At 70.6% G+C, this 56799-nt stretch carries 51 protein-coding genes (1 of these 51 only partly in view); 32 read left to right on the top strand and 19 right to left on the bottom strand.

The features are described from left to right. Window positions 1-244: RHS repeat domain-containing protein (locus IE294_RS21600; protein ID WP_229917277.1), on the top strand; the 244-nt coding region annotated here is incomplete at its 5' end. 2 nt (window positions 245-246) lie between these two features. Here IE294_RS21600 and IE294_RS21605 read toward each other — a convergent pair. Next, window positions 247-657 carry an ATP-binding protein gene (locus IE294_RS21605; RefSeq protein ID WP_189888595.1) on the bottom strand — a complete coding sequence of 137 codons (411 nt, stop codon included), beginning with the start codon at window positions 655-657 and terminating at the stop codon, window positions 247-249. Between the two features lie 205 nt (window positions 658-862). Here IE294_RS21605 and IE294_RS21610 point away from each other — a divergent pair, with 205 nt between their 5' ends. The 3 genes from IE294_RS21610 to IE294_RS21620 all read left to right on the top strand — a co-directional run bounded on the left by IE294_RS21610 (window position 863) and on the right by IE294_RS21620 (window position 3457). Continuing rightward, complete coding sequence (locus IE294_RS21610) at window positions 863-1714, top strand: helix-turn-helix domain-containing protein (RefSeq protein WP_189888597.1); 852 nt, start codon at window positions 863-865, stop codon at window positions 1712-1714. A gap of 6 nt (window positions 1715-1720) precedes the next feature. Then, window positions 1721-1918 carry a DUF397 domain-containing protein gene (locus IE294_RS21615; protein WP_189888598.1) on the top strand — a complete coding sequence of 66 codons (198 nt, stop codon included), beginning with the start codon at window positions 1721-1723 and terminating at the stop codon, window positions 1916-1918. 195 nt (window positions 1919-2113) lie between these two features. Then, the gene (locus IE294_RS21620; RefSeq protein ID WP_189888600.1) at window positions 2114-3457 is read left to right on the top strand and encodes a M14 family metallopeptidase; all 1344 of its coding nucleotides are present in this window, start codon (window positions 2114-2116) and stop codon (window positions 3455-3457) included. A gap of 1 nt (window position 3458) precedes the next feature. Here the strand turns inward: IE294_RS21620 and IE294_RS21625 are convergent, their stop codons facing one another. From IE294_RS21625 to IE294_RS21645, 5 genes are all read right to left on the bottom strand, one after another. Next, window positions 3459-4094: a hypothetical protein gene (locus IE294_RS21625; RefSeq protein WP_373315841.1), complete on the bottom strand. Its 636-nt coding sequence runs from the start codon at window positions 4092-4094 to the stop codon at window positions 3459-3461. Between the two features lie 37 nt (window positions 4095-4131). Further along, complete coding sequence (locus tag IE294_RS21630) at window positions 4132-5610, bottom strand: GntP family permease (RefSeq protein WP_189888602.1); 1479 nt, start codon at window positions 5608-5610, stop codon at window positions 4132-4134. A gap of 124 nt (window positions 5611-5734) precedes the next feature. After that, window positions 5735-6145: a RidA family protein gene (locus tag IE294_RS21635; RefSeq protein ID WP_189888604.1), complete on the bottom strand. Its 411-nt coding sequence runs from the start codon at window positions 6143-6145 to the stop codon at window positions 5735-5737. Then, window positions 6142-6906 carry an IclR family transcriptional regulator gene (locus IE294_RS21640; RefSeq protein ID WP_058081714.1) on the bottom strand — a complete coding sequence of 255 codons (765 nt, stop codon included), beginning with the start codon at window positions 6904-6906 and terminating at the stop codon, window positions 6142-6144. The genes IE294_RS21635 and IE294_RS21640 overlap by 4 nt, the downstream gene beginning before the upstream one ends. Then, entirely contained in the window at window positions 6903-8054 is a 1152-nt protein-coding gene (locus tag IE294_RS21645; protein ID WP_189888606.1) for a sugar kinase, read from the bottom strand. The genes IE294_RS21640 and IE294_RS21645 overlap by 4 nt, the downstream gene beginning before the upstream one ends. A 171-nt stretch (window positions 8055-8225) precedes the next feature. On the opposite strand from IE294_RS21645, the gene IE294_RS21650 reads away from it, so the two are divergent. Together IE294_RS21650 and IE294_RS21655 are read left to right on the top strand one after the other, a co-directional pair. Further along, window positions 8226-9497, top strand: coding sequence for an amino acid deaminase (locus IE294_RS21650; protein WP_189888608.1), 1272 nt, complete (start codon window positions 8226-8228; stop codon window positions 9495-9497). Window positions 9498-9506: 9 nt separating this feature from the next. Next, window positions 9507-11117, top strand: coding sequence for an N-acyl-D-amino-acid deacylase family protein (locus IE294_RS21655; RefSeq protein ID WP_189888610.1), 1611 nt, complete (start codon window positions 9507-9509; stop codon window positions 11115-11117). A 7-nt stretch (window positions 11118-11124) separates the two neighbouring features. Here IE294_RS21655 and IE294_RS21660 read toward each other — a convergent pair whose 3' ends face one another. Next, window positions 11125-11958 (bottom strand): S1 family peptidase, encoded by an 834-nt coding sequence (locus IE294_RS21660; protein ID WP_189888611.1) that lies wholly within the window; start codon window positions 11956-11958, stop codon window positions 11125-11127. A gap of 1175 nt (window positions 11959-13133) precedes the next feature. Then, entirely contained in the window at window positions 13134-13934 is an 801-nt protein-coding gene (locus tag IE294_RS21665; RefSeq protein ID WP_229917278.1) for a hypothetical protein, read from the bottom strand. A 126-nt stretch (window positions 13935-14060) separates the two neighbouring features. On the opposite strand from IE294_RS21665, the gene IE294_RS21670 reads away from it, so the two are divergent. From IE294_RS21670 to IE294_RS21695, 6 genes are all read left to right on the top strand, one after another. Further along, entirely contained in the window at window positions 14061-15272 is a 1212-nt protein-coding gene (locus tag IE294_RS21670; protein ID WP_189888613.1) for a pyridoxal phosphate-dependent aminotransferase, read from the top strand. An 88-nt stretch (window positions 15273-15360) separates the two neighbouring features. Next, window positions 15361-15780 carry an SCO4983 family protein gene (locus IE294_RS21675; RefSeq protein ID WP_189888615.1) on the top strand — a complete coding sequence of 140 codons (420 nt, stop codon included), beginning with the start codon at window positions 15361-15363 and terminating at the stop codon, window positions 15778-15780. A 345-nt stretch (window positions 15781-16125) separates the two neighbouring features. Continuing rightward, entirely contained in the window at window positions 16126-17202 is a 1077-nt protein-coding gene (locus IE294_RS21680; protein WP_189888617.1) for a substrate-binding domain-containing protein, read from the top strand. 17 nt (window positions 17203-17219) lie between these two features. After that, the gene (locus IE294_RS21685; RefSeq protein WP_189888619.1) at window positions 17220-18383 is read left to right on the top strand and encodes a toxic anion resistance protein; all 1164 of its coding nucleotides are present in this window, start codon (window positions 17220-17222) and stop codon (window positions 18381-18383) included. After that, window positions 18380-19918 (top strand): VWA domain-containing protein, encoded by a 1539-nt coding sequence (locus IE294_RS21690; protein ID WP_189888621.1) that lies wholly within the window; start codon window positions 18380-18382, stop codon window positions 19916-19918. The genes IE294_RS21685 and IE294_RS21690 overlap by 4 nt, the downstream gene beginning before the upstream one ends. Next, window positions 19905-20546, top strand: a complete 642-nt coding sequence (locus IE294_RS21695) for a hypothetical protein (RefSeq protein ID WP_229917279.1) — start codon at window positions 19905-19907, stop codon at window positions 20544-20546. The genes IE294_RS21690 and IE294_RS21695 overlap by 14 nt, the downstream gene beginning before the upstream one ends. Here the strand turns inward: IE294_RS21695 and IE294_RS21700 are convergent. After that, a complete protein-coding gene (locus IE294_RS21700; RefSeq protein WP_189888869.1) occupies window positions 20536-22215 on the bottom strand; it encodes an NHL repeat-containing protein in 1680 nt (559 codons plus the stop codon). The genes IE294_RS21695 and IE294_RS21700 overlap by 11 nt on opposite strands. A gap of 267 nt (window positions 22216-22482) precedes the next feature. Then, window positions 22483-24306 (bottom strand): phosphoenolpyruvate carboxykinase (GTP), encoded by a 1824-nt coding sequence (locus IE294_RS21705; RefSeq protein WP_189888623.1) that lies wholly within the window; start codon window positions 24304-24306, stop codon window positions 22483-22485. A 280-nt stretch (window positions 24307-24586) separates the two neighbouring features. Between IE294_RS21705 and trhA the strand changes: the two genes are divergently transcribed. The 3 genes from trhA (at window position 24587) to IE294_RS21720 (ending at window position 27048) form a co-directional block, all read left to right on the top strand. Beyond that, the gene (trhA, locus tag IE294_RS21710; RefSeq protein ID WP_189888625.1) at window positions 24587-25300 is read left to right on the top strand and encodes a PAQR family membrane homeostasis protein TrhA; all 714 of its coding nucleotides are present in this window, start codon (window positions 24587-24589) and stop codon (window positions 25298-25300) included. Window positions 25301-25671: 371 nt separating this feature from the next. Then, entirely contained in the window at window positions 25672-26304 is a 633-nt protein-coding gene (locus IE294_RS21715; RefSeq protein WP_189888627.1) for a TetR/AcrR family transcriptional regulator, read from the top strand. A 33-nt stretch (window positions 26305-26337) separates the two neighbouring features. Further along, the gene (locus tag IE294_RS21720) at window positions 26338-27048 is read left to right on the top strand and encodes a Mut7-C RNAse domain-containing protein (protein ID WP_189888629.1); all 711 of its coding nucleotides are present in this window, start codon (window positions 26338-26340) and stop codon (window positions 27046-27048) included. Between the two features lie 58 nt (window positions 27049-27106). On the opposite strand, the gene IE294_RS21725 is transcribed toward IE294_RS21720, so the two are convergent. Beyond that, on the bottom strand, window positions 27107-29140 hold the full coding sequence (locus IE294_RS21725) for a thioredoxin domain-containing protein (protein ID WP_189888631.1): 2034 nt from the start codon (window positions 29138-29140) through the stop codon (window positions 27107-27109). Window positions 29141-29378: 238 nt separating this feature from the next. Between IE294_RS21725 and IE294_RS21730 the strand changes: the two genes are divergently transcribed. Beyond that, window positions 29379-32585 (top strand): tetratricopeptide repeat protein, encoded by a 3207-nt coding sequence (locus tag IE294_RS21730; RefSeq protein WP_189888633.1) that lies wholly within the window; start codon window positions 29379-29381, stop codon window positions 32583-32585. Window positions 32586-32595: 10 nt separating this feature from the next. Here the strand turns inward: IE294_RS21730 and IE294_RS21735 are convergent, their stop codons facing one another. After that, window positions 32596-32844 carry a hypothetical protein gene (locus IE294_RS21735; RefSeq protein WP_189888635.1) on the bottom strand — a complete coding sequence of 83 codons (249 nt, stop codon included), beginning with the start codon at window positions 32842-32844 and terminating at the stop codon, window positions 32596-32598. Then, on the bottom strand, window positions 32837-33718 hold the full coding sequence (gene mca / locus IE294_RS21740; RefSeq protein WP_078611806.1) for a mycothiol conjugate amidase Mca: 882 nt from the start codon (window positions 33716-33718) through the stop codon (window positions 32837-32839). The genes IE294_RS21735 and mca overlap by 8 nt, the downstream gene beginning before the upstream one ends. Window positions 33719-33876: 158 nt before the next feature. On the opposite strand from mca, the gene IE294_RS21745 reads away from it, so the two are divergent. Together IE294_RS21745 and greA are read left to right on the top strand one after the other, a co-directional pair. Continuing rightward, on the top strand, window positions 33877-34275 hold the full coding sequence (locus tag IE294_RS21745) for a DUF4307 domain-containing protein (RefSeq protein WP_189888637.1): 399 nt from the start codon (window positions 33877-33879) through the stop codon (window positions 34273-34275). 200 nt (window positions 34276-34475) lie between these two features. Then, window positions 34476-34973 carry a transcription elongation factor GreA gene (gene greA / locus IE294_RS21750; protein WP_189888639.1) on the top strand — a complete coding sequence of 166 codons (498 nt, stop codon included), beginning with the start codon at window positions 34476-34478 and terminating at the stop codon, window positions 34971-34973. Window positions 34974-35084: 111 nt separating this feature from the next. Here greA and IE294_RS21755 read toward each other — a convergent pair whose 3' ends face one another. The 3 genes from IE294_RS21755 to ilvA all read right to left on the bottom strand — a co-directional run bounded on the left by IE294_RS21755 (window position 35085) and on the right by ilvA (window position 38374). Then, window positions 35085-35936, bottom strand: a complete 852-nt coding sequence (locus IE294_RS21755) for an ABC transporter permease (protein WP_189888641.1) — start codon at window positions 35934-35936, stop codon at window positions 35085-35087. Continuing rightward, on the bottom strand, window positions 35933-36916 hold the full coding sequence (locus IE294_RS21760) for an ATP-binding cassette domain-containing protein (protein WP_189888643.1): 984 nt from the start codon (window positions 36914-36916) through the stop codon (window positions 35933-35935). Before IE294_RS21760 ends, IE294_RS21755 begins: the two co-directional genes overlap by 4 nt. A gap of 228 nt (window positions 36917-37144) precedes the next feature. Beyond that, window positions 37145-38374 carry a threonine ammonia-lyase gene (ilvA, locus tag IE294_RS21765; RefSeq protein ID WP_189888645.1) on the bottom strand — a complete coding sequence of 410 codons (1230 nt, stop codon included), beginning with the start codon at window positions 38372-38374 and terminating at the stop codon, window positions 37145-37147. Between the two features lie 162 nt (window positions 38375-38536). On the opposite strand from ilvA, the gene IE294_RS21770 reads away from it, so the two are divergent. From IE294_RS21770 to IE294_RS21780, 3 genes are all read left to right on the top strand, one after another. Further along, complete coding sequence (locus tag IE294_RS21770; protein WP_171159750.1) at window positions 38537-39043, top strand: MarR family winged helix-turn-helix transcriptional regulator; 507 nt, start codon at window positions 38537-38539, stop codon at window positions 39041-39043. A 147-nt stretch (window positions 39044-39190) separates the two neighbouring features. Further along, window positions 39191-39694 carry a sigma factor-like helix-turn-helix DNA-binding protein gene (locus tag IE294_RS21775; RefSeq protein WP_189888647.1) on the top strand — a complete coding sequence of 168 codons (504 nt, stop codon included), beginning with the start codon at window positions 39191-39193 and terminating at the stop codon, window positions 39692-39694. A 97-nt stretch (window positions 39695-39791) separates the two neighbouring features. After that, window positions 39792-40040, top strand: coding sequence for a hypothetical protein (locus IE294_RS21780; protein ID WP_189888649.1), 249 nt, complete (start codon window positions 39792-39794; stop codon window positions 40038-40040). Between the two features lie 6 nt (window positions 40041-40046). On the opposite strand, the gene IE294_RS21785 is transcribed toward IE294_RS21780, so the two are convergent. Continuing rightward, window positions 40047-41204 (bottom strand): cystathionine gamma-synthase, encoded by a 1158-nt coding sequence (locus tag IE294_RS21785; RefSeq protein ID WP_014674624.1) that lies wholly within the window; start codon window positions 41202-41204, stop codon window positions 40047-40049. A 291-nt stretch (window positions 41205-41495) separates the two neighbouring features. Here IE294_RS21785 and IE294_RS21790 point away from each other — a divergent pair, with 291 nt between their 5' ends. From IE294_RS21790 to IE294_RS21820, 7 genes are all read left to right on the top strand, one after another. Then, window positions 41496-42614 carry a hypothetical protein gene (locus IE294_RS21790; RefSeq protein WP_189888650.1) on the top strand — a complete coding sequence of 373 codons (1119 nt, stop codon included), beginning with the start codon at window positions 41496-41498 and terminating at the stop codon, window positions 42612-42614. A gap of 208 nt (window positions 42615-42822) precedes the next feature. Further along, window positions 42823-44454: a M48 family metalloprotease gene (locus tag IE294_RS21795; protein ID WP_189888651.1), complete on the top strand. Its 1632-nt coding sequence runs from the start codon at window positions 42823-42825 to the stop codon at window positions 44452-44454. Window positions 44455-44538: 84 nt separating this feature from the next. After that, window positions 44539-45657, top strand: a complete 1119-nt coding sequence (locus tag IE294_RS21800; protein ID WP_189888654.1) for a hypothetical protein — start codon at window positions 44539-44541, stop codon at window positions 45655-45657. A gap of 88 nt (window positions 45658-45745) precedes the next feature. Further along, window positions 45746-46417, top strand: coding sequence for a peptide-methionine (S)-S-oxide reductase MsrA (msrA, locus tag IE294_RS21805; RefSeq protein WP_189888656.1), 672 nt, complete (start codon window positions 45746-45748; stop codon window positions 46415-46417). A 549-nt stretch (window positions 46418-46966) separates the two neighbouring features. Then, a complete protein-coding gene (locus IE294_RS21810; protein WP_189888658.1) occupies window positions 46967-47314 on the top strand; it encodes a trypco2 family protein in 348 nt (115 codons plus the stop codon). Between the two features lie 27 nt (window positions 47315-47341). Beyond that, window positions 47342-50638, top strand: coding sequence for an NACHT domain-containing protein (locus tag IE294_RS21815; RefSeq protein ID WP_189888660.1), 3297 nt, complete (start codon window positions 47342-47344; stop codon window positions 50636-50638). Window positions 50639-50770: 132 nt separating this feature from the next. Next, window positions 50771-51685: a phosphotransferase enzyme family protein gene (locus IE294_RS21820; protein WP_189888662.1), complete on the top strand. Its 915-nt coding sequence runs from the start codon at window positions 50771-50773 to the stop codon at window positions 51683-51685. Window positions 51686-51688: 3 nt separating this feature from the next. Here IE294_RS21820 and IE294_RS21825 read toward each other — a convergent pair whose 3' ends face one another. Further along, on the bottom strand, window positions 51689-53065 hold the full coding sequence (locus IE294_RS21825; protein WP_189888664.1) for an NsdA family TPR-like regulatory protein: 1377 nt from the start codon (window positions 53063-53065) through the stop codon (window positions 51689-51691). A gap of 200 nt (window positions 53066-53265) precedes the next feature. On the opposite strand from IE294_RS21825, the gene IE294_RS21830 reads away from it, so the two are divergent. Then, window positions 53266-53823, top strand: a complete 558-nt coding sequence (locus tag IE294_RS21830; protein ID WP_030992795.1) for an ATP-binding protein — start codon at window positions 53266-53268, stop codon at window positions 53821-53823. A 324-nt stretch (window positions 53824-54147) separates the two neighbouring features. Beyond that, the gene (locus IE294_RS21835) at window positions 54148-54444 is read left to right on the top strand and encodes a hypothetical protein (RefSeq protein WP_189888871.1); all 297 of its coding nucleotides are present in this window, start codon (window positions 54148-54150) and stop codon (window positions 54442-54444) included. 410 nt (window positions 54445-54854) lie between these two features. Here the strand turns inward: IE294_RS21835 and IE294_RS21840 are convergent, their stop codons facing one another. Continuing rightward, the gene (locus tag IE294_RS21840; protein ID WP_030992799.1) at window positions 54855-55634 is read right to left on the bottom strand and encodes a GntR family transcriptional regulator; all 780 of its coding nucleotides are present in this window, start codon (window positions 55632-55634) and stop codon (window positions 54855-54857) included. A gap of 163 nt (window positions 55635-55797) precedes the next feature. Here IE294_RS21840 and IE294_RS21845 point away from each other — a divergent pair, with 163 nt between their 5' ends. After that, window positions 55798-56142 (top strand): SCO3933 family regulatory protein, encoded by a 345-nt coding sequence (locus IE294_RS21845; RefSeq protein ID WP_030992802.1) that lies wholly within the window; start codon window positions 55798-55800, stop codon window positions 56140-56142. Beyond that, window positions 56142-56799 carry the 5' portion of an FtsK/SpoIIIE domain-containing protein gene (locus tag IE294_RS21850; RefSeq protein WP_189888666.1) on the top strand. The gene runs 644 nt beyond the window's last position, so only the first 658 of its 1302 coding nucleotides appear in the window; the start codon lies at window positions 56142-56144; its stop codon lies off the right edge, out of view. Before IE294_RS21845 ends, IE294_RS21850 begins: the two co-directional genes overlap by 1 nt.

Below are 56799 nucleotides of genomic sequence, written 5' to 3' on the forward strand. Positions count from 1 at the left end.
CCGCATCACCCGGGCAGGCAACGTCCGCTACGAACACGACGCACTCGGCCGCATCACCCTCCGGCAGAAGACCCGCCTGTCCCGCAAGCCGGACACCTGGCGCTACGAATGGGACGCCGAGGACCGCCTGACGTCCGTGGTCACCCCGGACGGGACCCGCTGGCGCTACACCTACGACCCCCTGGGCCGCCGCACCGCGAAACTCCGTCTCGCCGAGGACGGCGAAACGGCCGTGGAGCTATAGAATCACGCCACCCCCAGCTCACACCACACGTACTTCCCCCGGTCCCCGAACCGCGCCGACGGCTGCCAACCCCAGTCCTGGGCGCAGGCCGTCACCAGCCCCAGCCCCCTTCCCTCCTCCGACTCCAGTACCTGCCCCAATGGCACCGGCGGCTCCGGTGGTGCGGGGTCCGTGTCCCACGCCCCGATCCACACCAGGCCCTGCGGGGAGCGCCGTACCCGCAGCGCGGCCGGGCCCTTGGTGTGCCGCACCGCGTTCGACACCAGCTCGGTCGCGAGGAGTTCCGCCGTCTCCACCAACCCCGCCAGCCCGTGCAGGGTCAGGATCGCGCGCAGGGTGCGGCGGCAGACGGTGACGGCTCTGGGGTCGTTGGGGATGTAGAGGGTGTAGTCCCAGGGTTCGTTTTCGGGCATGGCTCAGCAACTCCAGTCGGTGAGTGGGGTTTGCGCGCGCGGTGGCATTGCCGCAGCCGTCATGGCAGGACGACGTGGTGCACTTCCGCTGTGTGTGCGGTACGTCACCGACGGTAGGGCATAAATTTCATTCGCAGCAAGCCGGTCGCGTAACCTTGCCCTCGAACGAGTCGCCTCGCCGAAGCCGTTGAGGAGAGAGGTCGCCGTGCCGGCACGACGGAACCCGACAGCACGCCAAGTTCGACTGGGCGCCGAACTGCGAAGACTTCGCGAAGCCGCGGGGCTGAAGGCGACGGAGGCAGCGGCCCGGCTCGGAACGAACTCCGTTCAGATGAGTCAGATCGAGTCCGGCATCGCAGGGGTGAGCGAGGAGCGTGTACGCCGACTCGCCGCCAACTACGCCTGCACCGACGGCGCTTTGATCGACGCGCTGGTGGCCATGACGACGGATCGGACCCGCGGCTGGTGGGAGGAGTACCGGGGCACCCTCCCCGCCGCCTACCAGGACCTGGCCGAGCTGGACCATCACGCACGGTTCCGCAAGGACGTGGCGGTCATCCACGTGCCGGGGCTCCTCCAGACGGAGGACTACGCCCGGGCCCTCTTCGCCTACATGAACCCGGAGTTCCCCGAGAGCGAGGTGGCCCTTCGGGTGGAGCACCGGATGAAGCGGAGGGTCGTCATCGAGGGGTCCGACCCCATCCCGTACGAGACGGTGATCCATGAGGCGGCGCTCCGCATCCGGGTGGCCGGGCGCGCCGCTTCCCGGGCACAGCTCAACCGCGTCCTTGAGGTTTCCGAAGCCGGGCACGTCACGGTTCAGGTCGTCCCGTTCGCCCTGGACGACTTCGCCGGAGCCGGAAGCGCCATGGCGCACCTGGGTGGAGCGGTGCCGCGGCTGGACACCGTCGTGCGCGACGCCCCGCACGGCACCGCGTTCATCGACTCGGAAGCACAGCTGGAGCACTTCCGCAGGCTGTTCCGTAGGGTGAGGGGGCAGGCGCTGTCCCCTGAGCGGTCGCGCGACCTCATCCACCAGTTGGCGAAGGAGCTGTGAGGAACGGTGACCACCCCCACCTCGTGGAAGAAGTCGTCCTTCTCAGGTGGAGGTGAGGGCAACGACTGCGTCGAAGTCGCCGACATGGACACCCACATATCCATCCGCGACTCCAAATCCCCCACCCGAGCCACCCTCACCTTCCCGGCCCGCGCCTTCACCCCCTTCATCGAAGCCCTGAAGGCGCGGCACCCCGCCGGCTGAGGGATCCGTCGGCCCGTTGCGCCGTTTCCGGTCGTTCCCTCCACTCATGCTTGACCTGATCATGCCAACCCCGCACCATGAGCGCCAACCCGCACAGCGAGTCCACAGGGAATCCGGCCGAAGGCCCCCGCCGGCTCGCATCCGTACGTCGCACGGGAACACCCCACCTCCCCTCCACCCCCACAAGGAGAGTTCATGCGACTTCGCATCCGCGGCTCCGGCGCGCGTGGCGGCAGACGTACCGCCGTTCTCGGTGCGCTGCTGGCCCTCGCGCTCGCCGCACCGGTCTCGGCCGGCGTCGAGCATGCCACCGCCGACAGCGTGCGCAGGGTCGGACCGGCCGACGACGGCGTCCGGCAGTACGAGATCCACCAGAGCACGACACCGGTGACCCGTACGGCCATCCAGGCGACCGGTGTCACCGTCGACGAGGCCGACGAGGAGACCGTCGTCGTGTCCGGGCGGGCCGAGCAGATCCGGCGGCTTCGGCGACTCGGTTACGACGTACAGCCGTTGGGGAACGTGCCGCAGCGGTCCGGAGCGCGGCTCTACGACTTCCCCAGCGCCGACGCGAAGTACCACAACTACGCCGAGACGAACGCCGAGATCGACCAGCGGCTCGCCGCCTACCCGGGCATCATGAGCAAGCGGGTGATCGGGAAGTCGTACCAGGGGCGGGACATCGTCGCCATCAAAGTCAGCGACAACGTCGGCACCGACGAGGACGAACCGGAAGTGCTGTTCACCGCTCATCAGCACGCACGGGAGCACCTGACCGTGGAGATGGCGCTGTACCTGCTGCGCGAACTCGGCGCGGGGTACGGGTCCGACTCCCGGATCACGAACATCGTCAACAGCCGGGAGATCTGGATCATCCCCGACCTGAACCCGGACGGGGGCGAGTACGACATCGCCAGCGGGTCGTACCGGTCGTGGCGGAAGAACCGGCAGCCCAACTCCGGTTCCTCGTACGTCGGTACGGACCTCAACCGGAACTGGAACTACAAGTGGGGCTGCTGCGGCGGGTCGTCGGGGTCGACGTCCTCCGAGACCTACCGCGGGTCCGCCGCCGAGTCCGCGCCCGAGGTGAAGGTCGTCTCCGACTTCGTGCGCGGCCGGGTCGTCGGCGGCAAGCAGCAGATCAAGGCCGGCATCGACTTCCACACCTACAGCGAGCTGGTGCTGTGGCCGTTCGGGTGGACGTACAACGACACCGCCACCGGGATGACCGCGGACGACGCCGCCGCGTTCAAGGCCGTGGGCCAGAAGATGGCCGCCAGCAACGGGTACACGGCGGAGCAGTCCAGCGACCTGTACATCACCGACGGGTCCATCGACGACTACCTCTGGGGCGTGCACAAGATCTTCGACTACACCTTCGAGATGTATCCGACGTCCGGTTCCGCGGGCGGGTTCTACCCGCCCGACGAAGTCATCGAGCGGGAGACCTCCCGGAACAAGGACGCTGTGTTGCAGCTGCTGGAGAACGCCGACTGCATGTACCGGTCGATCGGCAAGGCCGCCCAGTACTGCGGTTAGGTCACGCCTCCTCGAAGTAGGCGTCGAGCACCGCGTCGAGCTGCTCGTCCCACTCCTTGAAGCGCGCCCTGGCCGCCGCCTCGATCTCGATCGGGTACCAGCGGCGGTCAGGGGTGTGCACGGTGATCGTGTAACGCTTGCCGAAGCGGGGCGACTCCGTCTCCACCGCCGCGATCTCGTCCCAGCGGAACTCGCAGGCCTCCTCGTCCAGGCTGAGGCGGACGCCCTTGCGGTCGGCCACGATCCGCGCCCGGCGGTCGGAGGCCTCGAAGACCGGGCCGTCGGCCTTGTCCTCGGCGTCCGCGTCGGTGACGTCCCCTCCGTCCGCGTCGGCGACGTCCTCGGCGTCCGCGTCGACGACGGTTTCCGCGCCCGCCTCATCGGCGTCCACCCGTTCAGGGGACACCGGTTCGGAGGACGGCGGCTCCTGCGCCCCCTTCGGCTCCGGTGACTTCGCTACCCCGTCCGTCGGCGTCGGACCCGTGATCCCCGGGACGAAGGCCGGGTCGAAACCGGCGCCCATCACAGGCTCGGCCTTCACGGGTTCGGCCTTCGACGGCCCGGCCTGCGAAGGCTCCGCCTTCAACGGCTCCGCGGTCTCGGTCGGCTCGCTGCTCGATCCTATGCGCTGCTCCACGGCGGCAGTATGGACGACTTCCCTGTGCCGGAACCAGTCAGCTCACGAACACGCTGACCACCGCCGCCACCACGAACCCCGCCAGTGACAGCACCGACTCCAGGACCGTCCAGGTCCGCAGCGTGTCCCGTTCGCTGATGCCGAAGTACTTGGCCACCATCCAGAATCCGCCGTCGTTGACGTGCGAGGCGAAGATGGAGCCCGCCGAGATGGCCATGATGACGAGGGCGACGAAGGCCTGCGAGTGGTGGCCCTCGGAGAGCAGGGGCGCCACGATGCCCGCCGTCGTGACGATCGCGACCGTCGCCGAGCCCTGGGCGACCCGCAGGACCACCGAGATCAGGTAGGACAGGACGATCACGGGCAGGCCCACGTCGTGGAACGTGTCCGACAGCGCCTGCGCCACCCCGCTCGCCTTCAGTACGGCGCCGAAGACGCCGCCCGCGCCGACGACCAGCAGGATGTTGCCGATCGGCTTCAGGGACGCCGTCGACACCGTCTCCAGGGACTTGCGGGACCAGCCGCGGCGGATGCCGAGCAGGTAGTAGGCGAGGAACAGGGCGATCGTCAGGGCGACGAAGGGATGGCCGAAGAACTCCACGACCGAGCGGCCCGTGGAGGGGTCGAAGGCGATCGAGGAGAAGGTGGCGGCGAGGATCAGGATCAGCGGCGTACCGATGATGGCGAGGACCGTGCCCAGCGGCACCGGCTCCTCGCGCGGCTCGACACCCGAGGCGCGCTGCTCCTGGAGGACGGCCTGCTTCGCCTCCGCTGCCGCCTCCACCATGTCCTGCGGTACGGCGACGAAGAGGCGGCGGCCGATCCACGCGGAGTACGCCCAGGCGGCCAGCACGGCGGGGATGCCGCAGACGACGCCCATGAGGATGACCCAGCCGAGGTCGACGTGGAGCAGTCCGGCGGCGGCCACCGGGCCCGGGTGCGGGGGCAGGAAGGCGTGGGTCATCGACAGGCCGGCCAGCAGGGGCAGGCAGTACAGCAGGATCGAGCGGCCGCTGCGCTTGGCGGCGGCGTAGACGATCGGCGCCAGGACGAAGATGCCGACGTCGAAGAAGACCGGGATGCCGAAGATCAGGCCGGTCAGGCCCATCGCGAGGGGGGCCCGGCGCTCGCCGAACAGGGCGAGCAGGCGCGAGGCCAGCACCTCCGCGCCGCCGCTGACCTCCAGGACGGCGCCGAGCATGGTGCCGAGGCCGATGATGACCGCGACGTGGCCGAGGATGCCGCCCATGCCGGACTCGATGGTGGACACCGCGTCGGAGCGCTGGACCGTGCCGAAGAGTTCGGTGACCGACAGGCCGGCCAGCAGGCCGACGGCTATGGAGACGGCGAGCAGGGCGACGAACGGCTGGAGCCTGACCTTGATGATCAGGAAGAGGAGCAGGGCGATGCCCACGGCGGCGACCGTGAGCAGTCCGGCCGTGCCGTCGACGAGGAGGAGCAGTCCTCCGGTATGGGGTGGTGCGGCGGGGGCGGGGGCGGCGAGCGGGTAGGACATACGGGGGTCCTCTACGTAAATGCATACTGCTTTCGGGCAGGGGGGAGCGCGGCACGGCGCCCCGTGGGGTGCCGTGCCGTACAGGACGTGCGGGAGGTGCGGGAGGTACGAGGGTGAGGGGACGTCAGCCGAGGACGGCGAGCGCGTCGATCTCGATGAGGAGGCCGGCCGGCAGACCGACGTAGACCGTCGTGCGGGCGGCGGGCGGCTGGGTGAGGCCCTGCTCCTCGAAGTAGGCGTTGTAGATCTCGTTCATCTCGGCGAAGTGGTCGACGTCGGTGAGGTAGACGCGGATCATCATCACGTCGTCCCAGCCGGCGCCGCCCTCCTCCAGGATCGCCTTGACGTTGGCGAGGGTCTGGAGGGTCTGCTCGCGCAGGGAGGGGCCGGCGGGCGTGGGGGGCCTGCCCTCCTCGGCGGGCAGGAAGCCGACCTGGCCGGCGACCTGGAGGATGTTGCCCTTGCGCACGCCGTGCGAGAACTTCGCGGGCGGGGTGGTGTGGGTCTTCGGGGTGAGGGCGATCTTGTCGGTCATGCGGTGCGGTCCTTCACTGGGGTGCGTCCGGAGTACTCGCCGCTGATCGCGTCCGCCGTACGGCGCACCAGCGGGAGCAGGGTGAGGAGTTCCTCGGCGGTGACGACCACGTTCGGCGCGGACACCGACATGGCGGCGACCACCCGGCCGTCGGCGCCGCGGATGGGGGCGGCGACGCAGTTGATGGACTCCTCGTGGCCACCGAGGTCGGTGGCCCAGCCCTGTTCGCGCACGGTGGCCAGCTCCTTCAGGAAGGCCTCGGCGTGGGGGGTCGAACGGGCCGTGTACAGGGGGTAGTCGAGCTGCTGGGCGAGGGCGCGGCGCTCGGGTTCGGGCAGGTCGGCGAGGAGCAGCTTGGCCACGGCGGCGACGGTGATGGCGACGGGCTTGCCGATCCGCGAGTACATGCGCACCGGGTAGCGGCTCTCGACCTTGTCGATGTACAGCACCTCGTTCTCCTCGTAGACGGCGAGGTGGACGGTGTGACCGCACTGTTCGTTCAGCCGTACGAGGTGGGGGTGGGCGATCTCGCGGATGTCGAGGTTCTCCATCGCCTCCTGCGCGAGGGCGAAGAGGCGGGCGCCGAGGCGGTAGCGCTGGTCGGACTGGCGGTAGACCAGGCCGTGTTCGTGCAGGGTGCGCAGGAGGCGGAGGGCCGTGGACTTGTGCACGCCGAGGCGGTCGGCGACCTGGCCGAGGTCCGCTGGGCCCTCGGCGAGCAGCGGCAGGATGCTCAACGCGCGGTCGACGGTCTGACTCATGGGATGTTCGCCTCCTCCTCGGCCTGCTCGGCTTGCGTCCAGCCGGGGCCGAGTCGAAGTCTCCCCCATGCGTCGTCGTCCAGGGCGGCGAGGCGGTCGGCGTGGCCGCGGGCGGGGGGTACGGCCAGGTCGCCCGGGGTGGTGAGGGCGGCGGCGGCGAAGAGGTGGCCGTACCGGAGCCGGTCCCTGACGGTCAGCCCCCGCAGGGTCGCCGAGAGGAAACCTGCGGCGAAGGCGTCTCCCGCGCCGGTGGTCGCCACGACGGCTGTGCTCAGGGCGGGTACGAAGGCGGGCGGGGTGGCACCGGGCCGGGGGTCGGCCGCGCGGCCCGCCACTGACGGGGTGCCGTCCTCCTCCGGGACGGGCGCCGCCCCGGCGGCACGACCGCCCGCGGGGAGCCGGCGCGCGAGAGCCGTCGCTTCCTTCGCCCCCTGCGGACGCGCGAAGGCCGTCGCTCCCTCCGCCCCCTGCTTCACCACCAGCGCCGCCGGCTCCGGCAGCAGCCTGCGGATCGCCTCGGGGCCGCCCGTGACGTCCCACGCCTGCTCCGCCTCGTCCGCGCCGACGAACACGATGTCCGCGCGCCGCGCCAGGTCCAGCAGGAGAGGGGCGCCCTCGCCGTCGCCCCACAGTCCCGGGCGGTAGTTCACGTCGAAGGAGATCAGTGGGCGCCCCGGGGCGGGAGCCGTCAGCTCGTGCAACAGCTCCCGGCACTCGTCCGACAGCGCGGCCGTGATGCCGGTCAGGTGCAGGACGCGGGCCGACCGGGCCGCCGTCAGGTCGACGTTCCCCGGCGACATCGCCGACGCCGCCGAGCCCGCCCGGTAGTACGCCACCTCGTGCGCGCCCGTTCCCCGGTCCCCGGCGGTGCGGAAGTAGACGCCCGTGGGCCGGCCGGGGTCCCGGTGTACGGCGGTGACGTCGACGCCGTAGCCGGCGATCCGCTCCAGCAGGTGGTCGCCGAAGCCGTCCGCGCCGACGCGGCTGACCCAGCGGGCGGTGTGCCCGAACGCGGCCAGGGCGCACGCGACGTTGGACTCGGCGCCGCCGATGGCCCGGTCGAAGGAGGGGACGTCGGCGAGGCGGCCGGGGCGGCTGGGCAGGAAGGTGACCATGGACTCACCGAGCGCCGCCACGTCCACGTCCATGACATTCCGCGGGTGCGCAACGGCCGAGGCGTAAGCAGCGTCGTTGATGATGACTCCTGTCGATCGCCAGGCCGGCGGATCCGTTGACCCGGTGTTCGGCGAGATGCTAGACACCTGTAAGCACTACACGCAATGGCTGTTGCACGACTTGCAACGCCCGAGAGGGGCTCCATGGGCACCGAAGCGCTCACCCGCCTTGCCGAGGAACGTGTCGACCACCGCTTCAAGGGCCTGCCCCCGGACGCCGACGGCCTGACCGTCGCCGAGCTGGCCGCCCAGCGCCGCAACCTCTTCCGGGACGGCGACGGCTTCACCACCCCCGTCCTCGCGCTGTCCGCCGAGCGCCTGGAGCACAACCTCGCGCTGATGGAGACGTACACCGCCCGGCACGGTCTCGCCTTCGCCCCGCACGGCAAGACCTCCATGGCCCCGCAGCTCTTCCACCGCCAGATCGAGCACGGCGCCTGGGGCATCACGCTCGCCGTGCCGCACCAGGTGCGGGTGGCCCGCGCGTTCGGTGTCCAGCGGGTCTTCCTCGCCAACGAGCTGGTGGACGCGCCCGCCCTGCGCTGGATCGCCGGCGAGCTGGCCGCCGACCCGGAGTTCCGGTTCGTCTGTTACGTCGACTCCGTGCACGGGGTGGAGCTGATGGACGCGGCCCTCGCCGGCACGGCCCGGCCGGTGGACGTCGTGATCGAGCTGGGCGCGGGCGAGGGGGCCCGGACGGGCGTGCGCACGGAGACGGAGTGCGCGGCCGTCGCCGCGGCCGTGGCCGCCGTACCGACCCTGCGCCTGGTCGGCGTGGCGGGGTACGAGGGCGAGGTGCCCCGGGCCGATCCGGAGCGCGTGCGGGCGTATCTGCTGCGGCTGGTGGCGCTGGCCGCCGACCTCGACAAGGGCGGGCGGTTCGGCGAGGCCGAGGAGATCGTGGTGAGCGCGGGCGGCAGCGCCTGGTTCGACGCCGTCGCCGACGTCTTCGCCGGGATTCCCGAACTGTCCAGGCCCGTACTGAAGTTGCTGCGCTCGGGCGCGTACGTCTCGCACGACGACGGGCACTACCGCAGGCTCACCCCGTTCGGCCGGGTGCCCGAGGAGGGCGCCCTGGAGCCCGCCTTCCGGCTGTGGGCGCAGGTCGTCTCCCGGCCGACCCCCGAGCAGGCCTTCGCCAACGCGGGCAAGCGCGACGCGGCCTACGACCTGGACCTGCCCACCGCCCAGGTGGTACGCCGGAACGGCGAGGAGCGCCCGGCCACCGGCATCACCGTGACCGGGCTCTCCGACCAGCACGCCTGGCTGCGCACGGAGGCGGAGGCGGACCTGGCGGTCGGTGACTGGATCGGCCTCGGTCTGTCCCACCCGTGCACGTCCTTCGACAAGTGGCAGCTCATCCCGGTGGCCGAGGCGGACGGCACGGTCGTCGACTACATCCGTACGTTCTTCTAGGAGGCCCGCGTGGAGGACCTGGTCATCCGGGACGCCGACGTCGTCGACGGCAGCGGGGCGGACGCGTACCGCGCCGACGTCGTGATCGACGCCGGCCGGATCGTCTCGATCGTCAGGGAGGCCGCCGCGGCGGGCTGCCAGCGCCCGCGCGCCGTGCGGGAGATCGACGCGGAGGGCCTGGTCCTCTCCCCCGGCTTCATCGACATGCACGCCCACTCCGACCTGGCCCTGCTGCGCGACCCCGACCACAGCGCGAAGGCCGCGCAGGGGGTCACGCTGGAGGTCCTCGGCCAGGACGGGCTGTCGTACGCCCCGGTGGACGACCGCACGCTGGAGGGGGTGCGCCGGGCGATCACCGGCTGGAACGGGTACGGCGAGGACATCGACTTCGACTGGCGGAGCGTCGGCGAGTACCTGGACCGGCTCGACCGGGGCATCGCCGTGAACGCGGCCTACCTGATCCCGCAGGGCACGGTCCGGGCGCTCGTCGTCGGCTGGGAGGACCGCGGGGCGACCGCCGAGGAGCTGGACCGGATGCGGCGACTGGTGGCCGAGGGGCTGGAACAGGGCGCGGTCGGGCTGTCCTCGGGGCTGACGTACACGCCCGGGATGTACGCCGAGGACGCCGAACTCACCGAGCTGTGCCGCGTGGTGGCGTCCTACGGCGGCTACTACTGCCCGCACCACCGCTCCTACGGCGCCGGCGCCCTGGAGGCGTACGCCGAGATGGTCGACCTGACCCGGGAGGCGGGCTGTCCGCTGCACCTCGCGCACGCGACGATGAACTTCGGCGTCAACGAGGGCCGGGCACCGGAACTGCTCGCCCTGCTCGACCGGGCCCTGGACGCGGGCGCGGACATCACCCTGGACACCTATCCCTACACCCCCGGCTGCACCACGCTGGCCGCGCTGCTGCCGAGCTGGGCGAGCGAGGGCGGCCCGCAGGAGATCCTGGCCCGGCTCACCGACCCGGCGACGGCCGAGCGGATCCGGTACGACCTGGAGGTCACCGGCTCGGACGGCTGCCACGGCGTGCCGGTGGAGTGGGAGACGGTCGAGATCTCCGGGGTGACCGATCCGGGCCTGGCCGACGTCGTGGGCCGTACGGTCCGTCAGGCGGCGGAGCTGCGCGGCGAGACCCCCTGGGCCACGGCGCACCGGCTGCTGGTCGGGGACCGGCTCGGGACGACCATCCTCCAGCACGTCGGCCACGAGGGGAACGTCCGCGCGATCATGCGGCACCGCGCGCACACCGGCGGCTCCGACGGCATCCTGCGGGGCAGCAAGCCGCACCCGCGCGCGTACGGCACCTTCTCGCGGTACCTCGGCCACTACGTGCGGGAGTTGGGGGTGCTCACGCTGGAGGAGTGCGTCGCCCATCTCACCTCCCGGCCCGCGGCGCGGCTGCGGCTGCCGGACCGCGGGCTGGTGCGCGAGGGCTACCGGGCCGACCTGGTCCTGTTCGACCCGCAGACGGTCGCGCCCGGCGCCACCTTCGCCGAGCCCCGCAGACTGCCGGCCGGCATCCCGTACGTGCTGGTCGACGGCCGGTTCGTCATCGAGGACGGCAGGCGGACGGACGTCCTTGCGGGACGGTCCGTCCGCCGTACGCCGCGGTGAACCGTGCCTACGGCTTGGGCAGGGTGCAGCCGGCCGCGCTCAGGTTGAGCTTGTTGCCGGTGGTGAAGCAGGCCGGGATGTTGTACGTCTCCTCGGCGTAGTTGATGCCCTGGCGGACGGTGACGGTGCCGTTCGCGTCGACCTCGCACGGGTTGTTCACCGTGCACTGCTGGCCGTCCTCGTTGCCGGTGTTGTTGACGGCGACGACCTTGCCGGTGGCGGTGTCGATGACCGGGGAGCCGGAGGTGCCGCCGATGGTGTCGCAGGCGGAGGTGTAGCGGACCGAGTCCTTCCAGGTCCAGTCGCCCTCCTTCAGCCGGTACACGAACCCGTCGATGTTGCAGCTGTAGGTGCGCTTCCAGTAGCCGGAGACCACCTTGATGGCGGTGCCGGCGACCGGGTGCGTGTCCTGCACGGTGAGCGGGCTGATGCCGTACGAGCTCTTGATCGCCGCGTAGGTGGTGGTGGTGCGGTAGATCGTGACGTCCGTGTCCGTCATGGTCGAGTAGACGACCTGGTTGGCGCGCAGGGTGGCGACCTTGGTGCCGGCGGAGTTCAGCAGGCCGAAGGTGCGGCTGGAGGACTGGCCGGTGATGACCTCGCCGGGGTCCGGGAAGCCGGTCTCCAGGCAGTGACCGTTCGTCAGCACGAGGGCCGGGTCGGTGTCGGCCGAGCCCGGGAAGCGGATGACGGAACCGGAGCAGTTGCTGAGCGAGACGGTGCCGGCGAAGTCGACCGTGACCGCGGCGGCCTTGGCGGAGTGCGGTGCGGCTACCGCCGGGGTCGCGCCCAGCCCGGCGATGGCCAGGGACGAGAGCGCGGCAAGGAGAGGCTTGTTCACGTGGGGGTCCCCTCTGACGACTTGGGCGACCGGAGTCCTCCGGCCGCCCAGTGGATTGTCATGCGCATTCTCAACGCCGGGGAGGGACGGGGACAAGACGCCGTGACAGGTCATAGGGGTTTCCCTGTACGGACGGACGGGGGCCGCCGTGGCGACTCGGCGCTCAGCGCGGGTGGTCGGCGATGCCGGGGCCCCTGCCGGGGACGTGGGAGGACGACACGGCCGGCGCCGAGGACGTGGCGGTGACCGCCACGGACGGGCGGCAGCGGGAACGCCGTGGCGCAGCGCGCGGCGACTCGGCGCTCAGCGCGGGTGGTCGGCGATGCCGGGGCCCCTGCCGGGGGCGTAGGAGGACGACACGGCCGGCGCCGAGGACGTGGCGGTGACCGCCACGGACGGGCGGCAGCGGGAACGCCGTGGCGCAGCATGCGGCGACTCGGCGCTCAACGCGGGTGGTTGGCGGGGTCGGGGCCTCTGCCGGGGGCGCCGGACGGCGACACTGCCGGCGCGTGGCGCAGCACACGGCGACGGGGCGCTCAGCGCGGGTGGTTGGCGGTGCCCCGGCCCCTGCCGGGGGCATGGGAGGACGACACGGCCGGCACCGAAGGCGCGGTGGCGACCGCCACGGACATGCGGCAGCGGGAACGCCGTGACGCAGCGCGCGTCGGCTCGGCGCTCAGCGCGGGTGCTTCGGACGGGCGGCGGAGCCGTCGTGGCGCAGTATGCGGCGAACCGGCGCTCAGCGCGGGTGCTTCGTGGTGCCGTGGCCGTGGCCGTTGGCCCTGCCGGGGGTGCCGGACGGGGACACCGTCGACGGACCGGCCGTCGGCGTCCCCGGCGGGGCCGGTGCCGGTGCCGACGCGCCGGACGACGACACGGCCGGCACCGAAGGCGCGGTGGCGACCGCCACGGACAGGCGGCGGCGAGAACGCCGTGGCGCAGCGCACGGCGACTCGGCGCTCAGCGCAAGTGCTTCGTGGTGCCATGGCCGTTGGCCCTGCCAGGGGTGCCGGACGGGGACACCGTCGACGGACCGGCCGTCGGCGTCCCCGGCGGGTTCGATGCCGGTGCCGACGCGCCGGACGACGACACGGCCGGCACCGAAGGCGCGGTGGCGACCGCCACGGACAGGCGGCAGCGGGAACGCCGTGGCGCAGCGCACGGCGACTCGGCGCTCAGCGCGGGTGCTTCGTGGTGCCGTGGCCGTGGCCGTTGGCCCTGCCGGGGGTGCCGGACGGGGACACCGTCGACGGACCGGCCGTCGGCGTCCCCGGCGGGGCCGGTGCCGGTGCCGACGCGCCGGACGGCGACACGGCCGGTGCCGAGGGCGCGGTGGTGGCCGCCGGACCGTCGGCCGTCCCGCTGTTCGCCCCTCCCCCGGCGCCGGTGTCCGAGGAAGCTGCCGAGCGCGACGGCACGGCGTCGCCGGCCTCCGGCGCGCTCGCGCTCGGCGAGCCGGCGCCCCCGCGCGGGCTCGCGGGAACGGGGTCGACGCTCGCGCTCCCGCCCTTCTCGGGACGCGCGCCGGCCGGGGAGCCCGAGCCGCCCAGCGCGGCGAACGCGGCCACGGCGCCGGCCACGCCGAGGACCCCGGCGACGACCGCCACCCGGCGTCGGCCGCCCGCGCGGCGCGCGGCCCTTCGCCGCCCGGCCCGGCCCTCGCCGGGCCCGTCCGGAAGCGTCGTCTCCGGGCGCTCCGCGGCTTCGGCCGCCGTCAGGGTCTCCGGGGCCTCGTGAGCCCCGTATGCCCCATCGGCCTCATCGCCCCCGTCGACCTCGCCCTCATACAGGCCGGGCAGTTCGCGGGTCGCGTCGTAGGCGTCCTGCCAGCCGTGGGCGGCGGCGGGGTCGGCGTACTGCTCGTACGCGGGGGCCGGAGCCGGCTGCGGGTGGTACACGTTCGGCCGGGCCTCGGGCGCGCCGCCCGCTCCGTTCATGCCGTCCGCCCCCGCCTCGTACTCCCGTTCCGTGGACATGCCAGCGAATTGTAGGGACGCAAGCGACTCCTGAGACAGCCGGCGGTGATATCCGGGCAAATCTCCGTGTCTCACGTGGCGGAAAACACGAGCCATGAGGCGTTACCGCGCCGTAAGCTCACGCACATGCAGGTGATCCAGTCGACCAAGCTCGCCAACGTCTGTTACGAGATCCGGGGCCCGGTTCTCGAAGAGGCCATGCGGCTTGAGGCGGCGGGCCACCGCATCCTCAAGCTCAACACCGGGAACCCGGCCGCCTTCGGCTTCGACTGCCCCCCGGAGATCCTGGAGGACATCCTCCGCAACGTCTCCACCGCGCACGGCTACGGCGACGCCAAGGGCCTGCTCGCCGCCCGCCGCGCGGTCGTGATGCACAACCAGACCCTCGGCATCGAGACCGACGTCGAGCACGTCTTCATCGGCAACGGCGTCTCCGAGCTGATCGTGATGGCGATGCAGGGCCTGCTGGACGACGGCGACGAGGTGCTCGTACCGGCCCCGGACTATCCGCTGTGGACGGCGGCCGTGTCCCTCTCGGGCGGCACGGCGGTGCACTACCGCTGCGACGAGCAGTCCGACTGGATGCCGGACCTCGCCGACATCGAGCGCAAGGTCACCGACCGCACCAAGGCGATCGTCATCATCAACCCGAACAACCCCACGGGCGCGGTCTACGACGAGACGGTGCTCCGGGGCCTGACGGACATCGCCCGCCGGCACAACCTGCTCGTCTGCTCCGACGAGATCTACGACAAGATCCTCTACGACGGCGCCACGCACACCCCGACCGCGAAGGTCGCCCCGGATCTGCTCACCCTCACCTTCAACGGCATGTCGAAGGCGTACCGGGTGGCCGGCTACCGCGTCGGCTGGATGTCGATCTCCGGCCCGCGCGCCCACGCCGACTCCTACATCGAGGGCCTGACGATCCTGGCGAACATGCGGCTGTGCGCCAACATGCCGGGGCAGCACGGGGTGGTCGCCGCGCTCAGCGGACGCCAGACGATCAACGACCTGGTGCTGCCGGGCGGCCGGCTGAAGGAGCAGATGGACACCGCGTACGACCTGCTGACGCGGATTCCGGGGGTGAGCTGCGTACGGCCGAAGGGCGCGCTGTACCTGTTCCCGCGGCTGGACCCCGACGTCTTCAAGATCAAGGACGACCGGCGGATGGTCCTGGACCTGCTCCGCAAGGAGAAGATCATGGTCGTCCAGGGCACGGGCTTCAACTGGCCCGAGCCGGATCACTTCCGGGTGGTGACGCTGCCGACGGTGGGGGACCTGCGGGACGCGGTGACCCGCATCGGGCACTTCCTGGACGGATACAGCCAGCCGTAGTCGACGGGCTCCGTTCCGTGACCCGACTCAACTTTAGACGAAATCCAAGCTAAGATGGCTTCCTGTCAGAGCACAGGAGGCCATCCCCATGTACGAGCCGATCCGCACCAAGTCGGTCCACAGCACGATGGCCGGCACCACCTCGGACTTCCCCCACCGGTCGCGCGAGGAGGAACTGGACATCCAGCTCGCCGGCCACCTCGCCGCGCTGCTCGCGGTCACCGACGAGTTGCGCGCACTGGGCCCGTCCGCCGACCTGGACACGGCCGCGGAGCGCCTCGCGGCGCAGGTGGCCCGGCTGCGGGGAGGACGTACGCCGCTGCGGGCGGCACCGGCCGCGGCCGGTGACCCCGTCGCCCTGCACCGGCGCGCGCACGCCCTCGCCGGGCGCGCGCTCGTGGTCGCCGCGTCCCGCGCCGACACGGCGGTGGCGATCCTCTCGGCCGAGCGGATGGACGCGCACGCCGCCGCGCTCTCCGCCGACCCGAAGGAACTCAGCACCGCCTGACCCCCGCGGGGGTCTCCCGAGCGGCCCCGGTCCGCGCGCACCCGCAGCGACGCGCGGACCGGGTGCCACACACTGCGCCCGGCTTCGGCCGGGTCGGGAGTGCCGTGTGTTTCCTTCCGCGGGGCGCCGATCCCTCGCGGCCGAGCGCTTCGCAGACCGCCGACCAGGTGGGTGCGGGGTGAGCGCCGTCGCGGCGGAAAAGGGGTGACCGGCACTCTCCGCCGACCCGACGTCGCCGCCCCATTCCGGAGGGGTGACCTCCGGTTGCATACCGGGAACGGGACGTCACCCGTCGTTCATCTCGATGCGTGGGGAACGTGGGGTTCCGGGAGCACGCTCCCCGGCGTGAGACGTATCGCGGGAATCGTCCTCGCGGTTCTGCTGATCGGTGGCGTGGTGGCCGCCGTCGTAGCGGGCCGGCAAGGAGAGGACAAGGGCACGGCAACGAAGACCGTGCGTGGCGTGATCGGATCGGAGAAGGCCGACTTCTTCGCCGATCCCGACGTGGTGAAGGCCCTCGCCGCCAAGGGCTACACCGTCAAGGCCGAGGCCTCCGGGTCCTGGGCCATGGAGGGGCTGGACCTCAAGGGGTACGACTTCGCCTTCCCGTCCAGCCAGGCACCCGCCGACCAGCTGGCGCGCAAGTACCACGTCCAGGAGCCGCTGCCCCGGCCCTTCTACTCGCCGCTCGTGGTCGTGGCACACCGCGCCGCGGCCGACGTGCTCGCCGCGAACGGGCTGGCGGTGCTCGACGGGAAGAACCGCGGCACGCTGAGGACGGGCGCCTACCTGGACGCCGCCCGGCACGACCGGACCTGGCAGCAGCTCAAGGGCGCCAAGGCCCACGGGGAGCTGACGGGCACCCTGTACATCTCCAGTACCGACCCCGAGTCCTCCAACTCCGGCGCCCTCTACCTCGCCGCGGCCTCCTACGTGGCCAACGGCGGCAAGGTGGTCGCCGGCAAGGCGGACCTCGACCGCACCGCCCCCCTGCTGCACAAGCTGGTCAGCGTCCAGGGCGCCCAGCAGTCCAGCACGGACGCGGTGTTCCGGGACTTCGTCAGCGGCGCGGGCAACCCGCTGGTGCTGGTGTACGAGTCACAGGTCGCGGCGCTCCTCGCGGAACGGCACGACGTGGACGACCTGGTGGTGCTGTACCCGGACACCACCGTCAACAGCGACCACACCGTCGTACCGCTGAACGCGGACGGCCGGGCGCTCGGGGAGCTGCTCAGCACCGACCCGGCCCTGCGCAGGCTCGCCGTCCGGCACGGATTCCGGCCGCAGGGCGACGCCGCCGAGTTCGTCGCGGCCACCGCCGGCCGCGCCGCCTACCTCAACCAGAAGCTCACCGGTGTCCGGCAGGCGCCCGTGCCCACCTCCGCGGTGCTGCACGAGATGGCCCGCCGGGCCCGCGGATGACACGGGGGACCCACCGCATGACCGACAGCGACTTCCAGCTCACCCCGCCCGATCCCGTGCCGGCCGTGCCCAAGGAGAAGGCCGGCGGACTGGTGCCCGTCGAGGACGCGGTGCGCACCGACATGGCCCGCAAGGCCACCGCCTTCGTCGAGCAGCTCGCCGCGCTCGACGCCCGCTCGCCGGAGTTCGCCGGCAAGGTCGGCGAGATCACCGCGCTCGGCGCCGGCGAGATGCGCACCGCCGCCGTCCAGTCCAACCGCATGCTGGAGCGGGCCGTGCGCAGCCTGCCCGACAAGGGCGGGGACACCCAGGGCAAGGTCGCCGGCTCGCTCGTGGAACTCCGCCGGGCGGTGGAGGACCTGGACCCGCGGGACCTGCCCGCGAACAGGGGCCGCAGGTTCCTGTCCCGGCTGCCCGGCGGCAACAAGCTGCGCGACCACCTCGCCAAGTACGCCTCCGCGCAGGGCAACCTGAACCGGATCGTGGGCGCGCTGCGCGGCGGCCAGGACGAACTGCGCCGGGACAACGCCGCGTTGCAGACCGAGCGGGTCCGGCTGTGGGAGACGATGGGCAAGCTCCAGGAGTACGTCGTCCTCACCCAGGCCCTGGACACCGCCGTCGAGGAGCACATCGCCGGGGTCGGCGACCCGCAGGAGGCCGACGCCCTCCGCGCCGACGTGCTCTTCCCGGTCCGGCAGAAGCACCAGGACCTGCTCACCCAGCTGGCGGTGTGCGCGCAGGGCTACCTCGCCATGGACGTCGTACGCCGCAACAACGACGAGCTGATCAAGGGCGTCGACCGGGCCGCCACGACCACCGTCTCGGCGCTGCGCATCTCCGTGATGCTGGCCTCCGCCCTGGACAGCCAGAAGAAGGTCGTCGAGCAGGTCAACGCGTTGCGCGGGACCACCGAGGACCTCATCCGGGGCAACGCCGAGATGCTCGCCACGCAGAGCGGCGAGATCCAGCGCATCGCCGCCGACCCGGCGGTCGGCGCGGAGACCCTGCGCGCCGCGTTCCAGCAGATCTACCGCACCCTCGACGCCATCGACGGCTACAAGGTCCAGGCGACCGAGGTCATGGCGAGCACCGTGCGGTCCCTCACTGACGAACTGCGGGGAGCCTCCGCCCACCTGGAGCGCAGCCGCGCCCAGGGCGCGCTGGAGGGGGGCCTCGGATGAGACGACGATCCCTGCTCGCCGTGCTCGCCGTCGCCGCCGGCCTGCTGAGCGCGTGCACCTCCGAGGACCCGAAGGACGACTCGCACGCGCCTAAGCCCGGCACCCTCCGGGTCCTCGCCTCCAGCGAACTCAGCGACATGACCGCCGTCTTCGACCGCGTCCGCGAGGACACCGGCATCACCGTCCGGCCCACCTACATGGGCACCCTGGACGCCGTCGACCTGCTGGCCCGGGGGAAGGCGGACGGGGCGTACGACGCGCTGTGGCTGTCGTCGGACGACTACCTGCGGCTGCGGCCCGAGGCGGCGAGGAAGGTGGTGTCCGAGACGCCGGTCATGTCCAGCCCGGTCGCCGTCGGCGTCCGTCCGGCGACCGTGCGGGAGCTCGGCTGGAAGCCGGAGGACGTCACCTGGTCCCAGGTGGACAGGGCCGTCCAGGACGGGAAGCTGACCTACGGCATGACCGACCCGGCCCGCTCCAACTCCGGCTTCGCCACGCTGGTCTCGGTCGCCTCCGGCCTCTCCGGCGCCCAGTCCGCGCTGACCGACGCCGACGTGGCGAAGGCGACGCCCCGGCTGAAGGAGTTCTTCCAGGGGCAGAAGCTGACCTCGGGCTCCTCGGGCTGGCTCGCCACCGCCTATCGGCGGCGGGGCACCGTGGACGCCCTGCTCAACTACGAGTCCGTCCTCAAGGGCATCCCGGGCCTCACCGTGATCCGCCCCCGCGACGGCGTCGTCACCGCCGACTACCCGTTCTCCTCGCTCGCGTCCACCGACGCCCGCACCCGCGAGGACGTCCGCAAGGTGACCGCAGACCTGCGCACCGACGCCGTGCAGAAGCTGATCACCGACACCACCCACCGCCGCCCGGTCGTGCCCTCGGTGCGGCCCGCCGCCGGCCTCGACACCGGCCGGCGCCGTGAACTGCCCTTCCCCGGCAGCCGTTCGGTGGCCGACGGGCTGCTGGACGCGTACGAGAACGAACTGCGCCGCCCCTCCCGCACGGTGTACGTCCTGGACACCTCCGGCTCCATGGAGGGCGGCCGGCTCGCGGCGCTGAAGAAGGCGCTGACCGGGCTCACCGGCGACTTCCGGGACCGGGAGGAGGTGACGCTGATGCCGTTCGGCTCGCACGTGAAGAGCGTGCGCACCCACGTCGTCGACCCGAAGGACCCGAGGGCGGGCCTCGCCGCGATCCGCCGGGACACCGACGCGCTCAGCGCCGACGGCGGCACCGCCGTCTACACCTCGCTGGAGCAGGCGTACGACCATCTCGGCACCGGCCGGGACACGTTCACCTCGATCGTGCTGATGACCGACGGCGAGAACACCGCGGGCGCCGAGGCGGGCGACTTCGACGGCTTCTACCGCGCCCTCGGCCGCGACCGGCGGGACATCCCCGTCTTCCCGGTCCTGTTCGGCGACTCCTCCCGCTCCGAACTCCAGCACATCGCCGACCTGACCGGCGGCCGGCTCTTCGACGCCCGGCAGGGCTCGCTGGACGGCGCCTTCGAGGAGATCCGTGGCTACCAGTAAGGTCCCCGGCAACAAGGTCCTCGGCTACCTGGAGTCCCGCAAGAACCTCACCGGCGGCGCCTGCGGGCTGCTCGGCCTGGTGCTGACCTTCGCCGGGGTCGCGGGACCGTACTGGCCGGTCGTGGTGGCCGGACTGTACGGCGCGGGCGCGCTCATCGCCCCGCCGGAGCGGCCCGCCCTGCCGGACTTCCCGAGCCCGTCGGCCCAACTGGAGGAGGTCCGCGCCGACTTCGGCCGGCTCGGCGGCTACCTCGCGGACGTCGACCTGCCGCCCGAGGCCGCCGCCCGGCTCGGCGGACTGACCGGGCTGCTGGGCGCGCTGCTGGAACCGGGCTGGGTCGCCGAGGCGCTGGCCCGGGACCCGGAGGGCGTGCACACCGTCTCCCGGGCGGTGCGGCAGGACATCCCGGAGGCCGTGGACGCCTTCGTCCGCACCCGCTGGTGGACGCGTCTGACGCCGGGCACCGAGCCGCCCGAACGCCATCTGGAGCGGCAGCTCGATCTGCTGCGGCAGGAGGCCGAGCGGCTAGCGGCGGAGCTCGGCGAGGCCGAGGCCCGCCGCCAGGAGTCCCACACCCGCTACCTTCAGGACCGGGGCGGGACGGGGGACGGCGAACTCAGCGCCTGACGTACACCGTGACCGATGCCGTGGCACCGGTGTGCAGGTCGTCGCCCGGCCAGCCGACGGTGTAGGTCACCTCGCGCCGGGTGCGCGGCAGGTCGTCGACGGTGAAGGTGCCGTCGGCGGCGACGGTCACCGACGACAGGGAGCCGGTGCCGAGCCGGTCCGTGCGCCGCACGGTGAGCGTGGCCCGCTCGGGCAGGGCCTTGCCCTGTGCGGTGAACGTGCCGGTGAGGTGGACGCCCTCGCTCATCGTGGCCTCGTCAGGCCCGGTCAGCGTGAGCGAGCCGGGCGCCTTGCCGACCGTCACCGTGCGGGTGATGTCGGTGGCGGGGCGGTGGGTGAGGTCGCCGAGGAAGGACACGGTGTAGGTGGCGTCGCCGACGAGGTCGGGCTCGTCCAGGACGGTGAAGGTGCCGTCGTCCCGGACGGTGGCGGTGCCCAGTTGGTGCGTGCCGTTCGCGTCCTCGCGCACGGCGGTCACCTTCAGCGGCTCGGCGGGCGCGGGCCCGTCCCACTCCAGCCCGCCGCGCACCGACAACGGCTCACCCGCGACGGCACCGGAGGGGCTGTGGGTGAGGTCGCCGGTGAAGCGGGTGTCGTACTGGACGGCCGGGGGCTGGATGACGTGCAGCCAGTACTCCTGGCCGGTGCCGCCCCGGGTGACCGCGAAGAGCCGGGAGCCGTCCTCGGACCAGGCGAGGCCCCGCGGGGTGACGCCGTTGCCGTCGAGGCTGCCCTCGAAGGCGAACTCCAGCGGCGGGGTGCCGTCGGCCGGGTCGGCGCTCTGCACCAGCAGATCGGGCGTGCTGCCGGCGGCCTGGGCGCCCCGGGCGATGTACTTCCCGTCACCGCTGAAGGCGACGGCGGTGGAGGTCGCGCCGGCGGGCAGCGCCTGGTACTGGCCGGGCGCGTCCGACAGGTCGCCGGCGTTCAGCAACCGGGTGCCGGCGGTGGCGTCGGCCACGGCGACCTCGGTGCCGTCCGGGCTCGCCGCCATGTCCTTCAGGTCGAGGGCGCCCTTGCCGTCGCCGTCCGCGAACCGGCGGGCGGCCTCCCGCACCGGGGCGGCGCCGCTGACGTCGAACGAGGCGAGGAAGGGGTTCGCGGCGCCGCTCTCCTCGGGCTGGCCCATGAGGAGACGGTTCCGCGCGCGGGCACCCGGGGCCAGCTGGAGCCGGCCGACGTCGTTCCAGCCGGTCCGGGAGACCGTGCCGTTCGTGAGCGTGTCCAGGGACGTCGTCGCCGTGGCGCACTGGTAGCTCTGGAAGACGTAGGCGTCGGTACTCCACACCGTGCCGCCCGCGTAGGCGAGCTGACGCCCGCAGGTGTCGTAGGCGGCGCTGTGCGCGCCCGTCTGCTGGAGCGTGCCGGTGTCGTAGGTGACGACGCGTCCGCTCTCGCCCACGTACAGCGTCGCGGAGTCCTCGCCGAGCGCCACGCCGGAGACCGGGCCCGGGTGCGGGAGCGCCGCGACCTTCTGGCCCTGGAAGTCGTAGACCAGCACCGTGCCGGCGGCCTGGCCGTCGCGCTGGTCGGCGATGTAGACGCGCTGGTGCACGGAGTCGACGGCCAGGCCCGAGTACGACGAGATCGGCAGCTTGGCGACGGCGTCGGAGGCCGCCGCCTGGGCCGCGGGCGCGGCGGCGACGGTCAGTCCGGTCCCGGCGAGCACCGCGGTGAGCAGTGTGGCCGCGAGACGTCTGGAACGGTGTGCTGTATTCAACTGTGCCCCCCACAGGCTGAATCGAGCACCTCACCGGTGTCGGTGAGACGCCTGTAGGGGCCATGAAACAGCCGTGAAGATCTCGTGGGCAAGGGAGCGCGCACGACCGGGCCCCGCACGCCGCCCGGCGGGGCCCGGTGGGCTGTTCACCGCGGCCGGTCGTGACGATCGCTGGTCAGGGCACGGCGACCGGCCGCGGGGTCATCGGTGGGCGGCTCAGCCCAGGCGCTCCACCAGCGCCCGGCACTGGTCCCACAGCTCCTTCGGGGTGTGGTCGCCGAAGGTGTCCAGGTGCCCGGGGATCAGCGCGGCCTCCTCGCGCCAGACCTCCTTGTCGACCGTGAGCAGGAACTCCAGGTCGGACTCGGACAGTTCGAGGCCGTCGGTGTCCAGGGCGTCCTTCGCCGGCAGGATGCCGATCGGCGTCTCGACGCCCTCGGCCCTGCCCTCCAGCCGCTCCACGATCCACTTCAGGACCCGGGAGTTCTCGCCGAAGCCCGGCCAGACGAACCGGCCCTCGTCGTTCTTCCGGAACCAGTTGACGTAGTAGATCTTCGGCAGCTTGGACTGGTCCTTGTCCTTGGCGACGTCGACCCAGTGGGCCATGTAGTCGCCCATGTTGTAGCCGCAGAACGGCAGCATCGCGAACGGGTCGCGGCGCAGCTCGCCGACCTTGCCCTCCGCCGCGGCGGTCTTCTCGGAGGCCACGTTGGCGCCGAGGAAGACGCCGTGGTTCCAGTCGAAGGACTCCGTCACCAGCGGCACCGCCGTCGCGCGGCGCCCGCCGAAGAGGATCGCCGAGATCGGCACGCCCTTCGGGTCCTCCCACTCGGGCGCGATGATCGGGCACTGCGAGGCCGGCACGGTGAAGCGGGCGTTGGGGTGGGCGGCCGGGGTCGCGGACTGCGGCGTCCAGTCGTTGCCCTTCCAGTCGGTCAGGTGGGCCGGGGACTCCTCGGTCATGCCCTCCCACCACACGTCGCCGTCGTCGGTGAGCGCGACGTTGGTGAAGACCGCGTTGCCCCACAGGGTCTTCATCGCGTTGGCGTTGGTGTGCTCGCCGGTGCCGGGCGCGACGCCGAAGAAGCCGGCCTCGGGGTTGATCGCATACAGCCGGCCGTCCTCGCCGAACCGCATCCAGGCGATGTCGTCGCCGATGGTCTCCACCGTCCAGCCGGAGACGGTGGGCTCCAGCATGGCGAGGTTGGTCTTGCCGCAGGCGGAGGGGAAGGCGGCGGCGACGTACTTGGACTCGCCCTGCGGCGGAGTGAGCTTGAGGATCAGCATGTGCTCGGCCAGCCAGCCCTCGTCGCGGGCCATGACGGAGGCGATGCGCAGGGCGTAGCACTTCTTGCCGAGCAGGGCGTTGCCGCCGTAGCCGGAGCCGTAGGACCAGATCTCCCGCGACTCGGGGAAGTGCGAGATGTACTTGGTCTGGTTGCAGGGCCAGGGGACGTCCTGCTGGCCGGGCTCCAGCGGGGCGCCGAGCGTGTGGACGGCCTTGACGAAGAAGCCCTGGTCGCCGAGCTCGTCCAGGACAGCCTGGCCCATGCGCGTCATCGTGCGCATCGAGACGGCGACGTACGCGGAGTCGGTGATCTCCACGCCCAGCGCGGACAGCGGGGAGCCGAGCGGGCCCATGCAGAAGGGCACGACGTACATGGTCCGGCCCCGCATGGAGCCGCGGAACAGGCCCTGGTCGCCGGTGAAGATCTCCCGCATCTCGGCGGGGGCCTTCCAGTGGTTGGTCGGGCCCGCGTCCTCCTCCTTCTCCGAGCAGATGAAGGTCCGGTCCTCGACGCGCGCGACGTCGGACGGGTCGGAGGCGGCGTAGTAGGAGTGGGGGCGCTTGACCGGGTCGAGTTTCTTGAACGTTCCCTTGGCGACCAGTTCCTCGCACAGCCGCTCGTACTCGGCCTCGGAGCCGTCACACCAGACCACGCTGTCCGGCTGCGTCAGTTCAGCGATCTCGTTGACCCACGAGATCAGTTCCTGGTGGTGGGTGGGGACGACGGTGGGAGCCGCGATGTCGCGCGCCACGATTGCTCCTAAGTGAGGGATTTTTTGTGTTCTCGCCCCGTGGGGGCCGCGACCCGGATGCTTCGTAGCCTGCTCATCCGGTGCCGACCGCACTCATTTGATCATCCGAGTCTAGTGCCCATCTGTCCAGAGGGCATCACAAGTGAGCGGCGTGAGGAATGCCACGGTCACCACGACTCTTTGCGTCCACGTTGGGTTCAGCTGAAGGACTTTTTGCCGGATGACCTGATTGAACGTGCATTGATGAGCGACTTACGGCAGCGTCGGTACCATGCGGACCATGACTGCGTCCGCCTCCGACGCGCCCACGGACACGCCGGCCGCCGGCCGTGGTCCCGTGGCGCTCTCCCTGCCGCATCCGGTCAAGCCCAGGCTCCGCGGCTGGCTGCACCTCGGCATGTTTCCGGCCGTACTCATCGCGGGCCTCGTGCTCACCGCCCTCGCCGACTCGACCAGAGGCCGCGTCGCCTGCGGCATCTACGCCCTGACGGCCTGCCTCCTCTTCGGCGTCAGCGCGCTCTACCACCGGGGCAACTGGAGCCCCCGCATGGACGGCGTGCTGCGCCGCCTCGATCACGCCAACATCTTCCTGATCATCGCGGGTACCTACACCCCGCTGACCCTGCTGCTCCTGCCCGGCGCCAAGGGCCAGTGGCTGCTGTGGGGCATCTGGGCCGCCGCGGCGGCCGGCATCGTCTTCCGCGTCTTCTGGGTCGGCGCCCCGCGCTGGCTGTACACGCCCTGCTACATCGCGATGGGCTGGGCTGCCGTCTTCTTCCTGCCCGACTTCCTGCGCACGGGCGGCATCGCCGTCCTGGTCCTGGTGGTCGTCGGCGGCCTGCTCTACAGCGCCGGCGGCGTGATCTACGGCATCAAGCGCCCGAACCCGTCACCGCGCTGGTTCGGCTTCCACGAGGTCTTCCACTCCTTCACCCTCGCCGCGTTCGCCGTCCACTACGTCGGGATCTCGCTGGTGGCGTACCAGCACGCGTAACCCTCCCCGCTCGCCTTCCCCGGCCACGGCTCACCCGAGCCGTGGCCGTTCTCATGTCCCTGCCGACCACGGCGGAGCGGCCCGGGGCCGCCACGGGCCGGCGCACTGTCCGGTGGTGCCCGCCTCCGCCGCGCTGCCCGGCAGCCTCCTCGCAGGCGTGTTCCGGGACCGGCTCGGCGTGGCCGGGCCGCCCTCCGGTGCCGCGCACACCGCCGGGGTGTCCTTGGTGGCCGCCCACCTGGTCGCCGCCAGGACCGGCTCGGCCCGTCTCGCGGCCACGGCGGACGCACCGGCCGCCCGGCGCCCGGCCCGGCCCGGGAGGATTCCCCGGCCGTGGCCCCCACCACGGCCGATGCCGGACAATGACCGGCATGACGCCCGCACGTTCCCCGCTCTCCCCCGCCGACCGCCCCCAGCTGGGCCTGCGTGAACGCAAGAAGATCAAGACGCGCGAGGCGATCCGCGCCGCGACCTACGCGCTGATCGAGGAGCAGGGTTACGACGCCACGACGATCGACCAGATCGCCGACCGGGCCGAGGTGTCACCGTCGACCGTCTTCCGGTACTTCCCGACCAAGGAGGACATCGTCCTCACGGGCGAGTACGACCCGCTGATGCCGGAGGAGGTGCGCGCCCGGCCCGCGGGAGAGCCGTGGACGGACTCGGTACGGCACGTGGTGCACCTGGCCGTCGACACGATGATGGCGGAGGACCCCGACGCGGTGCGGGTGCGGGCGCACCTCGCGGTCCAGATCCCCGCCGTCCGGTCCCGGATGGTCGAGAGCATGTCGGAGAGCGGGCGCCTGCTGCGCGCGGCCCTCGCCGAACGCTCCGGGCTGGCCGCGGACAGCCTCGAAGTGCGCGTCTACGCGACGGCCCTGGTCGGCGGTCTGATGGAAGTCAGCATGTCCTGGGCGGAGAACGGCTTCCAGGACGACCTGCGCGACCTGCTGGACCGGGCCCTGGACGTCCTGGAGCACGGCCTCCCCGCCGGAAATCCCTGAGGCCACGGACCGCTCCCGTGACATCCTGACCGGGTGAACGGTCCCGAGATCCACGTCGAGTTCGCCCCCGAGCTGGCCCTGTTCGTCCAGCGGAAACCGCACCGGACGCTCGTCACCGACGGAGTCTCGTCCCTCGGCCATGTCGTCGAGTCCCTCGGGGTACCGCTCACCGAGGTCGGCGCGCTGGTCGTGGACGGCCGCGAGGTACCGCCCTCGCACATCCCGAAGCCGGCCGAGCGGCTGGTCGTCCGGCCGGTGGAACGCCCCCAGCGGGTGCCCGGCGCACCCCTCCGCTTCCTCCTCGACGTCCACCTCGGCACGCTGGCCCGCCGGCTGCGGCTGCTCGGCGTGGACACGGCGTACGAGTCGACGGACATCGGCGACCCGGCGCTCGCCGCCCGCTCGGCGGCCGAGAAGCGGGTCATGCTCAGCCGTGACCGGGGCCTGCTGCGCCGCCGGGAACTGTGGGCCGGCGCGTTCGTCTACAGCACCCGCCCCGACGACCAGCTCCACGACGTCCTCGACCGCTTCGCCCCCGACCTGAGCCCCTGGACCCGCTGCACCGCCTGCAACGGCCTGCTGAGACAGGCCACCAAGGACGAGGTCGCCGCCCAGCTCAAGCACGGCACCCAACGCTCCTACGACGTCTTCGCCCAGTGCACGGCCTGCGGCCGGGCGTACTGGAAGGGCGCGCACCACGACCAGCTGGAAGCCATCGTGGCGCGTGCCCTGGAGAAGCGCTGACGCTTCCTCATGGCCCGGCGGTCCACGGCCGGGTCCGCCGGGCCGGCGGCCGGGGCTCTCAGGGCGCGGTCAGCTTCGTGCGCAAGGCGTCCGGGTCCGTCACCGGCAGGTCACAGACGAAGCCGCGGCAGACGTACGCGGTCGGCGCGCCGTCGATGAGGGTGCGGTCGGCGAGCAGCGGGAACTCCTCGCTGCCCGGGGTGCCGCAGGCGACGACGGCCCCCGGGGCGGTGCTCAGCAGCGCCGTCCGGTGCAGGGCCGCCGTCCGCTCGTCGTCCGGGGCCGGTCCGACGACCGCCACCTCGCGCGGCCCGTCGAGCAGCGCCTCGGCGACGGCCAGCCCCCATCCGATGAACCGGGGCACGCGCGGCCCGAGCGTCTTCACGACCCCCAGCGCCCGCTCGGCGGCGGCCCGGTGCGGCTCGGAGCCGGTGTGGGCGGCGTAGCTCAGCAGCGCGCCGGCCGCGGCGGTCCAGCCGGAGGGGGCGGCGTTGTCGGTGGGGTCCTGGGGCCGGCGGATGAGCTGCTCGGCGTCGGACGCGGTGTCGTACAGGGCACCGGTCCCGGTGTCGGTGAAGCGGGCCAGGACGTGGTCGAGCAGCAGTCCGGCGAAGTCGAGCCAGACGCCCTCGCCGGTCACGGAGGCGAGCGCGAGGAAGCCCTCGGCGACGTCGGCGTAGTCCTCCAGCACCCCCGCGTTCGGGCCGACCCGGCCGTCCTTGCTGGTGCGGGCGAGCCGCCCGTGTTCGTCCAGGTGGACGCGGACCAGCAGGTCGGCGGCGGCCACGGCGGCCTCGGTGAGGTCCGGCCGGTCGAAGCAGGCGCCGGTCTCGGCGAGCGCGGCGATGGCGAGCCCGTTCCAGGCGGCCACGACCTTGTCGTCCCGGCCGGGCGCGGGGCGCCGCGCCCGGGCGGCGAGGAGCCGGTCCTTGACGGAGGCGATCTTCTCGGCCTCGAACACGCCTTCCGCCTGCGGGAGTTGCAGGACGGACTGGCCGTGCTCGAAGGTGCCCTCGTCCGTCACGCCGAAGTACTGGGCGGCGAGTTCGGCGTCGTCTCCGAGGGCCTCACGCAGCTGATCGGGCCGCCAGACGTAGTACGCCCCCTCGACGTGCCGCCCGCTGCCGTCGTCGCTGTCGGCGTCGAGGGCGGAGGCGAACCCGCCCTCGGCGGTGCGCAGTTCACGGAGCAGGAACTGGGCGGTGTCCAGCGCGACCCGCCGGGCGAGGTCCGAGCCGGTGGCCCGCCACAGGTGGGTGTACACCCGGCAGAGCAGGGCGTTGTCGTACAGCATCTTCTCGAAGTGCGGCACGACCCAGTCGCGGTCCACCGAGTACCGGGCGAACCCGCCGCCGAGCTGGTCGTAGATGCCGCCCCTGGCCATCCGCTCACACGTGTCCCGGGCCATCTGGAGCGCGCCCTCTGCACCGGTGCGCGCGTGATGGCGGAGCAGGAACTCCAGCACCATGGACGGCGGGAACTTCGGCGCGCCGCCGAATCCGCCGCGCTGCGGGTCGTACTCGCGGGTGAGCCCGAGCAGGGCCTGCGCGAGTTCCTGCTCGCCGGGCGCCTCGGCGGCCTGCCGGACGATCTCCCGCTGGGCGAGATCGCGGACGATCTTCCCGGCGACGTCGGCGACCTCGTCCCGGCGGGTGGTCCAGGCCTGCTGGACACCCTCCAGCACCTGCCGGAAGGAGGGCATGCCGTGCCGGGGCGCGGGCGGAAAGTAGGTGCCGAAGTAGAACGGCTCCGCGTCCGGGGTGAGGAACACGGTCATGGGCCAGCCGCCGTGCCCGGTGGCCGCCTGGACGGCCTCCATGTAGACGGCGTCCACGTCCGGCCGCTCCTCGCGGTCGACCTTGACGCTGACGAAGTGCTCGTTGAGGTAGTCGGCGGTGGCCTGGTCCTCGAAGGACTCGTGGGCCATCACATGGCACCAGTGGCAGCTGCTGTATCCGACGCTCAGCAGGACGGGCCTGCCGGTCCTGCGGGCCTCGTCGAAGGCGTCGCCGGACCACGGCCACCAGTCGACGGGGTTGTCCGCGTGCTGGAGCAGGTACGGGGACGTCTCATGGGCCAGTCGATTCGGCATGACCCCATCCTGCCGCAGCGATCCCCCCGCGGAACGCCAGGCCCGGACGGCAACCGTCGGTTTCGCCGGACCGGCGGGCGCCGGGCGGCGCCGTGGGGCGCGGCTCCCGGACCTGGCCGGCCCGGAGGCAGTCGGCACGAAACCCTCACCACCCCCGCTGATCGCCACCCCCTCGCCATCCCGCCTTCCCCGAAGGACACTCGTACGCGACGGAGTTGCCGCCGGAGGGGGACGGGACATGCGCGACGGTCATCGGGCGGAGGCCGAGCGGCTGCTGGTGCGGGCCGTGGAGGAGGAGGTACGGCGTTCGGGCGGCCGGATCGACGGTGAGCTGCTGCTGTCGCGGGCGCGCGGCGCGCTGGACACGATGGCGGGAGCGGCCGGCGAGGAGTACGAGGTCTACACCCGCGCCCTGGACGAGGCGGAGGCCGGCCGGCTGACCTTCGGCCAGCGGTACGCGCGCGAAGGCGCCGGAACGGCCCTGCTCGTCGCGGCGGTCGCCGCCGTCGCCGCCGCCGTCGCCGACCTGACCCTCGGCACCGGTACCGGCACGGCCCTCGGCGCGGGCGTCACCGCGGGCGCGGTGGGCGCCGCGGCGACGGTGGTGAAGGTGGCCGGCGCGCATCTGCCCGCCGCCCACCACCGCGCGGGCGCGGCCGGCCAGCCCGGCGGCCCGGAGCAGTTGCGGTTGCAGTGGCTGACCGCGCTGGAGGTGCGGGGCATCCGCCCGTTCCTCGACCAGCAGCGGGTGCTCAGCGCCTCCACCGGCGCCAAGAAGAAGGGCGGTGGCCCGGCGCTGCGCGGCGCGGACAAGAGCGCGGCGGCCCGCCGGCGTTCGGTGCTGGAGCAGTCCTTCGGGCAGCTCCCGGACGCCGACGGCCCGTTCGCGGGACGCCGGGCGGAGCTGGGGCGGATCAGACAGTGGGCGCAGGCGGCGCGCGCGGCCACCGAGACCCGGCCGACGCTGGTGGTGCTGCACGGCGAGCCCGGCTCCGGCCGGACCACGCTCGCGGTGCGCGCGGCGCACGAGCTGCGGGACCACTTCCGGGGCGCGGTGGTGGTGGACCTGCGCGGCGCCAGCCGGGGGGAAGCGCCGCTGTCCACCCGGGACGCCCTGCTGCACCTGCTCAACCGGCTGGGCGCGCCCCGCGAGCAGCTGCTGTTCCGGGAGCGGTCCTCCCCCGACCAGCAGGTCAAGCGGCTCGCCGAGCTGTACCACCGGCACCTGACCGGACTGCCGGTGACGATCGTGCTGGACGACGCCTCGGACCCGGAGCAGGTGCGCGCCCTGGTGCCGGAGCGCTCCGACAGCCTGGTGCTGGTCACCGCCCGCTCCCCCCTCGACCTGCCCGCCGACCTGCCGGCCTGGGTGCACGAGCTGCCCGTCCCGGCGCTGGACGCGGCGGGCGCCGAGGAGTTGCTGGGCGCGGCGGCCGAGGACGCGTCGGGGCCGTACGACGCCGACTCCGCCGACCGGATCCGGGAGCTGTGCGGCGGGCTGCCGCTGGCGCTGCGGGTCGCGGGCTCGGCACTGGGCCCGCGCTCACCCCGGCAGCTGGCCGCGGACCTGGGCGCGTACGGCCCGGTGGAGCCGGTGGAGCGGGCACTGTGGCTGCGCTACACCGACCAGCCGGAGCCCACCCGCCGGCTGCTGCGCAGGCTCGCCCTGGCGGGCCGGGCCTCGCTGGGCGCGGCGGCGGCGGCCTCGCTGCTGGCCACCGACGAGCCCGAGGCCACCCGGCATCTGGTGGCGCTCGCCCGGGCGGGCCTGATCGACCATGTGCGCGGCAGCCGCTACCGGCTGCACGACCTGGTGCGGGCCTTCGCGCACGCCCGGCTGCTGGACGAGGAGGACCCGGCCGAACGCGCGGCGGCGCAGGAGCGGCTGATCGTGAACTACGCGGAGCTGGCCGACTCGGTGCTGCGCCTGGTCGACGGGAACATGTCGACGCGGTCGAACCAGTTCGGCTCGCACGGCTTCCCCTCGCTCGACGAGGCCCTGCGCTGGCTGGACGACGAGTCCAGCTTCATCACGGCGGCCCTGCGGCAGGCGGAGGGCGTGGACCAGGCGGCCGTGCTGAACCTGCTGGGCGCGCTGTGCGACTACTGCCTGCTGCGCGGCGACCTGTACCGGCTCGGTGAGATCAGCGAGCTGGCGCAGTCGGTGGACCAGGGGCTGCTGGTGCGCTCGGTGCAGTGGCGTACCGGCATCGCGGCCCGGCAGCTCGGCGAGCTGGACACGGCGAGGACCACGCTGACCTCGGTCGTGGGCCTGTACCGGGAGGCCCGCCATGACGCGGGGGCGGCCCGCGCGCTGACCTCGCTGGGGATCACGCTGCACCACCAGGGCAACCTCGGCGAGGCGGCGGCCAGGCTCCAGGAGGCCCTGGATCTCCAGGCGGCGCCGGAGCTGGCGACGGACCGGGCGTGGACGATGCACGCGCTGGCGGCCGTCCAGCGGGACCGGGCCCGGCTGGCTCAGGCGCTGGACCTGCTCACCCGCTCCCTGGTCCTGCACCGCGAGGGAGGCTCGGTGCACGGCGAGGCCTGGGCGCACTTCCAGCTCGGCCAGCTGGCCCTGCGACTGGGGGACGTCCCGCGTGCGGAGACGGAGCTGCGGGCGGCCCTGGAGCGGTACGGCAGGACGCAGGACGCCCGCGGCGAGGCGTGGGCGCTGACCCAGCTGGCCCGGGCCCGGCTGGTGGCCGGTGACGCGTCCGCGGCCGTGGAGAGCCTGCGCCAGGGGGTGCCCCGGCACCGGGAGAACGAGGACGCGCGCGGCGAGGCGTGGACGCTGTACTACCTGGGGCAGGCGCTGGAGGAGACCGGCGAGCTGGACCAGGCGGTGCGCGACCTGGAGCGGTCCCGGACGATGTTCTCCCGGATCCGGGACGTGTACGGCCTGGCCTGCGCCCGGCACCACTCGGCGCGGGCGACCCGGGACCAGCGGGCCGCGCGGACCGGCTCGCTGCGCAACTCCGGCTTCGCCCGTCAGCTCCTGGTGGACGCGCGCGCCGACTTCCAGCGGATCGGCGTCGCCCACGGCGAGGCCTGGACCTGCCTGGAGCTGGCCGTGGTGGACGCGGGCAACGCGCGGACGCAGCAGGCGCTGGCGCTGTGCGACGAGGCGCTCACCCTGTTCACGTCCTACGGCGACCGGCGCGGCGAGGACTGGGCCCGCTTCCTGCGCTGCACCCTGCTGCCGTACGCGGCGCCGGGCGGGGTGGAGGTGGGCACGGCCGTCGCCCAGGAGGAGCTGGCCCAGCTGGCCCGCGTCTCGCATCCGCTGCGGGACGAGAAGCTGGAGGACTACGTCTCGGCGTACGCCCTGCTGCTGGAGCGGGGCGTCCAGCTGGAGGCCGGCTGGCAGGCCTGGCGGCTGCGCATGACTCCGGACCGCCACGCCCGGGAGGTGATGGGGGTGGCGGTGCCGGCGGGACGCTGACCCCGGCGGGTCAGCGCTGCTGGGCCGCCGAGTCGGCCTGTTCCCGGGCCTTCTCCGCGTCGGCGTCCGGGGCCTCCTTGAAGTCGACCTTCTGCATGTGCTTGCTCATCGACTTCATCAGGCCCCACACGGCCACGGCCATCACCGCGAAGACGATGAAGCCGAGAACGCCGGGGGTGACCTTGTTCTCGTCCACCTCCTTGGCGAGGGGGACGAGATGCGTCACTGCCAGGCTCACGCTTGCGCTCATGTCAGGCATTGTCCCGGATGCCCGCGAAGAGGTCGTCCTCGGGGAGGGAGGTATCGACCAGAGACTTCGCCAGCTCGTACTCCTCCGTCGGCCAGACCTCCTTCTGGAGCTCCAGCGGCACCTTGAACCAGCCGCCGTCCGGGTCGATCTGCGTGGCGTGGGCGATCAGCGCCTTGTCGCGGATCTCGAAGAAGTCCGCGCACGGGATGTGCGTGGTCAGGGTGCGCTCGGTGCGCTCCATCTCGTTCCACCGCTTGAGCCACTCCCCGTAGGGCGACTCCAGGCCGCGGTCGAGCATGGCCTGGTGCAGCGCCTCGGTGCGGGGGCGGTTGAAGCCCTGGTTGTAGTAGAGCTTCAGCGGCTGGTAGGCGGGGCCGAACTCGTCCTCGGGGTACTTCTCGGTGTCCGCCGCGCCCTCGAACGCCACCATGGAGATCTTGTGGGTCATGATGTGGTCGGGGTGCGGGTAGCCGCCGTTCTCGTCGTAGGTGGTGATCACCTGCGGGCGGAAGGAGCGGATCTGCTTGACCAGCTCACCGGCCGCCTTGTCGACGTCCTCCAGGGCGAAGCAGCCCTCGGGCAGCGGCGGCAGCGGGTCGCCCTCCGGCAGGCCCGAGTCGACGAAGCCGAGCCATTCCTGCTTGACGCCGAGGATCTCCCGGGCCTCGTCCATCTCCTTGCGGCGCACCTCGTGGATGTGCTCCTCGATGTAGGTGTCGCCCTGGAGCTTCGGATTGAGGATGGACCCGCGCTCTCCGCCGGTGCAGGTCACCACCAGCACGTCCACCCCCTCGGACACGTACTTCGCCATGGTGGCCGCGCCCTTGCTCGACTCGTCGTCGGGGTGCGCGTGAACGGCCATCAGTCGCAGCTGGTCAGTCAAGACTCAATCCTCGGTAAGTCGGCGCCCCGCGTCTTGGGGTGCAGTCAAACAGGTGCCGCCCCGAAGGGGCGTCCCGGAGGGGCCGTGGTCGGGCGGCGGGCGGGCGGCTTCTATAGTGACCGAATCGGGGGGCGAATAATTCCGCGGAGAGGACGATCATGAGTACCGCGAGCACGCGGCTGCCCGAGGGCCGCTATGGCCGTTCCTCGGACCAGCGCGCCGACCGCAAGCTCAGGATCGCCGGTTCGGTGCTGGGCGCGGCCCTGCTCGCACTGATCGGCTATTTCGCCTACCACTACGTCGCGCAGAACGAGATCAGCGCCGAGGTCATCACCTTCCAGGCCTCCGACGACGCGGTCAAGGTGCATCTGGAGGTCCGCAAGGACGCCGGCGCGTCCGGCTACTGCACCGTCCGCTCCCAGTCGGCCGACGGCGCCGAGGTGGGCCGCGCGGACTTCCGCTTCTCCGGGTCGGCCACCCGGATCGACAAGGTGGTCACGCTCCGTACGACGGCGCAGGGGACGACGGCCGAACTGCTGGGCTGTCACGCCGACTGACACCCCGCGGACACGCGCGGCCACGCTCCGGGTTCACCCGGAATGCGTAGGCGCTGACCTGCGTTGATGTGATTCTGATGGCTTATGTCCTCCCCCTTCCGGTGTTGAATTGTTAGGCTCGTGGTTTCGCCCATCCCTGAGGGAACATTCTTCTGGGTAGGGCGATGCTTTGTATTCCCAGTACCGACGAGGAGCACCCTGTGACCCAGACCAGCGAGAACGTCACCTGGCTGACCCAGGAGGCGTACAACAAGCTCAGGGACGAGCTTGAGTACCTTACTGGTCCTGCGCGCACGGAGATCGCCGCCAAGATCGCGGCTGCGCGCGAGGAGGGCGACCTGCGCGAGAACGGCGGGTACCACGCGGCCAAGGAGGAGCAGGGCAAGCAGGAGCTGCGTGTGCGCCAGCTGACCCAGCTCCTCGAGAACGCCAAGGTCGGCGAGGCGCCGGCCGCGGACGGGGTCGTCGCGCCCGGCATGGTCGTCACGATCGCCTTCGATGGTGACGAGGACGACACGCTGACGTTCCTGCTCGCCTCGCGCGAGTACGCGAGCGCCGACATCGAGACCTACTCTCCGCAGTCGCCGCTCGGCACGGGCGTCATCGGCCACAAGGTCGGCGAGGACGCGGAGTACGAGCTGCCGAACGGCAAGAAGGCCTCGGTCCGGATCCTGAAGGCCGAGCCGTACACGGGCTGATCCCGGCCCCCTGGTCGGCTTCGGGCCCCCGGCGCTCTCAGAGCCGCCGGGGGCCTTGTCATGACCCGGGCCGTCCGTCGCACGGGCCCGCGCCCGCCGCCGGTCGTGCCGTCAGGCGGTCGCGGAGCGGTACTTGCGCACCGCGAGGGTGCGGAAGACCAGGATGATCAGGACCGACCAGATCAGCGAGGCCAGGACCGGGTGCTGCATGGGCCAGGCGTCGGGCGTACGGAAGCCCGGGGGGAGGTTGCCGAACAGCTCCCGGCAGGCCTGCACGGTGGCGCTGAACGGGTTCCACTCCGCTATGTGCCGCAGGAAGGCCGGCATCTGGTTCGCGTCCACGAAGGCGTTCGAGATGAACGTCAGCGGAAACAGCCAGATCAGGCCGCCCGAGGTCGCCGCCTCCGGGGTGCGCACGGACAGGCCGATGAGCGCGCCGATCCATGAGAACGCGTAGCCGAGCAGCAGGAACAGGGCGAATCCGGCGAGCACCTTGCCGAAGTTCTCGTGCGTGCGCCAGCCGACCAGCACGGCGACGACCGCGAGGACGAGCAGGGTCAGCGCCGTCTGGACCAGGTCGGCGAGGGTGCGCCCGGTCAGGACCGCGCCGCGCGCCATGGGCAGGGAGCGGAACCGGTCGATGAGGCCCTTGTGCATGTCGTCGGCGATGCCCGCGCCGGCGCCCGCCGTGGCGAACGTGACGGTCTGGGCGAAGATGCCGGCCATCAGGAACTCGCGGTAGGCCTGGGTGGAGTCGGACGAGCCGACCCGGATCGAGCCGCCGAACACGTAGGTGAACAGCACCACGAACATGATGGGCTGGATCAGCCCGAAGATCAGCATCTCGGGGATACGGCCCATGCGGATCAGGTTCCGGCGGGCTATGACCAGTGAGTCCCGGACGGATCTGCCCACGGGGTTGCCGGGCGCCGCGACGGGCGCGGTCTCGGTGACGGCACTCATTTCACGGCCTCCTTGCCGTTCCGCTCGTCCTGTTCGGCGCTCTCCGCCGCGTGTCCGGTCAGGGACAGGAAGACGTCGTCGAGGGTGGGGCGGCGCAGCCCGACGTCGTCCATCTCGATCCCGCGCGAGTCCAGCTCGCGGATGACCTCGGCGAGCAGCTTGGCGCCGCCGGTGACGGGGACCGTGAGCTTGCGGGTGTGCTCCTCGACCGATGGCTCGCCCTTGCCGAAGCCGCGCAGCACCTCCGCGGCGGCGGCTATCTCCTCCCGCTCGTGCACCACGACCTCGACACGCTCGCCGCCGGTGCGGGCCTTGAGCTGGTCGGACGTGCCCTTGGCGATGACCCGGCCGTGGTCGACGACCGCGATGTCATGGGCCAGGTGGTCGGCCTCTTCCAGATACTGCGTGGTGAGCAGCAGCGTCGTGCCGCTGGAGACGAGCTGTTTGATGACCTCCCACAGCTGCTGGCGGTTGCGCGGGTCGAGGCCCGTCGTCGGTTCGTCCATGAACATCACCGGGGGCGAGACCACGAGGGCCGCGGCGAGGTCCAGCCGGCGGCGCATGCCTCCGGAGTAGGTCTTGGCGGGACGGTCGGCGGCGTCGGCGAGGTGGAACTGCTCCAGCAGCTCCGTCGCGCGCGCCTTGGCCGCCTTCGCCCGCATCTGGTACAGCTGCCCGACCATCTGAAGGTTCTCCCGGCCGGTCAGGTACTCGTCGACCGCCGCGAACTGGCCGGACAGGCCGATCGAGCGGCGCACGGCGTCGGGGTGCCGCAGCACGTCCACGCCGGCGACCACCGCCTTGCCGCTGTCGGGGCGCAGCAGGGTCGTCAGGCAGCGGACGGCCGTCGTCTTGCCGGCGCCGTTCGGCCCGAGCAGGCCGAGGACCGTGCCCTCGGGCACGTCGAGGTCGACGCCGTCCAGTGCCCTTACGTCGCCGAAGGTCTTCACCAGGCCTTCGGCATAGATGGCACCTGGCATATGTGTCTCCACGTCGTCGGGGATTTTCGGGACGGATTCTTCGCAAAGGCTAGGTTTGTTCGCCGGGCCGCGCCCGGGGTTTTCGCGGATGCGATGCCGGTGCGCGACGGGTGCCGTGCGGGGGCGGGCGGGCAGGCCGGCGACCACACGACACACCATAACGCGATGTATCGCGTGCCTCAAGAGGCTTCGCTCGAACGGGTGGTGGCCGTGGTCGGCCGCTGGGGGTCAGGCCATGACGGTGTAGTCGGCGTCCCGCAGGGCCCGGCCGACCTCGGCGCAGTGCACCGGGCCCTTCGTCTCCAGGTGCAGCTCCACCTCGGCCTCCGTGAGACCGAGCCGGGGATCGGTGCGGACGTGGCTGACGTCGAGGACGTTGGCGTCGACCGCCGACAGCACCCCGAGCAGTGTGGCGAGCGCGCCCGGCCGGTCCGTCAGCCGTAGCCGGACGGCCAGGTAGCGGCCCTGCGCGGCCATGCCGTGCCGCAGCACCCGCTGCATCAGCACCGGGTCGACGTTGCCACCGGAGAGCACCGCGACGACCGGGCCCTCGAAGGCGTCCGGCGCGGCCAGCAGCGCCGCCACCGGGCTCGCCCCGGCCGGCTCCACGACCAGCTTGGCCCGCTCCAGGCAGAGCAGCAGCGCCGCCGACAACTGGTCCTCACTGACCGTGCGCACCTCGTCGACCAGCTCGTCGACGATCCCGAACGGCACCGCACCGGGCCGCCCCACCTTGATGCCGTCGGCCATCGTCGCCGGGTTCAGCAACGACATCGGGCGCCCGGCGGCCAGCGAGGGCGGGTAGCAGGCGGCCCCCTCCGCCTGCACGCCGACGATCCGCACGTCCGGCCGCAGCGCCTTCGCCGCCACCGCGATACCCGCCGCGAGCCCGCCGCCGCCCATGCCGACGACGATCGTGCGGACCTCCGGGCACTGCTCCAGGATCTCCAGGCCGACCGTGCCCTGGCCGGCGATCACGTCCGGGTGGTCGAAGGGGTGGATGAACACCGCGCCGGTCCCGGCGGCGTACTCCTGGGCGGCGGCCAGCGTCTCGTCGACCACCTGGCCGTGCAGGCGCACCTCGGCGCCGTAGTCCCGGGTCGCGCTGATCTTCGGCAGCGGCGCGCCCTTCGGCATGAACACCGTCGCGTGCACACCGAGCAGGGAGGAGGCCAGCGCGACGCCCTGCGCGTGGTTGCCGGCGCTCGCCGCCACCACACCGGCCGCCCGCTGCTCCGGCAGCAGCCCGGCGATCCGCACGTAGGCGCCGCGCAGCTTGAACGAGCCGGTCCGCTGGAGGTTCTCGCACTTCAGGTGCACGGGGGCGCCGACCAGCTGGGACAGGTGCCGGCTGCCCTCCATCGCGGTCACACGGGCCACCCCCGAGAGCATCTTCTGGGCGCCGCGCACATCGTCGAGGGTCACGGAGCGCAAGGAGTCAGCCGCGCGATAGCTCATGACTCCAGCATCGCAGTTCACGTTCGCGCACGGCGGGTGTGACCAAGCAGCGAGACCGGTTCGTGCAGCGCCGGTACGGCTCGGCGCCGGGCCGCGTACCCTGTCCCCCAACCCAGCAGCCCTTCATGAAGCGAGCCTCCGGCCATGCCCACAACACCTGAAATGTCGATGGACATGACGACCGTCGGTGACACCGGTCTCCTCGACACCCTCCAGCACGAGGTGGCGGTGTTCGCCCGCCGTGCCGAACAGACGCGGCTCGGCGGCGTCGGCCAGGTGCGCAACTCCATGGACCGCGCCGCGTACCTGCTGCTCAACCGGCTCGACAACGAAGGCCCGATGGGCGTCAAGGCGCTCGCCGCGAGCATGGGCATCGACTCCTCCACGGTCACCCGGCAGGTGGCGCCCCTGGTCGACACCGGGCTCGTCAAGCGCACCTCGCACCCGGAGGACGGGCGCGCGGTCGTGCTCCAGCTGTCGCCGCGCGGCGCCGCGCGGCTGGAGGAGGTGCGCTCGTCCCGGCGTCAGCTCATGGCCGAGCTGACACACGACTGGGCGCCGGAGGAGCGCGAGCAGTTCTGCACGCTCCTCACCCGCTTCAACCACGCGCTCTCCGCGCGGATGACGGTGCAGGGCGTTCCGGCGGCGGAGCAGCCCCCGGCCTCCTGACCGCGCACCGCACAGCAGGGGCCCCGGGGTCTTGACCCCGGCGCGCCACTGGCCTGATATGAGACCGGGTCCGCAGAGGGGTTCGTCCGGACCGGCTGCTCCGGCCGGGCCGGGGACGGGACCCCGTCGGGGGGGGGGGGAGGCGCGGTGGGAGATCGGCAAGTGGCCCGTGACGCCCGCCGGGCCCGGGAGTTCGAGGCGTTCGTCGCGGGCGCGGCCGGGCGCCTGCTGCACGCCGCCATGCTGCTCACCGCGGAGGCACCGGACGCCAACCCGCGCGCGCGGCGCCTGCTGACGCTCGCGCTCGCCCACACCTACGCCCGCTGGGACCGGCTGCGCGGCGAGGACCCGTACGACTGCGCCCGCCAGTACCTCACCACCCGCTTCGCGCGCACCACCTGGCACCGGTACGGCGCCTTCGGCCGCGCCCGGCCCGATCCGCGCAGTCCGCTCGCCGCGCTCACGCCGCGGGAGCGACTGGTCCTCGTCCTGCGGTTCTACGAGGGTGTCGCCGAGGAGCAGACGGCGGCCCTGCTCGGCCTGCCCACCGAACGCGTCCACGCCCTCTGCGACCGCGCGACGGCCGATGTGCTGCACCCCGCCCGCCCGGCCGTCCGCCGCGCGGCGAACACCGGGGCGGCACCGTCATGAGCCGCGCCGGCGACCTCGTGCTGCGCGTCCCCTCGGACGACCGCCACCAGGGCGGCCCCTCCTCGGGGAAGCGCCGGCCCGGCGGCGGGAGGCCGTGGTGAAACGGAACGAGCGGGAAGCCGCCGTGCGGCGGATCATGGAGCGGGGCGGGGCGCCGGTGCCGCCGGAACTGTGCGGGGACGCGGTGCGCCGTGGCGGACGCCTGCTGCGGCAACGGCGGCTCGTCCGCCGGATCCTGTGGCTGCTGGCCTGCGTCGCGGCCGTCGCGTTCGCGGTGTGGGCGGCCGACGCCCACCCCTGGGTGGAGTCGCCCTCGCAGACGACCCCACCGCTCACCGGCTGGTGACCCCCGCTACTTGCCGAGCGCCTGCTGAAGGTCCTCCAGCAGATCGTCGACGTTCTCGATGCCGACCGACAGGCGCACCAGGTCGGCCGGGACCTCCAGCGCGGAACCGGCCGCCGAGGCGTGCGTCATCCGGCCGGGGTGCTCGATGAGGGACTCGACGCCGCCGAGGGACTCGCCGAGGGTGAACACCTGGGCGCGGTTGCACACGTCGACCGCGGCCTGCTCGCCGCCCTCGACCCGGAAGGACACCATGCCGCCGAACGCCTTCATCTGCTTGGCGGCGACCTCGTGGCCGGGGTGCTCGGGCAGCCCCGGGTAGAGGACGCTCGTCACGCGCGCGTGCCGGGACAGCATGTCGGCGATCCTCGTGGCGTTCTCGCTGTGCCGGTCCATGCGCACCGCGAGGGTCTTGGTGCCGCGCAGCACCAGCCAGGAGTCGAAGGGGCCGGCGACGGCGCCCATCGCGTTCTGGTGGTAGGCCAGTTCCTCGCCGAGCCCCGGGTCGGAGACGATCAGCGCGCCGCCGACCACGTCGGAGTGGCCGCCCATGTACTTGGTCAGGGAGTGCACGACGACGTCGGCGCCGAGGGACAGCGGCTGCTGGAGGTACGGCGTGGCGAAGGTGTTGTCGACGACGAGCTTCGCGCCCGCGTCGTGGGCGACCTGAGCGACGGCGGCGATGTCGGTGATGCCGAGCAGCGGGTTGGAGGGGGTCTCCACCCACACGGCCTTGGTCTTCGGCGTGATCGCGGCCCGCACGGCGGCCGGGTCGCTGGTGTCGGCGACCGACCACTCCACGCCCCAGCGGGTGGCGACCTTGGCGAACAGCCGGAAGGTGCCGCCGTAGGCGTCGTTCGGGATCACCACGTGGTCGCCGGGGGTGAGGAGCGTACGCAGCAGGGTGTCCTCGGCCGCCAGGCCGGACGCGAAGGCGAGGCCGCGGCGACCGCCCTCCAGCGCGGCGAGGTTCTCCTCCAGGGCGGTGCGGGTCGGGTTGGCGCTACGGCTGTACTCGTAGCCGCCGCGGAGCCCGCCGACGCCGTCCTGCTTGTAGGTCGAGACCTGGTAGATCGGCGGGACGACCGCGCCGGTGAGGGGATCCGCGGTGTTGCCCGCGTGGATCGCGAGGGTCTCGAAGTGCTGACTGATGTGCCTGTCGCTCATGTGCACCGAGCGTAATGCGCCCGGCGGGATCGTGACGCCCGCCATGAGGTATCGCCGTGCCGCGCGATCTCGCCGGCACGCTGCGGCAGTCCCCGGCGGCATGCTGCGGACCGTCCCGCCGACGCACTCCCGACCGCCCCGCCAGCACGCTCCCGATCGCCCCGCCGACGTGCTCCGAGCCCCTGTGCTTCCGGTCTGCGAGGGACCCGGCTGTCATGCCCCCGTCCGGAGTTTTCCACAGCCCCGCGGCGGGGTTCGCCAATTGCCGGCGGCGTCTGGTTCGCTTGAGGCATGTCGATTCTCTGGCTGCTCATGGCGCTGCTCCTGCTGGGCTTCGTGCTGCTCCCGCTCATACGGCGCGGGCGCGGGGGCATCGAGCAGGTCTCCCCGGGACACCCGGACGCCGCCGACCCGGCGGCCTACGGCTTCGTGCGCCAGGAGGAGCTGGACGTGCGCCTGCCCGGCCCGGACGAGGACCTGCTCCAGGTCCTGGAGCTGGTGCAGCGCACCCAGGACTACCGGGCCGCCGCCCAGCTGCTGGCCGGCACCGAGTCCGCGGGCGAGCGGCGCTGGCAGCGGGTGCAGGCCTTCGCCGGTGCCGCCGCGCTGGAGTTGCAGCAGCGGCCCGGCGGGGTGCACGAGACGCCGGGCGGCCAGTGGCTGCGGGTGTGGCGAGCCGAGCAGCCCAAGGACGCGGGCGGCGCCGCCGTCCACGCGGAGTTCCTGGCGCAGCAGGCCTGGCGGACGTCGACGCCGGGCACGGACGACTTCCGGATCATCATGGAGGAAGCGCGGGAGTCCTGTGCGCAGGCGGCCCTGCTGGCGCCCGGCGACCCGGTGCCCTACGTGACAGAGCTGTCCATCGCGCGCGGACTGGCCTACCCGCAGGCCGAGTTCGACCAGCTGTGGCTGAAGATCCTCGACCGCGCCCCGCATCACATGGGCGCGCATCTGGCCGCGCTGCACTACTGGTGCGAGAAGTGGCACGGCTCGCGCGAGCAGGCGTACTCCTTCGCGGAGGCCGCCGCGGCCCGCGCTCCGGAGGGTTCGCTGCTCGCCGCGCTGCCGCTGTTCGCGGTGTTCGAGCACCTGCCGGAGGTCAACCTGGTCGCGAGCTTCTACCAGAGCGAGGTCGTCACCAAGGCGATCCACGGCGCGCTGCACGCCGTGCACGCGGCCGACCCCGACGACCCGACGCTGCCGCACGTCCGGCATCTGCTGCTCTTCTTCCTGGTCCGCGCCGAGCGCTGGGCGGAGGCCATGCAGCAGCTGATACACATCGACGGCCACGTCGGCGCGCTGCCGTGGACCCTGTTCACCGACCCGGCCGCCGAGTTCGCCCTGCACCGCGCGCTGGCTGTGGCCGGTTTCGAGGCCAACGGCGGCAGCCCGGCCGGCCTCCCCGGCTGACACCGCCCGCCCAGGCGCCTTGCCCGGGACCGCCACGCCTTCCCCTCCCCCACTGTCCGCATTGCCCTTCTGACCTGCGGTAGGGCATACTCCGCATCCCCCCCACACCGCAGCACCGCCAGGCACCGCCCGCGACCGGTCGGCCCGCCGTCGGCCCGGCGCTCCGTCATGTCCCTTTTTTCTGAGGTCCTGTGGGGGGATCTGCCCGATGGGCGCAACTCTGCGCGCGCTGCGCGCCCTCGTCCTGCTGCTCGGCTTCTATCTGCTGAGCCTCGTCCTGCTCGCCGCGCTGATCGGCATCGACGTCCTCGTGGCGAGCTGGGGACACGGCCCGCTCACGGTGAAGGTCGGCTTCGTCACGGTACTGCTGGCCATCCCCGTCGTCCGCGGCATGCTGATGCTGCGCACCCCGAAGGGTGAGGACGGGCACGGCATCCCGGTCACCGAGGCCGACGAGCCCCGGCTGTGGGCGCTGGTCCGGGAGCTGGCCGCGGCGGCCGGCACCCGCGCGCCCGACCGGATCCTGCTCACCGGCGAGGTCAACGCGGCCGTCAGCGAGAATCCGCGGTTGCTCGGCCTGCTCCCCGGTCCACGCCGGCTCTACCTCGGCGTCCCGCTGCTGACCGGCCTGACCGAGGCCCAGCTGCGGTCCGTACTCGCCCACGAGTACGGGCACTTCACGGGCGGGGACACCCGGCTCTCCGCGCTCGTCGTGCGCGGGCGCGTGCAGATCGGCCGGGTCGTCGGCCAGTTCCACGAGAAGGCGGACGACAGGGTCGCCGCCGACCGGGCCCGGCAGGAACGGGCGTCCGCCAAGCGGATCGCCAAGGGCAAGAAGGCCAAGCAGATCGACACGACCGGCGTCGGAGCGACGTACCGGACGATGGCGAAGATCTACACCGCGTACGGCAAGCTCTACCTGCGCGCCTCCCTCTCCACCGCGCGCGGCCAGGAGTTCGCCGCCGACCTGACCGCCGCCCGGATCGCCGGACGTGACGCGACCGCGTCGGCGCTGCGCGAGATCCCGGTCCTGTCCGCCTCCCACGACTTCTACCTGGAGTCCTACGCCACCCTCGGCCTCCAGGCCCGGCTGCTGCCGCCGCGCGGCGAGTTCTTCGGCGGCTTCGGCCGGCTGCTGACGGCCCGTGAACTGGAGCTGGCGGGGCTCCGCTCCCAGCTGCCGGAGGAGCCTGCCGGTCCGTACGACTCGCACCCGCCGATCGCCGAGCGCGTGCGCCGGATCGAGGCGCTGCCCGCCGACGGCCGCGCCGACGAGGCCAAGGGGGCGGCGCTGGCCCTGCTGACCGACCCGGCGCGCACCCTGGCCGCCCTGGAGGACGCCGTCCTCGCCGACGAGCTGCTCCGCTACCCGCGCGCGGCCGGCTGGGAGGCTCTGCTGGACGCCTCCATGGCCACGGGCCTGTCGGCGGCGCAGACCCCGCTGCACCGGGCGCTGGCCCAGTACACCGGGCAGCCGACGACGCTCTCCGCGCTGCTGGACGTCATCGACGACGGGCGGCTGTGGCGGGTGGCCGAGCGGCTGCCGCTGTCGGAGGAGGCCGCCGCCGCGAAGGGGCGGGCGTTCCGCGAGTTCGTACGGCCCGTGCTGCGCCGCTCGCTGCGCACCATGGTGCTGGCCGAGTTCAGCTCCCGTTCGCTGCTGCACTGGGAGTTCTCCTGGTCCCGCCCGGCGGCGGTGCGGCTGCCCGGCTGGGGCTCACAGACGGAGGACGACGGCCCGGAGGCGGCGCTGGAGGCGGCCGTGGAGGCGGCGCTCGCCGACCACCCCGACACCGCACAGTTGCGGGCGCTCCTGCCGCCGGCGACCCAGAACGCCTGACGGGCCGCGGACCTGCCGGCTCTCCGGCAGGCCCGCGCCGCCCCACCACCGCCGTACCTCCCGAAACGAACGGACCGACCCCCGATGACCGTCCTCTTCTGGATCCTGGGCATCCTGGCCGTGCCCACGCTGATCTTCGTGCTGTGGCTGGCCTGGGTGTTCCTGAAGGAGCTGTTCCACCCGAGCCCCGACGACGACGCGGAGGCGACGGAGGCCGCGGAAGCCGCGCAGGCCGCCGAGAAGCTCGGGCTGCTGCCCGCCGAGCGGCAGGACACCGACTTCGCCGCGCCCCTGCCGGCGGAGTGGACCGCCGTGCTCACCGCGGTGCGCGGTGATGACTGGCGGCCGGCCGCCGACCTGCTCGCGGCGATCGGCCGGGACTGGGAGCGCCGGTCGGCGCTCGCGTACCTGCTGGCGGACCGCGCGGCCGAGGAGGACGCGTGGCTGCTGGCGTGGGAGGCCGAGCGGCGCGACGATCCCGACGCCGCCGTCGTCCGGGCGCGCAGCACGGTGATCCTCGCCTGGAAGCTGCGCGGCGCGAAGACGGCCCAGTACACGACCCGGGAGCAGGCCGAGGGCTTCCACCGCACCCTGGTCTCCGCCCGCGAGGAGATCACCCGGGCGGCGGCGCTGAACCCGGACGACCCGACGCCGTACATCGCGGAGATATGGGTGGCGCTCGGCCTCGGCTATCCGAACGCCGAGATGGACAAGCTGTGGGCGGAGATCTCCAGCCGCGCCCCGCACCACTACGAGGCCCACTTCTCGGCCCTCCAGTACTGGTGCGCGAAGTGGCGCGGTTCGAAGCGGCTGGCCTTCGAGTTCGCCGAGCGGGCCGCCGCCGGCGCGCCGCTGGGCAGCCTGCTGACGGCGCTGCCGCTCATCGCGCACTTCGAGCACGACGAGTCGGAGGACACCGCGGCCGACAACACGCCGGAGATGCTGGCCCGGGTCGAGGCGGCGCTCCAGGACGCCGCGGCGGCGGACCCGGCTCACCCCCGGTTGCCGGAGCTGCGGCACCTGCTGGCGTTCTACCTGCACCTCCAGGACCGCAACGAGGCGGCGCTGGAGCAGTTCAAGCTGGTGGACGGCCATGTGAACGCGCTGCCGTGGCGCTACCGCGGTGACATGGCCGGGCACTACTGCCGGGTCCGCAACACCGTGGTGCAGGCGGTGCGGGAGGCCGCGGCGGCGCCTGCCTGACCGGAATGCGACGGACCCCGGGGACGTTGTGACGGGAGCCGGTCGGCAAGACCGCCGGCACCCCATCCCCAGACCGACAGGGAGACCCATGCTCTTCGGCCGCAGGCCCCAGCTGCCCACCCCCGAGCAGGCGCTGAAGGGCCGACCCGCACTCGCCTACGAGGTCCCCGACCGGCACACCGTCCTCGGCACCCCGCTCCTCGGCCCGTACCCGGAGGGCCTGGAGGTCGCCGACTTCGGCCTGGGCTGTTTCTGGGGCGCGGAGCGCAAGTTCTGGCAGCTCCCGACGGGCGTGTACACGACTCTGGTCGGCTACCAGGGCGGCTACACCGAGAACCCGACGTACGAGGAGGTCTGCTCGGGCCTGACCGGCCACACGGAGGCGGTCCGCGTGGTCTACGACCCGCGGCAGATCTCGTACGACCGCCTGCTCAAGACCTTCTGGGAGTCCCACGACCCGACGCAGGGCTTCCGCCAGGGCAATGACGTGGGCACCCAGTACCGCTCGGCGGTCTACACCCACACCCCGGAGCAGGCGGCCACGGCGCAGGCCTCCCGCGAGGCCTACCAGAAGGTCCTGACCTCCTCCGGCTACGGCACGATCACCACGGAGATCCTCCCGGCGGAAGGCCGCCCCTTCCACCCGGCCGAGGGATACCACCAGCAGTATCTTTCGGACACCAAAAACCCGAACGGGTACTGCGGGCTGGGCGGCACGGGCGTGTCCTGCCCGATCGGCGTGGCCCAGGCGGATGGTTGATCTCTTCAACTGCGCATCTGCCGGCCAGCGGACGCGGCCACACAAGTCGGCCCGAGGACCAGAAGCTGCTTCCGCTGGCGGTCAAGAACACTGGTCAGGCGCCAGCTTCGAATGGCCACGCGCCCTGCGGTCGGCTAGCCACTCGATCGAGTGATGGAGGCGATGGCGCGGGCGAGTGAGGAGGAAGGGAAGCGGCGTTAGGTGCCGCGAGCGCATCGACCTCCCACCCGTCCCCGCCACAGCCGCCCCTCGGACGCCACTGCCGGGCCGTGGAAGTGCCCGGAACTTTGTTTCTGAAGTGGAGTGGGTATGAGCGCTCCGGGCTGATGAGCGGCTGCCTAAAACTAGCCGGATAGAGGGATGCGGTGGCGACCGACACCAGGTCTGGGCGCACCGGGAACACGTGGCTGTGCAGCTCGACAGATGAAGCCAATCCCCCCCCATCTTAATGAAATTCATTTTCAACAACATCATTTCAGTATTTCAATACATACAGCTCGCGAGCGGCGTACCATCCTTTTGGATCATCCAACTCGGGGGTGGAAGCGCATGCAGACGGACTTCGGCGGGTTTGACCTTGTTCGCGCCGTACAGGCCGTTCGTGACGATCTTGTAGCTGCAGCTCACGCTGGACAAGACGAACAGGTTGTTTTTGAGGTCGGCGATATCCACATGGAATTCATCGTAGAGTTCCGCGAGGACTCCGCGATGAAAGGTGGAATCAAGGCATGGGTGGTTTCCATGGACGCGGGCTCTACTTCTTCGGCTGCACGGACGCACAAAATCTCCTTTACCTTGGCAGCTAAGAAGGCCTCCGATGGTAGCGGCTGGCTAATTGCCAACGATAAACATGGTGACACTACAAGTTTTGGTGCTCCTGCTCCCGCAAACTCCTGAGACAACGCGTTCCAGTCGGGGATCGATATGGCCAGCCATGAAGATCGTATCGTTGTGGTTCTCGCAGAGCGTCAGGGCAGTGGAGTACTGCTGACGCCAAAACTCGTTCTCACTAGCGGGCATGTAATTGGAAATGCTCAGGCAGTGAAGGCGATATCACCCTACGCGGACAAGCCAACCAACTGCGACGTCATCTGGGTGGGCACCGAATCAGGGTGCGACGCGGCTTTGCTGCGCTCTGACCACGACCTGATCGACACTGCGCTGGCAGAAACCCTTCCCGTCCTGCGCTGGGGACGCCTTACGACTCGTTCTCCGCTAAGAGAATGTCAATTACTTGGTTTTCCAGCAGTGCAACGCTACGACGGCAACCATTTGGAATGTGAGCAAGTTACAGGTACCGTGAAGGCAGCTGCTGGTCTTTTGCGAAGGATGTATGTTCTTGATATCGATCATACTCCTCCTTCGGAAGTGGCAGGTGGTTCCCCGTGGGTCGGCTTGTCAGGGGCTCCACTATTTGTAGGATCCGTCCTTATCGGGATAGTAGCCAAAGATCCTGCAAACCGACAGCACGGTAGAATCGAAGCTGTACCAATTGACCGAATCCTCGCCGATGGAGAGCTTGTAACTGACCTCTCCTTGCTTTGGAAGCCAGTTCCGAGCTTGGAGGATTTGACCAGCTCGCACCCTGACGACTTCAATTATGAGAAACAATACGCTAAGGCGATCAGGGCTCGCTATCGGCGAACTGAGATATTCGGCCTTGACGAGATTTCTAGTAACGATAGCAACTGGGATCTCGATACGGCATACCTCAGCCTTGAGGCTGAGATCGTAGAGCCGGGACGGCTAGAGGTAGCGGAAGCTCACGCCGTCCCGGCGACAACCGAGCGGCGTGTCATAGACGAACTCTTGGCCGTGTATCCGAAGATCGTGGTAAGAGGTGAAGCGGGTGCGGGAAAGACAACCTTGGTTTGGTGGCTAGCATCGCATGCTGCATGTGGGACCCTAACGGGCAGCTTGGCTACTCTTAACGGACTAGTTCCGTTTGTAATTCCAATGCGTAATCTGGCAGACCAGGAATTCCCAACCCCTGCCGAACTACCTCGTGTCACGCGACTCCCCTTGGATGAAGCACCGGCAGGATGGGCTGGCCGCGTGCTTGACGCGGGACGTGCTGTGCTATTGGTGGACGGCCTTGATGAGGTAACCCAAGATAAAAGGGAAGGCGCAAGACGATGGTTGTCGGACTTGCTGCGCATGTACCCGAACTGCCGTTGTATTGCCACGGTTAGGCCGCTCGCTGTAGAGCGAGATTGGCTGCAATCCGAAGGGTTCCGGGAAACCCGTCTGCTCCCTATGCGAGACGCCGAAATCCGGGAGTTCGTCACGTCATGGCATGCTGCGGCGTGCCTCGAACAGCACTCCCATACTGACCCAGAGGAACGTGCCGCGCAGAACGCACGAGTGCAAGAGCTGAAAAACGAGCTGCTACGAGAACTATTCCGCAACGAGCCGTTGCGCGACCTCGCCCGCGTACCACTCCTCTGTGCTGTCATTTGCGCGCTTCACCGTCGACGTCGTGGCGTCTTGCCTCAAACGCGATGGGAACTGTATCGCGCAGCACTAACGATGCTCCTTGGTGAGCGCGATTCTCGGCGCAGCATCACAGCCCCCGAGGGTATAACTCTGAGCTTTGAAGAACATCAGCAGCTACTTCAGCGCATCGCCATTTGGCTCGTGAGAAATAACCGCTCTCAACTCTCACGAGAGCAAGCCCTTAAACAGGTGTCGGCTGGACTTCAGGGAATGCCCCAGGTCCGCAGCCAGGGAACAGCGGAAACGGTTTTCGCTCATCTACTCAACCGGACCGGACTGCTGCAAGAATTGTCTAGTGACTTCGTGCAATTCATCCACAGGACCTTTCAAGACTACCTTGCAGCAAAAGAATTCGTAGAGAATGACAGTCTGAACGAGCTAGTCTCGCATGCAGACGATGAGGCCTGGCAAGATGTCATCAAGATGGCGGTCGGCCATTGCAATCGGCCGGACAGTCGCCGCCTCGTGCAGGACCTGCTGAGAGTGGGAGAAAGGTTCGCAAGGGCGAGGAGCCGGCAAGACGCTTTCATCCTAGCGGCGATCTGCGCTAACAGTGCGATCTTCCTTGATGATTCGGTGCGAGCGGATGTTTGGGAGAAAATCGCTTCTCTGATTCCGCCTCGAAATTATCGAGACGCCGTCCAGCTCGGACGACTTGGCCCGACAGTCTTGGACATGCTGCCGGGCCCTGATGGCTTGGACTCTGTTAGCGCTGCGGCAGTCGTTACAACCGCTGGAGAAATTCGCGGGAGGAATGCACTGACGCTGATTAAGCAATTCGCGACACATCCCAGTGTACACGTTCGGCGAAATGTCGTGGAAGTTTGGGATGAGTTCCCTATCGAAGAATTCGCTATCCAGATCCTGTCTGCAATGTCGTTGAGCGATGTCCAACTAACCCTGGAGAATCGTCAACAATTCGACTGTCTTAAGCACCTCTCTGGTGTATGTAACTTGCGGTGTGTAGGAGATTGGGATGAAGACTTCCTTCTTGAGAATACTCGTTCCATTGACGTACGCGAACTGATATTCCATGAAAACACCTCGTTGCGCGGCCTGAATTTTCTTCGGGAGTACCCGAACCTCCATTCGCTGTGGCTGCGCGGGTGTACTAATGTAGAGAGCCTGTCTGCACTAGCTGGAACCCAGTTGAAGTTTCTAAACCTTGTGCATGCGCGACCTGATATAGACGTGTCTGCGCTTTCGAACCTTCAGTATCTACGCTCGCTCTCCATAAACACAAAGCTGCCATGGTCAGATTTTCGACAGGCTCCCGCTCTAGAGCAAGTTGAGGCCCTATGGTTCGGTGCAGGGATGAATCAGAAAATCTCTTTGCGCGGCATAGAGCGCTGGACCAAATTGCAAAAAGTTCGCCTAATGGGGTCTTGGGATTCGATGGAAGTTGCAAATCTCCAACCGCTGGAATCCCTGGAAGAGTTGGAAATTCATCTCCATGCGGCGGAAAGTCTGGGAAGCCTCACTTTCCCTCAGGTTAGGGTACTTGATATTCGATGTCCTCAGAAAGTATCCGTGGCCCCTATTCTGAAAATTTTCCCGTGCTTGCGTAAGCTGACCTTGACCAATGTAAGAGGTGATGGGGTGGTTGACCTCCATGGCGTACAGTTCAAGGATGGACTAAGGGTTCAACTTCGCGGTTTTCGTGAGCGGCTAAATGCACATGAGGGCATATCTGGGATGCTCAGAATATCGGGAACGCTGTCTTGACAGCTGCTTGCAATCGGTGTCGGCCGATCTTCAGCCCCTGAGGCCTGGGTACGGTTGTGTCTGGCGCGCGTTGGGTTGGTCACCCGTGAGCGTGCGTCTGTGGATCGCGCGACTAGGGGAGCTGGTACGGGCATGGCGCTTGACGCTGCTCGCTCGGAAGAGGGGTTCACGTCGGCCAGGGCTACGCAGGTGATGCGTGCCGCGTGCCGGACTGCGGGCCTTGATGGCAGAGGTGCTGAGCTGATCCGCCTGGGGGAAAACGCTCTGTTTCGGCTGGCCACGGCACCGGTGATCGTCCGAGTGGCTCGGGGCGAACCGTGGCTGCCGAAGGCTCGTGTCGAGGTTGCTGTCGCCAAGTGGCTGGCCGCAGAAGGCTTCCCAGCATCCCGACTCGTTGACGGCCTGGGACAGCCGCTTCTGATCGACGGCCACCCGGTGACCTTCTGGCGCCTGATCGTGGAAGGTGACCGCAAGGCAACCTACGGCGAACTGGGTGGCCTCCTGCGGGACCTGCACTCCATGACAGTGCCCGCAGGTCTTGAGTTGCCGGCGTTCGATCCCTTCGACAAGCAAGAGTTGCGGATCAGTAAGGCGCCGATCCCGGAGGATGACCGGGTCTTCCTCCGTAAGCGGTGGCAGGAGCTGCGCGGTCAGTTTGAGGAGTTGAGGTTCGAGACCCCGGAGGGGCCGGTTCACGGTGATGCCCACGTGCAGAACCTCATGGTGAACGATCGGGACGAGGTGATCCTGATCGACTTCGAGGCTTTCTGCTTCGATCACCCCGAGTGGGACCTGATGGTCACGGCGGTCGAGCACCACAGCCTTGGGTGGCAGAGCGATGAGCAGTACGCCGACTTCGTGCGAGCCTACGGGCGGGACCTGTACGACTGGCCTGGCTACGACACGCTCCGGCGGCTCCAAGAGTTCGGCATGGCGACGTGGCTCATGCAGAACGTGCGGGAGAGCGAGGAGACGGCGGCCGAGTACCGCCGTCGCATCGCTGGGTTGCGTAACGACGACGCGCCGCGCGACTGGCGTCCCTGGTAGCTGCTACTCGTCCTCGTCGTCCAGGCGGGCGAGTGCTTCGTTCACCTGCTCGTTGAAGGCTACGACGGCGGGGTGGGCGGCGTGCGCGCTGACCTCGGCCTGGAAGTCGGTGACGTAGCGCTGGAAGCGGGAGGACTGGAGGGAGTCGCCGCCGTCCACAGCAAGGCTCGCGGTGGTGACGGCGGCTTCCAGTTCGCCGTTCAGTAGCTGGCTCTGGGCGAGCACCATGCGGCAGAAGCCCAACGTGCGGGCATATTGCGGGTCGGTGGTGTCCACGGCGCGCTGTGCGTGCTCTACGGCTTCGCGTCGCATTTTCAGGTCCCTGAAGCAGTGGCAGAACTCGCCCAAGAGTTCGGCATCATCGAAGTAGCTCAGCCATGCCGGGTCATCGGCGCTGTCGGCCCGCTCGAAGTGTCGTTCCGCTTGGTTCATCGCGTCGGCCGCCCCGGCTCGATCGCCGGCGTTGGAGAGTGCGCGCGCCTCCATCGCCCAGTAGTTCGCCATGGCTCGCGGGGTGGCTCGGCCTTTGGCACCCTCGACGGCTGCGCGGGCGAGCTGGATGGCTTGGGTGTGGTTGCCCAGGTAGTTGGCCTGGTGGCTGAGGTTGCCCAGGATGCGCGCCCCGAACATGCGGTCATCGATGACCTGGGACAGCCGCAGTGTGGACGTGAGGTAGCGGTGGGCAAGCCGGTGGTTGCCGACGTCGTACGCGGTCCATGCAAGCAACTGGGAGACCTCGGCGGCAGCGCCGAACAGTGCTGTGCCTACCTTCTCGCTGTAGCTCGCGTTCAGCAGGGGAAGGACCTCGTGGCGGAAGTAGTGGCGTAATGCCTTGTGACCGTGGCCGCCGCCGTACTTGAAGTCGAGCTGCATGAACATCGAGGCGGCATCCCTGATCGCGCGTACGTCGCGCATGCCGACCCGTTGGGGTGCGGGTCTGTCGGCCTGGATGCCGTCGGGTCGGGCGATCATCCATGACAGGACGGCAGAACTGAGGTCGGTGTCCGCAATGATCAGTTGGTCTGAGGCGGAGGTGTCGGCGCGCTCCTGAGCCAGGTCGTCCAGTATCGACAGGGTCTCGGGGACGGTGCTCGGGTAGCCGATCGGCTCGGGAGCAGTTGGCCGGGTGTGGTCGAAGAAGCCAAGATCACCCGGCGTGACGCGGCGGCCTAGCTTGGCACTCAGAACGTCAGCCATGATCGCTGCCGTCTCCGGCTTGATGCCGGCGCCGTCTCGCCAACGCTGAACGGCAACGTGTGTCGTCCCGAGACTGAGCCCTCGCTGGGCGGCAGCGTCTTTCATCCGCTTGGCCAACCCCTTGTTGGAGACCTTCGCTTCGTCCATGACCGCGATCAGCTGGGCGTTCGTTTCTCGGCTCATGCTCCCCTGCCAACCCGAGAATTACGGCGAGTGTTCATCGTGTCACAGCGGCATCGCGTTGGGGGGGTTCATCGATGAACCCCCCTCGCCTTTGCTGGTGTTCACGTGAACCCCCAGGTGAACGCTCCCGGTTGCGGGCCTGGCGCCGTGTACTGACTTGCGCGAAGCAATCGGTGCTACGAGAGCTGGGAAGGGACGCGATGGACTCGGCGGAGACCACCAAGCATCTGAGCAGGGAGCTGGACGCCTACGCTCACTGGTTCGTAGCGCCCGATCCGGCTGTGGGCGGGCATTTTCTCGCGCTCACACTGCTCGCCGAATGCGGCGATACGGCGCGGGTGGCGCGTGAAGTGACGGCGGTATTCCTGCGGGCTGCCGGTGCGGGGGACCTCGTGGACGACGCACAGTTGGTCGTCTCGGAGCTCGTCGCGAACGTCGTGAACCACACCGTTCCTGATCGTCACCTCGCCCGGCCCGGTAGCTGCCGCCGTATTGACGTGACCTTCAAGAAGTACCCGAAGTGGGTCTTCATGGGGGTCTCCGACGAAGACTCGACACCGCCACTGCTTCCGGTGGGTGACACATTCCCTGCCGCTCTGGTCGGTGAGCTGTCGGAAGCGGTGCTACCGGACAGCGGTCGTGGTCTGCTCATCGCCCAGCGGCTGGCCACGTCGGTCTGGTGGTCCCCAGAGGAACAAGGCGGCAAGACCGTGTGGTGCCGCTTCGACCTTGATCAGCCGGGCGCCTGCTCGGTCTGACAGACGCCGGGTCGCCACCCCTGCTCTTCTCCCTCGCGATCGGGAGTGGGGCGGCGACGCGGTCACTGGCTGGAGCCTGACCACTCCAGCCGGAGGGGCGCGGTCTCTCGGATAACCCGGGGGCTCCCCTCCCGAGCGAGAGTCCGCGCTTCACATCCCCATATAGGCCGGGCCACCCCGTCAGCCCTGGAAAGCGAAGGGTGGCCCGGCTGGGAACACGGCGGTTCCCGGTGCCTGATGGTACCGGGGCCGTCGTGTTGCGTTTCGGCCCTGGCCTAAGGAAGTTGATGATCCGTTACCTAGATCAGGGCAGAGGTGGGCAAGGTGACCGGCTTCGGTGAGGACTGGCTGAACGATGGTCTCGACGTGCCGGGCGCGGAATCGGGGCTCTGGGTGGCCGGCGCGGACTACATCGCTGGTTGGCGTGAGGCGCGCGAGGCTGCCGACCGGCTGAACCGCGCACTTCTCGGCGTGGGGTTGGAGCTGTCTGCTGTGCGCGCCGTGGCGTCGACGAGTGAGGACGGGCGTGGGGTGGTGCGGCTGGCCGGGTCGCCGGACGTCGTGGATCGGCTCGCTGAGCTGCTGGAGGCGTGCGCGAATGACGCCGGTGGTGCAGCGTGAGGCGCGCTTTCGCTGGTGAGCGGTTCACATGGGCACGTCGCCGGCCGGAGAGACTTTGGGCGGGAGCTGCCATGGGGCGAGTGAACAGGGGGCCTTACGCTGGCCCGGCGAATCGGGCAGGCACTGCTCCTGCCCGCGTTTACGCCCGATGGGCCCCCTGTTCTTCGAGGCTCGCCCCCTGGTGGCTGCCTAAAGTCTCGGAGGCCGGCGACTCCCAGCCCACCACGCCCCGGCCCTCGACGGCCGGTCGTCGCCTCGACTGCTCGGGTGTGCTGCGGGCGGGGGCGTCGGCCGACCGGACGGGACCGGCGTCCACGCCGCACGCCCGGCCGGGGCAGCCGGGCGCCCCGGCGCGCCGCAGGCGCGCCCTTGAGGAAGTAAAGGCTGTTTCGACCGATCATCGTTGCCGGTCAGGTGCGTGTGCGTCGCGTGGGCTGCTTGTCGGCACTGATCCGGTAGGCGATTTCGGCACGATCAGCACCGATGCGGAGTTCTTCGAGGATCAAGGCGCGGTCGTCGGCGCCGCGCGTGACGCGGGTCAGGTGCAGGATCGGAGTCGCGTCGGGGATTTGAAGCGTGGTGCGTTCATCGGGCAGCGGCATGCGAGCGCGTACCGTCTCGGTCCAGGACAGTGTGTGGCCGCCCTGGGTGAGCAACTGGTAAATCGCGGCTGGGTGCGCGCCCGGATCCGCGGCGAGCCCACGAACGGTCTCAGCGACTTCGAATGGGATCAAGGTGCGGTGCATGGCACGCGTCCCAGTGGCGGGATCCGTGAGCAGCCGGTCACAGCCGAACAGGGCTTCTTCTTCATCGAGGTGGAGGAGTTGACCAGTGACCTTGGTCGTGCGGGCACGGTATGTGCTCGGCTCTTCGGCTTCCTTCCAAAGGTCGCCATTGGGCATGGCGAACGTGCCGCCCGAAGTACGGGTGATGCGCCGTTCAAGCGTTAGAACGGGCTGGCCGTCAGAGCGGACGAAGCTGCCCTTGCCGTGCCGGACGTCGATCAGTCCTTCCGCCCGAAGTGCCGCAATGGCGTTGCGGACGGTCGGCCGGGAAACACCGTAGCGGGCCATGAGCTGGGCTTCGGACGGCAACAGGGAGTCAGGCGCGAACTCGCCGGACAAGATCGCCTCACGGATAGCTGAGGCCACCTGTTGGTACAGGGCTCCCGGGCGCTGGATCTCCGACATTCGGTCATCTCCGGGTTGAGGTCGTAGGCACGTCGCACGCGCGACATCACTCGTCAGCATAAGTAGTTGCGTAACCACCGTACAGAGCCCCATAGTCATCACTCGTTAGGACAAGTGACGTCAGGATGTGTCTGACGTCTTGACTGGCCAAGGAGGCCAACAGATGCAGTCCATTCCCGTGGACACGGCGCGACTGGGCGTACTTCGGTGCGCCATCGCGCCCGAAGCGAAGCTCAGCAACCCCGAGACGCAGGAGGTGAAGAGGGACCGGGACGGCAACCCGGTGTGGACCGTGGCCGTCACCGTGCGGCAGGACGGACGTCGTATCTCCGTCATTGAGATCGCTGTGAGCGGTCAGCCCAAGGGCATTGAGGAAGGCCAGATCGTCAAGGTCACCGGCCTGACCGCCTTCATGTGGTCCATGGGTGACAGGCACGGCGTCAGCTTCCGTGCCGACGCGATCACCCCCGTGACCGGTCCGGCACACGCGAAGGGCGGTGACGCCTGATGGGGCCGCTCCTGATCACCCTTGGGCTCGCTGTGCTGGCGTGGGTGGTCGTCGTCGGCGACCTGGTCCGTCGGCATCGCCCCGTCTGGCACTGGTACCTGGTCGGCTACCCGGCAACCGCCTGCCGGGTGTTGTTCACCTGGCGCAAGGTCGCTCAGCTCAGTGACCTCGCTGTCTCCAAGCTCCCGCCGCGCGGATTGCTCGGCGACCTGGTCGTGAAGGGAGATCCGCTGCGGCCGGTGGCTCCTCGGATCTCATTCCCGCGGGCGACCCGCATGGGACTGACGGTCCTGGTGCGGCTGCATGCAGGCCAGACTCCGGCGACCTTCCTGAAGGCGGCCGACGCGTTCGTGCACGCGTGGAAGGTCCACGCGGTCCGGATCACCTCGCCGCAACGCGGTGTCGTCCTGCTGACGGCGACGGCCACGGATCCGCTCCAGCGGCCCGGCTTAGCCTCGGCGCCGGCCGAGTTGCTCTCCGCGCTCCTCGGGGTCCTGGAGAGTGGCGGCGCCTGGGTGATGAACTTGCGCCTCGTGCCGCACTGGCTCATTGCCGGCGCCACCAGGTCCGGCAAGTCGACGCTGCTGGCCCGGTTGATCACTCAGCTCGCCCCGCAGCCGGTCGCCTTGGTCGGTATCGACTGCAAGGGTGGCGTGG

Source organism: Streptomyces canarius (assembly GCF_014650735.1).
Lineage (GTDB): Bacteria > Actinomycetota > Actinomycetes > Streptomycetales > Streptomycetaceae > Streptomyces > Streptomyces olivaceoviridis.

Excerpts from the sequence above, each read along its gene's own strand:
- IE294_RS21605 (WP_189888595.1), bottom strand. The coding sequence starts at position 657 with ATGCCCGAAAACGAACCCTGGGACTACACCCTCTACATCCCCAACGAC.
- IE294_RS21620 (WP_189888600.1), top strand. The coding sequence starts at position 2,114 with ATGCGACTTCGCATCCGCGGCTCCGGCGCGCGTGGCGGCAGACGTACC.
- IE294_RS21630 (WP_189888602.1), bottom strand. The coding sequence starts at position 5,610 with ATGTCCTACCCGCTCGCCGCCCCCGCCCCCGCCGCACCACCCCATACC.
- IE294_RS21635 (WP_189888604.1), bottom strand. The coding sequence starts at position 6,145 with ATGACCGACAAGATCGCCCTCACCCCGAAGACCCACACCACCCCGCCC.
- IE294_RS21640 (WP_058081714.1), bottom strand. The coding sequence starts at position 6,906 with ATGAGTCAGACCGTCGACCGCGCGTTGAGCATCCTGCCGCTGCTCGCC.
- IE294_RS21645 (WP_189888606.1), bottom strand. The coding sequence starts at position 8,054 with ATGGACGTGGACGTGGCGGCGCTCGGTGAGTCCATGGTCACCTTCCTG.
- IE294_RS21650 (WP_189888608.1), top strand. The coding sequence starts at position 8,226 with ATGGGCACCGAAGCGCTCACCCGCCTTGCCGAGGAACGTGTCGACCAC.
- IE294_RS21665 (WP_229917278.1), bottom strand. The coding sequence starts at position 13,934 with ATGTCCACGGAACGGGAGTACGAGGCGGGGGCGGACGGCATGAACGGA.
- IE294_RS21670 (WP_189888613.1), top strand. The coding sequence starts at position 14,061 with ATGCAGGTGATCCAGTCGACCAAGCTCGCCAACGTCTGTTACGAGATC.
- IE294_RS21675 (WP_189888615.1), top strand. The coding sequence starts at position 15,361 with ATGTACGAGCCGATCCGCACCAAGTCGGTCCACAGCACGATGGCCGGC.
- IE294_RS21685 (WP_189888619.1), top strand. The coding sequence starts at position 17,220 with ATGACCGACAGCGACTTCCAGCTCACCCCGCCCGATCCCGTGCCGGCC.
- IE294_RS21690 (WP_189888621.1), top strand. The coding sequence starts at position 18,380 with ATGAGACGACGATCCCTGCTCGCCGTGCTCGCCGTCGCCGCCGGCCTG.
- trhA (WP_189888625.1), top strand. The coding sequence starts at position 24,587 with ATGACTGCGTCCGCCTCCGACGCGCCCACGGACACGCCGGCCGCCGGC.
- IE294_RS21715 (WP_189888627.1), top strand. The coding sequence starts at position 25,672 with ATGACGCCCGCACGTTCCCCGCTCTCCCCCGCCGACCGCCCCCAGCTG.
- IE294_RS21725 (WP_189888631.1), bottom strand. The coding sequence starts at position 29,140 with ATGCCGAATCGACTGGCCCATGAGACGTCCCCGTACCTGCTCCAGCAC.
- IE294_RS21730 (WP_189888633.1), top strand. The coding sequence starts at position 29,379 with ATGCGCGACGGTCATCGGGCGGAGGCCGAGCGGCTGCTGGTGCGGGCC.
- IE294_RS21735 (WP_189888635.1), bottom strand. The coding sequence starts at position 32,844 with ATGCCTGACATGAGCGCAAGCGTGAGCCTGGCAGTGACGCATCTCGTC.
- IE294_RS21745 (WP_189888637.1), top strand. The coding sequence starts at position 33,877 with ATGAGTACCGCGAGCACGCGGCTGCCCGAGGGCCGCTATGGCCGTTCC.
- IE294_RS21755 (WP_189888641.1), bottom strand. The coding sequence starts at position 35,936 with ATGAGTGCCGTCACCGAGACCGCGCCCGTCGCGGCGCCCGGCAACCCC.
- IE294_RS21760 (WP_189888643.1), bottom strand. The coding sequence starts at position 36,916 with ATGCCAGGTGCCATCTATGCCGAAGGCCTGGTGAAGACCTTCGGCGAC.
- ilvA (WP_189888645.1), bottom strand. The coding sequence starts at position 38,374 with ATGAGCTATCGCGCGGCTGACTCCTTGCGCTCCGTGACCCTCGACGAT.
- IE294_RS21770 (WP_171159750.1), top strand. The coding sequence starts at position 38,537 with ATGTCGATGGACATGACGACCGTCGGTGACACCGGTCTCCTCGACACC.
- IE294_RS21785 (WP_014674624.1), bottom strand. The coding sequence starts at position 41,204 with ATGAGCGACAGGCACATCAGTCAGCACTTCGAGACCCTCGCGATCCAC.
- IE294_RS21790 (WP_189888650.1), top strand. The coding sequence starts at position 41,496 with ATGTCGATTCTCTGGCTGCTCATGGCGCTGCTCCTGCTGGGCTTCGTG.
- IE294_RS21795 (WP_189888651.1), top strand. The coding sequence starts at position 42,823 with ATGGGCGCAACTCTGCGCGCGCTGCGCGCCCTCGTCCTGCTGCTCGGC.
- IE294_RS21800 (WP_189888654.1), top strand. The coding sequence starts at position 44,539 with ATGACCGTCCTCTTCTGGATCCTGGGCATCCTGGCCGTGCCCACGCTG.
- msrA (WP_189888656.1), top strand. The coding sequence starts at position 45,746 with ATGCTCTTCGGCCGCAGGCCCCAGCTGCCCACCCCCGAGCAGGCGCTG.
- IE294_RS21810 (WP_189888658.1), top strand. The coding sequence starts at position 46,967 with ATGCAGACGGACTTCGGCGGGTTTGACCTTGTTCGCGCCGTACAGGCC.
- IE294_RS21815 (WP_189888660.1), top strand. The coding sequence starts at position 47,342 with ATGGCCAGCCATGAAGATCGTATCGTTGTGGTTCTCGCAGAGCGTCAG.
- IE294_RS21820 (WP_189888662.1), top strand. The coding sequence starts at position 50,771 with ATGGCGCTTGACGCTGCTCGCTCGGAAGAGGGGTTCACGTCGGCCAGG.
- IE294_RS21825 (WP_189888664.1), bottom strand. The coding sequence starts at position 53,065 with ATGAGCCGAGAAACGAACGCCCAGCTGATCGCGGTCATGGACGAAGCG.
- IE294_RS21830 (WP_030992795.1), top strand. The coding sequence starts at position 53,266 with ATGGACTCGGCGGAGACCACCAAGCATCTGAGCAGGGAGCTGGACGCC.
- IE294_RS21840 (WP_030992799.1), bottom strand. The coding sequence starts at position 55,634 with ATGTCGGAGATCCAGCGCCCGGGAGCCCTGTACCAACAGGTGGCCTCA.
- IE294_RS21845 (WP_030992802.1), top strand. The coding sequence starts at position 55,798 with ATGCAGTCCATTCCCGTGGACACGGCGCGACTGGGCGTACTTCGGTGC.